Here is a 43942-nt window from a genome sequence, read left to right as displayed (position 1 = left end):
GCATGTCGCCGGGGCGGGCCCACCGATTCCGCTGGTGTCCGCTGTTCCGCTGCCGCGGAACCGGACTCAGGCGCTGAGGATGGCGCGCGCCAGCTTGGCCGTCTCGGTCGGGGTCTTGCCGACCTTGACGCCCGCGGCCTCCAGGGCCTCCTTCTTCGCCTGGGCGGTACCGGACGAACCGGAGACGATGGCGCCGGCGTGGCCCATGGTCTTGCCCTCGGGCGCGGTGAAGCCCGCGACGTAGCCGACGACCGGCTTGGTCACGTTCTTCGCGATGAAGTCCGCGGCCCGCTCCTCGGCGTCGCCGCCGATCTCGCCGATCATGACGATCAGGTCGGTCTCGGGGTCGGCCTCGAACGCGGCGAGCGCGTCGATGTGCGTGGTGCCGATGATCGGGTCGCCACCGATGCCGACGGCCGTGGAGAAGCCGATGTCACGCAGCTCGTACATCATCTGGTACGTCAGCGTGCCGGACTTCGAGACCAGGCCGATGCGGCCCGGCTTGGTGATGTCGCCCGGGATGATGCCGACGTTCGACTGGCCCGGGGTGATGATGCCGGGGCAGTTCGGGCCGATGATGCGGGTCTTGTTGCCCTTCTTGCCGGCGTACGCCCAGAAGGCGGCCGAGTCGTGCACGGCGATGCCCTCGGTGATCACGACGGCCAGCGGGATCTCGGCGTCGATGGCCTCGACGACCGCGTCCTTGGTGAACTTCTCCGGCACGAAGATGACGGAGACGTCGGCGCCGGTCTTCTCGATGGCCTCCTTGACGGTGCCGAAGACGGGTACCTCGGTGCCGTCGAAGTCCACGGTCTGTCCCGCCTTGCGCGGGTTCACGCCGCCCACGACGTTGGTGCCGTCGCCGAGCATGAGCTTGGTGTGCTTCATGCCGGTCGAGCCGGTCATGCCCTGGACGATGACCTTGCTGTCCTTGTTGAGCCAGATAGCCATGGTGTGTTGGTGTCCTCGTCCTGAGTGATTACTTGGCGGCGTGGGCCAGCTCGGCGGCCTTGTCGGCCGCGCCGTCCATGGTGTCGACGCGCTGCACCAGCGGGTGGGCGGCGTCGGTGAGGATCTTGCGGCCCAGCTCGGCGTTGTTGCCGTCGAGGCGGACGACGAGCGGCTTCTCGACCTTCTCACCGCGGTCCTCCAGGAGCTTCAGCGCCTGGACGATGCCGTTGGCGACCTCGTCACAGGCGGTGATGCCACCGAAGACGTTGACGAAGACGGACTTGACGTCCGGGTCGCCGAGGATGATCTCCAGGCCGTTCGCCATGACCTGGGCGGAGGCGCCGCCGCCGATGTCCAGGAAGTTGGCGGGCTTGACGTTGCCGTGCTTCTCACCGGCGTACGCGACGACGTCCAGGGTGCTCATGACGAGACCCGCGCCGTTGCCGATGATGCCGACCTCACCGTCGAGCTTGACGTAGTTGAGGTTCTTCTCCTTGGCCGCGGCCTCGAGCGGGTTGGCCGCCGCCTTGTCGTGGAGGGCCTCGAAGTCGGGGTGACGGAACTCGGCGTTGTCGTCGAGCGACACCTTGCCGTCCAGGGCGATGACCTCGCCGGAGGCGACCTTGGCCAGCGGGTTGACCTCGACCAGGAGGGCGTCCTCCTTGATGAAGGTGTCCCAGAGCCTGACCAGGACGTTCGCGACCTTGTCGGCGACCTCGGCCGGGAACTTGGCGGCGGCGACGATCTCGCGGGCCTTCTCCGGCGTCACACCGTCGATGGCGTCGATCGGGGTCTTGGCGACGGCCTCGGGGCGGGTCGCGGCGACCTCCTCGATCTCCATGCCGCCCTCGACGGAGGCGATGGAGAGGAAGGTGCGGTTCGCACGGTCGAGGAGGAAGGAGACGTAGTACTCCTCGACGATCTCGGGGGCCGTCTCGGCGATCATGACCTTGTGGACCGTGTGGCCCTTGATGTCCATGCCGAGGATGTCCGTCGAGCGGGCGACGGCCTCATCCGGGGTGGCGGCGAGCTTCACGCCGCCGGCCTTGCCACGACCACCGACCTTCACCTGCGCCTTGACGACGGACTTGCCGCCCAGACGCTCGGTGATCTCGCGCGCCGCCTCAGGCGTGTCGATGACTTCACCGGCCAGCACCGGTACATCGTGCTTGGCGAAGAGGTCCCTCGCCTGGTACTCGAACAGGTCCACGCGCTTCCGTCCCTATCAGTGATCTCGCGGTTCGTTGGATGCGTGGGCGTGCCGCGAAGGGCAACGTGACGTCCGCTTGTCACAAGGGGGGCGCACACGGTGTCCGAGCGCGCGGCATGTCCATCTCGCAGGTTATCGCCGCTTGCGGGGGCGCCATAAATCGAGGGTCACACCTGAGCGGTGATACCTGTCACATGATGCCGCTTTCTCTGGCACCGCGTGCCGCGCGGGAGGCCTCGGGAGGCCCTCCGGCCGGGGCTTCCGTGCGGGATCTCACCGGGCTGGGGTTGACCCGGTGAGACCCCAGGAAGAGCCCCTCGGGGCTCGGGCCGGCTGATCCCCACCCCAATGGGGACCAGCCGGCCCTTCCGCGGGTTGCCGGGCGGACGACCGGAGAAACCGACGGTTTTCGGCCAACCGGGCCCACTGGTCCCGCGGGGTCGCGTGGCTCTCCCGGGCCGCCGTGGAGTGCCATGGACGGCCATGGACTGCCCCGGACTGCCCCGGACTTCCTCGGACCGCCTCGGACTGCGGTGAACCGCCACGGCGGTCGTGGGCTGCCGTGGACCGCTGCCGTGGGCTGTCGCGGGCATGCCGTGAACCGTCGTGACTGTCCTGCGGCCCGGTGGCCCGCGGACCGGTGGGCCGGCGGACCGGTGGGCCGGTGGGCCGGTGGGCCGGCGAGGCACCGATCCTTGCACGCACCTCCCGTCGTTGCGCAAGCCCCTGTTACCGATGGGTAGGAATTCCGTCGCTCACGCGCCCCCGCGCCTCTGGTCCGCCCGTACGCCTCACGCGGTCTCGGGTACCGGCAGCGGACGCTTCTCGATCGCCGCCGCCATCACCTCCGGGAACAGGTCGGGGGTGCAGGCGAACGCCGGGGCGCCGAGCGCCGCCAGCGCCGCCGCGTGCTCCCTGTCGTACGCGGGGGCGCCCTCGTCGGAGAGCGCGAGCAGCGTCACGAACTGCACCCCCGACGCCTGCATCGCCGCCACCCGCTTCAGCATCTCGTTGCGTATGCCTCCCTCGTACAGGTCGCTGATCAGCACGACCACCGTCTCGGCGGGCCGGGTGATCTGCGACTGGCAGTAGGCCAGCGCCCGGTTGATGTCCGTGCCGCCGCCGAGCTGGGTGCCGAAGAGCACGTCGACGGGATCGTCGAGCTGGTCGGTGAGGTCGACGACCGCGGTGTCGAACACGACCAGCCGCGTGCTGATCGACCGCATGGACGCCAGCACCGCCCCGAACACCGACGCGTACACCACCGAGGCCGCCATCGACCCGGACTGGTCGATGCAGAGGACGACCTCCTTCTTCACGGACTGCGCCGCCCGCCCGTACCCGATGAGCCGCTCCGGCACGATCGTGCGGTACTCGGGCAGGTAGTGCTTGAGGTTGGCCGCGATGGTGCGGTTCCAGTCGATGTCGTGATGGCGGGGCCGGCTGATGCGTGCGCTGCGGTCGAGCGCGCCGGTGAGGGTGGCCCGCGTACGCGTGGCGAGCCGCTTCTCCAGGTCCTCCACGACCTTGCGCACCACGGCCCGCGCCGTCTCCTTCGTCGTCTCCGGCATCGCCTTGTTGAGCGACAGCAGCGTGCCGACGAGGTGGACGTCCGCTTCCACGGCTTCCAGCATCTCCGGTTCGAGCAGCAGCGTGGACAGTCCGAGCCGGTCGATGGCGTCCCGCTGCATGACCTGCACGACGGAGGCGGGGAAGTACGTCCGTATGTCCCCCAGCCAGCGCGCCACCGAGGGCGCAGAGGCCCCGAGCCCGGCCGAACGGTCCTGCCCGGCCCGGCCCGCGTGCGGCTTGTCGCCCTTGCCGTAGAGCGCGGCCAGCGCCCCGTCCATCGCCGCGTCCCGTCCAAAGAGCGCGCATCCCGTGCCGTCGGCCGCGTCACCCCCGAGTACGAGCCGCCACCGCCGCAGCCGCTCCTGGACCACGTCCACCGCCGCCCCCTCGTCACCCTCCCGCACCGACGCCATACCGCTGTCCCCGCCCTTCCCCACCGCCGACGTCATACCGCCACCCCCTCGAACTCGTCGCCCGGCTCCCCGCCGGGACCGGACCGGCCAGAGCGACCGGAGCGGCCGGAGCCTGAACCAGGGCTGCTCGAGCTTGGGCCAAGGCTTGGGCCTGGGCCGATGCCAGGGGCCGAGGCCGAGTCGGGGCCGGCCCCGGGCGCCGAACCCGGGGGCGGGCCGGGCACCGCGTCGTCCAGGCCCAGCAGCAGGCGCACCACCGGCAGTACCGCGTCGGCCCGGTCCTGATCGAGGTGGGCCGCGAAACCGGGGGCGCCGGCCACCGCCGTCGTCCCGCTCGTGCGGCCGTCCCCTCCCGGAGCGCGCCGGACCAGTTCCCCGAGTGTTCTGCGCACCCCGGGCTCGTACGCCGAGAAGGTGCGCCGCAGCAGCGGCAGCACGTCGGTGAAAGCGTCCGCCGGGACTCCGGTCAGCCAGGCGTCGACCAGCCCGAGCAGCCGCTCGTCGTGCACGAGCAGCATCCCGCCCCCGCCGCCGACGAACCCCTCGATCCACGCGGCGGCGTCCGGCGGCGGCGTGCCCGGGGAGAGCGCGAGCCCCATGAGCCGCGCCGCCCGGTCCTGCACGACCGCGCCGTCGTCGAGCAGCAGCCGTACCGCCCGGCCCCGGACGACACCGGGCACGCTGTCCCGCCCCGACAGCACCCGGAGCACGCCGTGCCAGCGGGCGCGCAGATCGCCGTGCCCGGCATCGAGGGTGTCGCCGAGCAGACCCACGGCCGTGTGGACTGCGTCCACGTGGCGTCGCATCTCCTCGGCCGCGTCCGCGTCCAGGGCGGCGCAGGCCGGGGGCAGGCCGACGAAGACGCGCTCAGCGAGGCCCGCCGCGACCCCGGCCAGGGCCTCGGTGTCCGTGCCGCGCACATCGCCGTAGCGCAGCGAGCGGACCAGGGCGGGCAGCGCCTGGGCGAGGTGCCCGACGTCGGCGTCGAGCGCCGCGCGGTCGGCGAGCACCCGCATCACCACGGGCAGCGCGTCGGACAGTCCCGCCAGCAGACAGCGCTCGGCGAGCGCGGTCACCTGAGCGAGGACGTCCGCACCGACGGCGTCCGCCTCGGCCTTGGCGGTCGCGGCGGCGAGCACGGTCGTCCCCCACACCCCGGCCTCGGCGACCCTGACCGACAGCTCGGGCTCCCAGCGCAGCCGCCAGGTCTCGCGGAAGGTTCCGGTGCTGCCCCGGGAAGCCGTGGGCTCGCCCCAGCCCACGCCCAGCAGCCGCAGCCGGTGCAGCAGCCTGCTGCGCCCGGCGTCGGTCTCCTTGCGCAGGTCGAGTTCCACCTCCCGCTCCAGCGCCTCGGGTTTGAGGCGCAGCCGGCGCTGGAGGCGGCTCAGGTCCCGTTGCAGCGGCACGGCGGGCGCCGCTTCCGGCACCTCGCCGAGGACGTCCCCGACCACGAGCCGGTCGTGCACCAGCGCCAGGGGCACGTCCGAGCCGTCCGACATCACCGCCCGTACGGCGTCGGTGGTCTCGCTCAGTCCCGGCAGCGGGCGGCCTCTCATCGCCGCGAGCGTCCCGGCCAGCCGCACCGCCTCGATGACGTGCGCGGAGGACACGATCCGGTCCTCCTCCCGCAGCAGCCCCGCCACCTTCGTCAGCCACCGCTCGACGGGACGGTCCGGCACGCCGAAGAGGTGGGCGTACCAGCCCGGCGAGTCGATGCCCGCGCCGTACCCGCTGAACCGGGAGAGTCTGCGGTGTGTCCACGGCACCCACGTCATGTCCGCCTTGACCTTGGGCAGCCCCTTCAGCAGTGCCCGGTCCGCGGTGGCGGTGGTCCTCTGCCGCAGCGCGGGCACGTGCCAGGCGCCGCACACCACGGCGACGCGGTCCGCGAACTCGCGCCGCGCCGCCCGCACCCGGAGCCGCATGTGGGCCTCCCGTACGAGATCGCGGTGGCTGCTCCCGTACGTCTCGCGCAGCGCCCCCATGGCCTCCTCCAGCACCAGGAACGGCGCGAACGCGTCGGTCCGCCCCGCGCCGCGGTGCTCGACGACGTCCTCCCACCAGCGCTCGGGATCGTCGTACCCGGCGGTGTCGGCCAGCACGGCGAGCGGATCGACCCGCACCTCGCCGCCGGCCGAGGGCTCCGCGGTCCCCTCCTCCGCGCAGCCCTCCGCCCCGGCGGGCTCACCGCCGTCCGTGGACTCCCCGGCGGTGTCCGTCTCCCAGGCGAGCGTGTGCGTGGCCGGGAGGTCGATGAAGCGGGCCGGAACGCCGTGTGCCAGGGCCCAGCGCAGGGCGACCCACTCCGGGGAGAACCCGGCCAGCGGCCAGAACGCGGAGCGGCCTGGTTCGTCCACGGCGTGGGCGAGGAGGGCGACCGGCGGCCGCATGCCCTCGTCGGCGGCGAGCGGGATCAGCGCGTCGGCCTCCGGAGGGCCCTCGATCAGCACCACCGACGGCCGGGCCGCCTCCAGGGCCGCCCGCACCGCCCGCGCGGAACCCGGCCCGTGGTGCCGGACCCCGAGCAGCAGCGGCTCCGCGCCGGCCCCGCCTCGGCGCTCCCCCTCGTTCCTCTCAGCGCCTGTCACGCCGTCCCCCCAGTGCCCGTCGTCCGCCCCGGCCGCCCGTCCAGCTGGGCTCCTCGTCGGCGCCGGCCCGCACCGCGCCGCCCACCCCCGGACCCGTCACGCTCACGTCCGCCACCGGTCCCGTCCCGCTCACGACCGTCCCCCCGCCGCTCACGCGCTCACCTCACGGCAGGCCCGGTAGAAGTCCTTCCAGCCGTCGCGCTCGCGGACCACGGTCTCCAGGTACTCCTGCCAGATGACGCGGTCGGCCGCCGGGTCGCGCACGACGGCGCCGAGGATGCCCGCCGCGACGTCGCCGGCCCGCAGCACGCCGTCGCCGAAGTGTGCGGCCAGCGCGAGCCCGTTGGTCACCACGGAGATCGCCTCGGCCGTCGACAGCGTGCCGCTGGGCGACTTCAGCTTCGTCCGGCCGTCCGAGGTGACGCCGTCGCGCAGTTCGCGGAAGACGGTCACGACCCGGCGGATCTCGTCGACGCCGTCCGGCACGGACGGCAGGTCGAGGGAACGGCCGATCTGGTCGACGCGGCGGGAGACGATGTCCACCTCGGCCTCGGGAGTCTCCGGCAGCGGCAGCACCACCGTGTTGAACCGCCGGCGCAGGGCGCTGGACAGGTCGTTGACGCCGCGGTCGCGGTCGTTGGCCGTGGCGATCAGGTTGAACCCGCGGACCGCCTGCACCTCCTGGCCCAGCTCCGGTATGGGCAGGGTCTTCTCCGACAGGATCGTGATCAGCGTGTCCTGGACGTCGGCCGGGATACGGGTCAGTTCCTCGACCCGGGCGGTCATGCCCTCGGCCATGGCCCGCATGACCGGGCTGGGCACCAGGGCGTCCCGGCTCGGGCCGTGCGCCAGCAGTCGCGCGTAGTTCCAGCCGTAGCGGATCGCCTCCTCCGGCGTCCCCGCCGTGCCCTGCACCAGCAGCGTCGAGTCGCCGCTGACCGCGGCGGCCAGGTGCTCGGACACCCAGGTCTTGGCCGTGCCGGGTACACCGAGCAGGAGCAGGGCCCGGTCGGTGGCGAGGGTGGTGACGGCGACCTCGACGATGCGGCGCGGGCCCACGTACTTCGGGGTGATCACCGTGCCGTCCGGCAGGGTCCCGCCGAGGAGATAGGTGGCCACGGCCCACGGCGACAGCTTCCAGCGCACCGGGCGCGGGCGGTCGTCCTGCGCGGCCAGCGCGGCCAGTTCGGCGGCGTAGGCGTCCTCGGCGTGCGGCCGCAGCGCCTGCATGCCCTGCTCGTCGCCCGTGTTCGCGGGCGCGGAGTCGCTTCGGCTCGGTGTTACGGACGTCGGTTCTACGGTCACAGACATGGCTGAGGCCCCCTCCAGCTCGGCCGGTTCGGATCTGTCACCAACCGTGCACCACGGCACTGACAATCCGTCGTGACCTGCACAAACGCTCTCGCCGGGCCGATTGTCAGTGGGGGGATCTACCTTCGATGGCATGACTCAGCAGGGGGCGCGCTGGACCGCTGACCAGGTGCTGGCACTGGCGCCTGACGTCGCGTCACGCAAAGCGGGAAGCAAACTCGGCACGGCGGGGCCGTGGTCCGAGGCGGGGAGTTCCGACGAAGGGACGGTGTGGGGGCTGTGCAAGGGAAGCGGAAGCAAGCCGTACCAGACGGTCGTCGACATCGCCGGCGCGGCGGGACCGGCGTACAAGTGCAGTTGTCCGAGCCGTAAGTTCCCGTGCAAGCACGCGCTCGGACTGCTGCTGCTGTGGGCGGGCGGCGACGGCGCGGTGGCCACCGTGCCCGCCGATCAGGCGCCTCAGTGGGCCGGACAGTGGCTAGCGGGCCGGCGCGAACGGGTCTCGCGGAAAGCGGAGAGGGCGGCCGGTGCCGCGGACGGCGGCGCCGATCCTCAGGCGGCGCGGCGCCGGGCGGAGCGCCGGGCCGAGCGGATCACCGCGGGGGCGACCGAGCTGGAGCAGCGTCTGACCGACCTGCTGCGCGGCGGCCTGGCCGCCGCCGAGCAGGCGGGGTACGGGCTGTGGGAGGAGACGGCGGCCCGCATGGTCGACGCCCAGGCCCCCGGGCTCGCGGCCCGGGTGCGGGAGCTGGGCGCGATCCCGTCGTCCGGTCCGGGCTGGCCGGTGCGGCTGCTGGAGGAGTGCGCGCTGCTGCACCTGCTGGACGAGGGCTGGCTGCGCCGCGAGCGGCTGCCGCTGGATCTGGCGGCCACGGTCCGTTCCCGCGTCGGTCTGCCCGGCTCCGCGGACGGCCCGCCGGTGCGTGACCGCTGGCTCGTCCTCGCCCGGTACGACACCGCGGACGCGAAGCTGACCACGCGCCGGACCTGGCTGCACGGTACCGGCTGCGACCGGACGGTCCTGCTGCTGTCCTACGGCGCGGCCGGCCGCGCACCGGAGCCGGCGCTGCCGGTGGGGCTGTGCCTGGAGGCGGAGGTGGCCGCCTATGCCGGCGCGGGACAACCGCGTGTGGCGCTGGGCGAGCAGTTCGCGCCCCCGGCCCCCACGCGCGCCCGTCCGCCCGGCGTGACCACGGCGCAGGCGGCGGCGCGCTACGGCCGGGCGCTGCGGGACGACCCGTGGCTGGAGTCGGTCCCGGTGACGCTGAGCGAGGTGATACCGGTCCCGGCGGGCGACTCCTGGCAGCTGGCCGACGCCGGGTCGGACCACGCGCTGCCCCTCACCGCCGCGGCCCGTTCCCGCCCCGGGCTCTGGCGGCTGGTCGCGCTTTCGGGTGGCGCGCCCGTCACGGTCTTCGGGGAGTGCGGCCACCGAGGGTTCACCCCACTGACCGCCTGGCCCCACGGCGAGGGCGCCGCGGTGACGCTGTGCTGACCACATGTACACCGTCTGCGACATCCGCCCCGGTCGGCGGGGTCCGCGTGTCCGGCATCGGAGTGACGTCGGAGCGCGGAGCGGGGTGTTCCCGGCACAGCGGGAAGTCTCACCCGAAAGGCGCACACAGGCGACGACCACGGCTACCGGCGAACCTCACAAGCCCGCCCTTTCTCACCAGATTCACGCATTTCTTCCGCCCCAGGGGAAACCCGGTCCGGGTGACCCTCCGACCACCCTCAGGCACCCGGCAACGGAAAGGACGCTCATGATCAGGACCTCCGCCCCGGTGGAAGCGCCCGCAGCGGGCGCCTGGGAGGAGTTGGTCACCACCGCCCTGCTCGGCACGGACCGCCGCAGGCCTCCCGCCGGCGCCCCGGGCCGGGACGCTCCGGTGGCGCTGCTGGACGCGGCGGCCGCGTACACCGTCAGCCGCCGTGCGGGCCTGCTGCCGGCACCCGCGGCCGAACGCCCCCGCCCGGCACCCGCGGACACCCGCCCCGCCCTGCCCCCGGCCGCGGCCCGCAGGCTCACCCAGCTGCTGGCCGACCGGTCCGGGGCGGGCGGCGGCGGCCGCAGGGGCGCGGCGCCGGACCTCATGGAGTTGCTGCCCCAGTGGCTGGCCGCGGCGAACGCGCGCGGCTACGCGGCACCCCCGCAGACGCTGCCCGCGCTGCTGGACGCGGCCCGGGGGCGCACGGACCTGCGGCCCGCCGCACTGGCCTTCGCCGGCCCGCGCGCGCTGTGGCTGGCCCGGCTGAACCCGGACTGGCGGTTCGCGCTGCGCTCGGCCCCCGGCAGCAGTGGCGCACTGCCCGGCCCCGAGGACACGGACCGCATCCGCCGGCTGTGGGAGGAGGGCCTGTTCGCCGAGCGGGTCGCGCTCCTCGCGGAGATCCGCCGGCAGCGGCCCGGGGCGGCCCGCGAGCTGCTCGCCGGCACGTGGGCGAGCGAGCGGGCCGAGGACCGGCTGATGTTCGTCGACTCGCTGCGGACCGGCCTCGGCCCGGACGACGAGCCGTTCCTCGAGCAGGCCCTCGCCGACCGGAGCCGTAACGTAAGGGCCACCGCCGCGGAGCTGCTGTCGGCGCTGCCCGGATCGGCGCTGGCCGCACGGATGGCGGAGCGTGCCGCGACCTGCGTGGCCGTCGACCACACCCGCCGCACGCCGACGATCGCCGTTGAGGCCCCCCACGAGTGCGACGCGAGCATGGAGCGCGACGGTGTCGTCGCCAAGGCTCCGGCGGGGAGGGGTGAGCGGTCGTGGTGGCTGGGTCAGCTGCTGGAGGCGTCCCCGCTCGGCACCTGGTCCACCCGGCTGGGCGGGCGCACCCCGCGGGAGATCGTGGCGCTGCCGGTGGCGGACGACTGGCAGGGGGAGCTGCACGCGGCCTGGTGCCGGGCGGCGGTGCGGCAGCGGGACGCCCGGTGGGCCCGGGCCCTCCTCGGGGAGCCCGCGGCGCCCGAGGCCGGCGGGCCGGGCGCGGTGTCCCTGGCCGAGCGCGCCAAACTGCTCGGCACCCTGGGCGCCGCCGAACGGGCCGACTGGGTCGCCGGGTTCATCGCGGCCCACGGGCTGTCCGAGGCGTTTCAGCTGCTCGGGGTGTGTGCGGTGCCGTGGGCCGGGCCTCTCGGACGTGCGGTGGTCGACGCGCTCAACATCGCGCGGGACGCAGGGAGCTACCCATGGAGTTTCAGTGGAGTGATGGGACTGGCCGAGCGGTGTCTGGACCCCGCGGAGGCGGCCCGGCTCGACGGGCTGCTGGCGGTGCCGGACGAGATGGAGGACGCCTCGCCGGGGGCCGGCGGGTACTGGGCGGAGGCCTTCCAGCGGCTGGTGACGACGTTGCGGCTGCGCTCGGCGATGGCCGAGGAACTCGGCGCCCGCACCGGCTGAGGCCCACGCCGTGTCGGGGCGGGCGCCCGTGGGCGCCGCCCCGGCAAGGGCACGCGTCCGCCCGGCCGATCCGGGCGCTACGCCTGAGCCGGCTGGCGGACGTTGGCCCTCACCCAGTCCACGATCGACTGGGTGGTAGCGCCCGGGGTGAAGATCTCGGCGACGCCCTGCTCCTTCAGCGGCGCGATGTCCGCCTCGGGGATGATGCCGCCCCCGAAGACGACGATGTCCTCGGCCTCGCGCTCCCGCAGCAGCCCGATCACGGCGGCGAACAGCGTGTTGTGCGCGCCGGAGAGGATGGACATGCCGATCGCGTCGGCGTCCTCCTGGATCGCGGTGTCGACGATCTGCTCCGGAGTCTGGTGCAGGCCCGTGTAGATGACCTCCATGCCGGCGTCGCGCAGGGCCCGCGCGATCACCTTCGCACCGCGATCGTGGCCGTCGAGCCCCGGCTTGGCCACCACCACGCGGATCGGACCGGCTGCCACACCCATCACTGCCTCCATGAAGCGACTACATACGTCCACCACGGGACGGACGCCCCGCACCACGTCGTCCGGGGAAGTGAACGAACGTTATCGCCAGCATCCCGCACCCGGCAGTTTCGCGGTGCGGACCGAGGGGGAAATCACACGGAGGGACAGTTCCCCGGAGGCATCGCGCAGCGGGGGCCCGCACACCACGCATCCGCACACCGCGCACCGTTCCCCGCCGCCGCGGGCCGGGAGCCCCCGCGGGAACAAGCGTCACTGCAGCCGCGGCGAGGTGGTCGTACCACCGCGGAGCAGGCCGGGCACCGCGGAGGCGCGGCGCACCGACGAGGACACGAGGCAGCCCCGAGCGCCGTACGCACCGTACGCGCCCCACAGCGGACGGCGGCCTGCTCCGCGTACCCCGTCCGGCCCCCGTCGGGAGCCTCCGCCGCGACTGCCCACAAGCGCACACGGGGGACAGAGCCGTCCTCCCGCGTGCCGACAGGAGGTCGGCCATGAAGGTCACCAGCGTCGCAGATCCCCTCCTCCCGTTCTGTCAGCGCCTGCTCCCGGGCCGAATCGCGGGAGTGTCGCTGGGCCTGCTCAAGGCGACGGCCCTGGAGCTGGCGATCCTCGCCGGGCACGTTCTCCTCTACCCCTCGGGAATCGTGCAGGAGCGCCGCGCCGCCGAGACCCCGCTGACCGCGCCGGATGCCGCCGCGCAGTTGCCCGTCGAGGCCAAGCCGCCGGTGGTGCTGCTGCACGGCTTCATCGACAACCGCTCGGTCTTCGTACTGCTGCGCCGCAACCTCGCGCAGCACGGCAGGCATCGCGTGGAGTCCCTCAACTACTCGCCGCTGACCTGCGACATCCGCTGCGCGGCCGAGCTGCTCGGCCGGCACATCGAGGAGATCTGCGAGCGCACCGGCAGCGAGCGGGTCGACGTCGTCGGACACAGCCTCGGCGGGCTGATAGCCCGTTACTACGTGCAGCGGCTGGGCGGCGACGCCCGCGTCCGCACCCTCGTCACCCTGGGCACCCCGCACGCCGGCACCCGGTTCGCCCCGCTGGCCAACGCGCACCCCATCGTCCGTCAGATGCGCCCCGGTTCGGAGCTGATCGAGGAGCTGTCCCGGCCCGCGCCCGGCTGCCGTACGTACTTCGTGGGCTTCTGGAGCGACCTGGACCACCTGATGGACCCGCTGGAGTCGGCCTGCGTCGAGCACCCGGACCTCCGGGCGGAGAACGTCCGGGTGAGCGGCATCGGCCACCTCGCCCTGCCCGTGCACCCCGCCGTCGCGAGCGGCATACGCCAGGCCCTGGACACCGTGCGGCCGGGGGACCCGTCCGCGGCACAGGGCGGAGGGCTCACCGTGGCCTGACCAGCTCCATGAGCCCGGCCGACCGGCTCCACGACCTGCCCGGACCGGCCCTGCGACCTGACCCGACCGGCCCTGCGACCTGACCACACCGGACCCGCGACCTGACCCGACCGGCTCCGTGGCCTGTTCGGACCTGTCTCCGTGGCCCGGCGTTGACCCATCAGGGTCGAACATCGTCCCGAACACAAGCCCAAGGCCGTGTCCGCAGTCTGCCGAATCACGGCCGATTGCCCGTTTCCCCAGTGCAGGAAACCTGGCGAAGATTGTCGCGCCCGCATACCGCCGGGTACAGTCGCCGCACTGCTCTGGCAGCCCTGTCGTCAAGGCGAAAGAGAAGTTGGTGAACGACCGTCACCCGTCGGGGACCGCGACGCCCCCGGCCCCGGCTCCGGCCTCCGACGACGCCTCGGCGCCTTACGCGCCGTACGGCGGGCAGGAAGGCGCCTACGGTGAGTTCACCACGTACGGCGACCACGACGCGACCGGTTTCCACACCGGCGTCCACAGCACGGCGGGCTTCGCGGCCGACCCCCTCTTCGGCGACCTCCACCCCGGCAACGGCCAGGCGGGAGAGGGCGGGACGACCGGCGCGTACGACGCCACCCAGTGGTCGACGGGCAGCCACCACGCCCTGAACCACGACGCGTACGCGGCCCAGCACCACGCCGCCTACGACACCGGTGCGTACGACACGACCGCTTGGTCCGCGGGGTTCCAGCACCTGTCCGCCGTACCGCAGCAGCCGGCGCCCGCCGAGGCCACCGGCCAGTGGGACGCGGGGGCCTGGCTCCAGGGCGCCGCCTCCACGACCGCCGCGGACCAGACCCAGCAGTGGGACTGGGGCACCCAGACGTTCGACACCGGCGCCTATGACGCCACCCAGTGGAACACCGGCGGCGCGGCCGACGACGGCACCGCGGCACCGGAGGGTCCCTCCCACCCGCAGCCGTACGGCGAGCAGCAGACGCAAGGCGAGCCGCACCCGTACGACGAGAGCCGGGCGTACGACGAGAGCCTGGCGTACGGTGACACCTTCGACGTTCTCGACGCCACCGCCCCCGAGGCCACCGTTCCCGGCGGGGAAGGCGCTCTGGCCGCGACCGGCGAACTGCCCGCCGTCTCCCCCTTGGAGGGCCAGGCAGAAGTCGCGCCGGTGCCCGCACCGCGCGCGGCCTCGCGCAGCGGCGGCCGATCCCGGCGCCGGCCCCCGGCCAAGCGCTCCGCGCTGCTGACCGTGGCGGTGCCCTCGGCCTGCGTGATGGGCGTCGCCGGAATCGCCGCGGCCTCCGTCGGCACCTTCACCGACGGCGGCAAGGACGCTTCGGCGTCCGCCCCCGAGGCGCACCCCGTGCAGCCGTCCACCGCCAACAACAAGCTGGACACCCAGCTCCAGAGCCTGTCCGCCGGGGCTAACGACTTCGCCGACCGGGCCAGCCGCACCCAGGAACGCATCGACCTCAAGGCGCAGCAGGAGACCGAGCGGAAGAAGGCCGCGCAGGAGGCGGCGCGCAAGGAGCGGCTGCGCCCCAAGTTCGTGCTGCCGGTGGCGCAGAAGGGGCTCAGCGCCTACTTCGGCCAGGCCGGCGTCAACTGGATGTCCGTGCACACCGGCATCGACTTCCCCGTCTGGTACGGGACGACGGTCATGGCCGCCACCGACGGTACGGTCCGCACCCAGTTCAACAGTGCCTACGGCAACATGCTGATCCTCACCGCGAAGGACGGTACGGAGACGTGGTACTGCCACCTCTCCCGGTACCAGGTCGTCACCGGCGCCACCGTCAAGGCCGGACAGCCGATCGCCTACTCGGGCAAGTCCGGCAACTCCACCGGCCCGCACCTGCACTTCGAGGTACGGCCCGCCGGCGGGGCCCCGATCGACCCGCTCCCCTGGCTGCGCAGCCACGGCCTGAACCCGACCTGAGCCCGGCCCGGGCCCGAGTCCTGGACCGGCCCGGGTCTGGCCGGGGCCGGGGCCGGGCTGCGGACGCTGCCTGGGCCGCGTCCGCCTTCCGCTCCGTCTCCCGCCCCGCCTCCCGCCCGTCCTACAGCTTCTCGACGGGCGCGTACCGCAGCAGCAGCCGCTTGGGTTTGGTGTCGCCGAAGTCGATCGTGGCCTCCGCGTTGCCGCCTGTGCCATTGACCCCGACCACCGTGCCCAGGCCGAACTGGTCGTGCGTGACCCGGTCGCCGACGGCGAGGGACACCACCGGCTTGTCCGCGGCCCGCCGGGTGGCGAAACCCGAGGCCCCCGACGCCGACGAACGCGAACGGGACGACGACAGCGAGGCCGCCACGCCGGAGGCCGGACCGGAGGACACCGGCGCGGAACCACCCGTCCGCTTCCAGTCCACGTGCACGGCCGGGATCTCCTCCAGGAACCGGGAGGGCGGGTTGTACGACGGCTGTCCCCACGCGCTGCGCATCGCCGAGCGGGTCAGGTACAGCCGCTCCCGCGCGCGTGTGATGCCGACGTAGGCCAGACGGCGCTCCTCCTCCAGCTCCTTGACCTGGCCGAGGGCGCGCATGTGCGGGAAGACGCCGTCCTCCATGCCGGTGAGGAAGACCACCGGGAACTCCAGGCCCTTGGCGGTGTGCAGGGTCATCAGCGTGATGACGCCGTCGCCGTCCTCCTCGTCGGGGATCTGGTCGGAGTCGGCGACCAGGGCGACCTGCTCCAGGAACTCGGACAGGGCGACCGACTCGCCCTCCCCGCGCTCCTGCTCGAACTCCAGGGCGACGGCGGCGAGTTCCTGGAGGTTCTCGATGCGGGTCTCGTCCTGCGGGTCGGTGGAGGACTGCAACTCGGCCAGGTAGCCCGTGCGTTCGAGGACGGCTTCCAGCACCGTGGCGGGGCCCGCGCCCGACTCCACGATGGTGCGCAGCTCCTCCATCAGCGTGTTGAACCGCTTGACGGCGTTCGTCGACCGCGCGGCCATGCCGTACGCCTCGTCGACGCGGCGCAGTGCCTGCGGGAAGCTGATCTTCTCCCGCTGGGAGAGCGCGTCGATCATCGCCTCGGCGCGCTCGCCGATGCCCCGCTTGGGCACGTTGAGGATGCGGCGCAGCGGGACGGAGTCCTCGGGGTTGGCCAGCACGCGCAGGTAGGCCAGGACGTCCCGGACCTCCTTGCGCTCGTAGAAGCGGACGCCGCCGACGACCTTGTAGGGCAGGCCGACGCGGATGAAGATCTCCTCGAAGACACGGGACTGGGCGTTGGTGCGGTAGAAGACGGCGACGTCGCCCGCCTTGGCCTCGCGCGCGTCCGTGAGGCGGTCTATCTCCTCGGCGACGAACTGCGCCTCGTCGTGCTCGGTGTCGGCGACGTACCCGGTGATCCGGGCGCCCGTGCCCGCGTTGGTCCACAGGTTCTTCGGACGGCGGGACTCGTTGCGCTCGATGACCGCGTTGGCGGCGGACAGGATCGTCTGCGTGGAGCGGTAGTTCTGCTCCAGCAGGATCGTCGTCGCGTCCGGGTAGTCCTCCTCGAACTGGAGGATGTTGCGGATGGTCGCGCCGCGGAAGGCGTAGATCGACTGGTCGGCGTCACCGACCACGCACAGCTCGGCGGGGTGGAGGTCGTCGGGGCCGGGCGGTACGTCCGCGGGGTGCTGGGCGGTGCCGACGAGTTCCCGTACGAGGGTGTACTGGGCGTGGTTGGTGTCCTGGTACTCGTCGACCAGGACGTGCCGGAAGCGGCGGCGGTAGTGCTCGGCGACGTCCGGGAAGGCGCGCAGCAGATTGACCGTCGTCATGATCAGGTCGTCGAAGTCGAGGGCGTTGGCCTCACGCAGCCGCGACTGGTAGAGGGCGTAGGCCTGGGCGAGGGTCTTCTCGAAACCGTCGGTGGCCTGCGCGGCGAAGTCCTCCTCGTCGATCAGCTCGTTCTTGAGGTTGCTGATCTTCGCGCTGAAGGACTTGGGCGGGTAGCGCTTGGGGTCCAGATCCAGGTCACGGCAGACCAGGGCCATCAGGCGCTTGGAGTCGGCGGCGTCGTAGATCGAGAAGGACGAGGTGAAGCCGAGCTTCTTCGACTCCCGGCGCAGGATGCGCACGCACGCGCTGTGGAAGGTCATCACCCACATCGCGTTCGCGCGCGGGCCCACGAGCTGCTCGACGCGCTCCTTCATCTCCCCGGCGGCCTTGTTGGTGAAGGTGATCGCCAGGATCTGGCCGGGGTGGACGCCGCGTTCGCCCAGCAGATGGGCGATGCGGTGCGTGAGCACGCGGGTCTTGCCGGAGCCGGCGCCGGCCACGATGAGCAGCGGGGAGCCGGAGTGGACGACGGCGGCGCGCTGGTTCTCGTTCAGCCCGTCCAGGAGCGCCGCCGGGTCGACGACCGGGCGGGGGGCGCCGTCGCGGTAGTAGGCGTCCCGGTGGGCCTCGCGGTCCGGTGGCAGGTCGAACTTCCCGCCGAACAGATCGTCCGGAACCGGCTCCGGAGCATGGTCGTCCTCGGGCGGCGGCGGGGGCTCGTCCTCGGAACCGCGAGGGGTCTGGAGGTCCGCCAGGAAGCTGTCGTCAAAGAGGCTGCTCATCGCTCTACGAGTCTAGGGCTCCCCACCGACAACCCGGGGCCGCCCCGCAAACGTGACCGGTTTCACCGACGGCGTGCGGCCCCCTCGTGCAGAACGGCGCGAGCACACCGGTGCCGCTCACCGACGCGCTCCCCGGTGACCTGGTCTTCTTCCAGGGCAGCACGGGCCACGTGGGCGTCTACGCCGGTGACGGCATCATGATCCACGTTCCGCGACCGGGCGCCCGAGTCCGCGCGGAGCCGGTCCCGCGCGCCGGGGCACCGGGAAACCACAGCGTGGTACGACCGGCGTGGCCCGCGCCGCTCCCCGCCTCGCCCCGCCGCACCGCTCGGGATCGCCCCCGCTCGGGATCGCCCGCGGGCAGGTCGCGTGCTCCCGCCGGGACGCTCCCCGCCGATGGTTTTGCGTACCGGCACGCGTGCCCCGGCGCGCACGACGTGCCGGGCTTCTAGCATCGGCTTCATGCCCGTCACCTCACCTCTGCGCGCCTGGCTGGCGCAGCGACCGCCCGCGGCCGGGGCCGCGGTGATGGCCAGCGGCATCGTGTCGATCGGGCTGGGGCTGACGGGCCACGAGGTGCTGTCCCTCGCCGTCCTCGCGGTGGCCTGTCTCGCATGGCTGGCACTGGCCGCGGACTTCACCCTGCGGCTGCTGCGCGAACGGTCGCGCTGGAAGGCCGAGGCGGGCACGCCGGCCGCGCTCACCGGGGTCGCCGCCACCGCCGTGCTGGGCACGCGCTTCTCGAACCTGGGGTGGCAGCCGCTGGCCGAGGCGCTGCTCGCGCTGGCCGTGGTGCTGTGGCCGTGGCTGCTCGTGCGGGTCGTCCGCAACTCCCGGCGGCCCATGCCGGGCGCGGTCTTCCTGTGCTGCGTGGCCACCGAGGGACTCGCCGTGCTCGGGGCGTCGCTGGCCAAGGCCCAGGCCGCGGCCTGGCTGGCGCACACCGCGCTCGTCTTCTTCTGGCTGGGGCTGGCGCTCTACCTGTTCACGCTGTCCCGCTTCGACCTGCGGCAGGTGTACGAAGGGCACGGGGACCACTGGGTCGCGGGCGGCGCGCTGGCGATCTCCGCGGTCGCCGGGGCGAAGCTGATCGCCGCGGAGGGCGCCGGCCGCCATCTGTGGGACAACGACGACCACGGCGTCCTGCGCACCGTCACCCTCGCGCTGCTGGTGCTCGACCTCGCCTGGTACGCAGTCCTGCTCGTGGCGGAGCTGGTCCGGCCCCGGCTGCGCTACGACGTGCGCCGCTGGTCGACCGTCTTCCCCCTGGGGATGACGGCCACGGCGGCGCTGTCGGTCGCCACCGCCCTGCACGTCCCCGAGTTCGAGGGGCTCGGGGAGGTACTGGTCTGGGTCGCGGTCGCGGCCTGGCTGGCCGTCGCGGCGGGGGCGGTCGCGGAGGCGCGCACCGAACTCAGGGACGCCGCGCGCTGACCCGCGCGCCCCGCGCGGCGCTCAGGTCCACAGCACCGCGATGAAGATGTTCGCCATGGTCAGCAGGCCCACCAGCCCGAACATGCCCTTGTCCACCTTCTCGTCGTCGCGCTTGACGTAGACGAGACCGAGGATCACGATCAGCAGCGCCAGCTTCAGGCCGATCTTGACGGTGTTGACGTGGTGGCCCTCGGCCTGGTTGAGGCCGACCAGGACGATGCCGGTGACCAGCATGGTCAGCGCGCCGTGCAGCATGCCGGGCACGAACCGGGCCGTGCCCCGGCCCATCGCCTTCATCTGGGTGAGGAAGCCGCCGAGCAGGGCGGCGATCCCGATGATGTGCAGGCCGACGAAGAGATGGATGAGTACGTCCATGAGTCCGGAGCCTAACGAGAGCCCACCGGCCTCCCGGACACTGGCCCCTGTGCCGGAGTCCGCCACCTGTTGCGCCGGCGACCGCCCACCTGGTCCGCTCACCGACTGCCGCCGCCGACCCACGGCTCCGCCGCCCGCCCTCCGGCGGCTCCCTGCCGGCACCCTGACGGCACTCTGGCGGCGCATGAATGCGGCCCATAGCACCCGCTCGACGCCCTCTGCCCCGGAACCGTCACAACGGTCATCGCGCTGTGTGAAGGCGCTGCCGCGGAACGCCCCGCATGGTCACTTCCGGTCGCCGTTCGATCCGGTCGCGGCAGTTCCGTACAACCTGTCACTCCTCCGGTACGGCGAGTCCTAGCGTCCTTCCCCAGGTGACCGGCTCCCCACCGCCGCCCGGGCCAGGGGCGGCTGCCGGACGCCACCGCCAAGGAGTCCGGCGGCGGTCCGCCCCCCTGTGCGGGCCGCCGCCGGACGCGCAGAGCCCGCCGCCCCGCGGCCGGCCGGACGAAGGGACGTGACGGTCCACGTGGCCACGCACCGCAAGCCCCGACAGCGCTCGCTCAGCGGCAGCACAGCCCGTACGGCGGCCACACTCGCCCTGGCGGGCGCGGCGACGGCGACGGGTTTCGGCGGCACCGGACAGGCCGCCCCGCAGCTGACGCCGGAGCAGGTCAGGGCCAAGGTGGACCGGCTGTACCAGGAGGCGGAGACCGCCACCGAGAAGTACGACGGCGCAAAGGAGAGGGCGGACGCGGCCGGGAAGCGGCTGCGGACCCTCGGCGACGAGGCGGCGCACGGACAGGCCAGGCTGAATGCGGCGCGCGACACCCTCGGTTCCATCGCCGCGGCACAGTACCGGGACGGCGGGATCGACCCCACCGTGCAGTTCCTGCTCTCCACCGATCCCCGCCACTACCTGGAGGGCGCCGCGCTGGCCGAGCGGGCGGGTGTCCGGCAGAACGCGGCCGTGGCCGGTGTGCGCCAGGAGCTGAGGAAGCTGGACCGACTGCGCAGTGCGGCGCGCACCGAACTGGGGTCCCTCCGCTCGCGGCAGGCGGAACTGCGCCGGCAGAAGAAGACGATCACCACGAAACTGGACGAGGCCAGGCGGCTGCTGGCCCGGCTCACGCCACAGCAGCGGACGGCGACCGGCGAGGACGGAGCGGCGCAGCGGGCGTCCCGGTCCGCGGCCGGGGCAGCGCGGGAGGCGCTCGCCGCCCCGCGCTCGGCTCCGGCCCCCACCTCACGGGCGGCGGCAGCCGTCGCCTACGCCTACGCGAAGCTCGGCAGCCCCTACGTGTGGGGCGCGACCGGCCCCGACGCCTTCGACTGCTCCGGCCTGGTGCAGGCGGCCTACCGCGCCGCCGGGATCGCGCTCCCGCGCACCACCTACGCCCAGATCGGCGCCGGCCACCGCGTCTCACGCTCCCAACTGCACCCCGGTGACCTGGTGTTCTTCTACTCCGGGATCAGCCATGTCGGCATCTACGTGGGCGGGGGGCAGATGATCCACGCCCCGAACCCCTCGGCGCCGGTCCGGCTGGCGCCCGTCGACCAGATGCCGTTCGCCGGAGCGACCCGGGTGGCGTGAACATCGCTCGCGCCCCCGCGTGGCGTGCGTTGCGCGCCCCCGGTCCGGACGGTCAGACCAGGCGGCGGGCCGTGGCCCAGCGGGTCAGCTCGTGACGGTTGGACAGCTGGAGCTTGCGCAGTACCGCGGACACGTGGGACTCCACCGTCTTCACGGAGATGAAGAGCTGCTTGGCGATCTCCTTGTAGGCGTAGCCGCGGGCGATGAGCCGCAGGACCTCGCGCTCGCGCTGGGTGAGGCGGTCGAGGTCCTCGTCGACCGGCGGGGCGTCGGTGGAGGCGAACGCGTCGAGGACGAACCCGGCCAGGCGCGGGGAGAAGACGGCGTCGCCCTCCTGGACCCGGAAGATCGAGTCGATGAGGTCGGAGCCGGTGATCGTCTTCGTCACGTAGCCGCGGGCCCCGCCGCGGATCACCCCGATCACGTCCTCCGCCGCGTCCGACACGGACAGCGCGAGGAAGCGGACGGGCCGCTCGGTGTCGGCCATCAGCGCGGCACAGCGGCGGAGCACCTCGACACCGCCGCCGCCGGGGAGGTGGACGTCGAGGAGGACCACCTCGGGACGGGCCTCGGTGATGACCGCCACCGCCTGGTCGACGTCCGGCGCCTCGCCGACCACCTCGACACCGGTCTCGTCGGTCCGCCCGATCTCGGCCTGGACCCCCGTACGGAACATGCGGTGGTCGTCGACGAGGACGACGCGCACGTGCCGCCCGGTCGCGCCGCCCGCGGCTGTGGCCGCCGCCTCCGTGGTGTCCGCTGCCGCCGTGCCGTTCGCCTCGGTCGGGTCGCTCATCACGTGTTCTCCGCCCTCTCCATCTCCAGCTCGACCTCCGTGCCGCCGTCCGGCACCGCGCGCAGCCGGGCCGTGCCCCCGTTGCGCTCCATGCGGCCGATGATCGATTCTCTGACACCCATGCGGTCGGTGGGTATCGCGTCGAGATCGAACCCCGGACCCCGATCACGGACGGACACGAAGACCGTCCTGCCCTCGACTTCGGCGTACACCTGCACGGCGCCGCCCTCGCCACCGTACTTGGCGGCGTTCACCATGGCTTCCCTCGCGGCCTGCATCTGGGCTCCGACGCGTTCGTCGAGCGGGCAGTCGCCGACCACGACCACCTCTATGGGCACGCCGTGCTTGTCCTCCACCTCGGCGGCGTTGCGCCGCACGGCTTCGGCGAGGGTCGCCGGCTCGTCGTCCTCGTCCTTGCCGTTGCCCTCGGGCTTGTAGAGCCAGGCGCGCAGGTCGCGTTCCTGGGCGCGGGCGAGACGGCGCACCTCGCCCGCGTTCTCCGCGTTGCGCTGGATCAGGGTCAGGGTGTGCAGCACCGAGTCGTGCACGTGGGCGGCGACCTCGGCGCGCTCCTGGGCACGGATGCGCATCAGCCGCTCCTCGGAGAGGTCCTGCGTCATCCGCACGAGGTACGGCCCGGCGAGCAGCGTGATGCCGACGAGGACGGCCAGCCCCGCCTGGAGGACGGAACCCAGATGGGCCGCGGATCCCTGGAGGACGAAGATGGCGGAGACACCCGCGGTGACGAGCAGGACACCCGCGCCGGCGCGCAGCAGCGTGAGCGTACGGCGGCGGCGGCCGACCTCGACCCAGCGGGCCCGGCGCGCGTTGTCCGCCTGGCGCCAGACCAGGGCGACGCCCGCGGCGACGAGGACGGCCGGCAGGAGGTAGGCCTTCGCGCCGCCGTCCAGGTCGACACTGCCGACGAAGACCGACGCCACGACGACCATGAGGAGCAGGGCGACGAGCTGGCCCTTGTCCGGTTTGCGGGTGACGATCCTGCGGCGGCCGTCCGGCGAGGTCTCCGTGGTGACCAGGGACGGCGGTCTCTGCCCGCCGACGCCGCCGACCCCGAGGGGGACGAAGAACCAGAAGGCCGCGTACAGCAGCGCGCCGAGACCGTCGGCCATGACCAGTCCGACGAAGACGAGCCGCACCCAGACCACGGGCAGCCCGAGATGCCCGGCGAGGCCCCGCGCCACTCCGCCGAGCCAGCGTCCGTCGCTGCTGCGGTAGAGCTTGCGCGGCGGCCGCGGGTCGTCGAGGGGCAGTGCTGCGGCTTCCGGCATGCCATCGATGGTCACATGCCCGCCGTAAGGGGGCATCAGGGTCCGCCCCCGAGACGCCCCTGATCTTCGGGCCCGCCGCCCCTGCGTTCCGCGCACGGGTCCGCGCCGGCCGGTCGAACGTGTCCCCGGCGGGGGCTCAGGGGCGAATCAGGGTTCTGCCAGGGTCGTCCCGACTGCCGCGGCGGCGGCCCGCCCGTCACCATGGACGCATGACGAATCACCAGCACGCCACGACGGGTCCGGGACCCGGCCCCGGCCCTCGCCCGGTCCCGGGCGCGGCCGCAGCCGCCGCGCCCGGGACGGGTGCGGGTGAGGAGCCCCGCGCACACGAGGGGGCGCGGACAGGCCCGCGAGACACGGACGGGCAGCCGGGCGCGGGCGGATCACCGCGGACCAGCGGCCCGCCGGGCGCAGGCGAACGACCGGGGGCGGACGATCGGCCGGGTACAGGCGGACAACCGGGTCCGGGCGACCGGCCCGGCCGGACCGGAGAGGCGAATGTGACGGGGACAGCGGGGGCGGCCGGCGGGCCGGAAGCGGTGGCCGAGCCGGGCTCCGCGACCGCCGGCGGCCCGGAAACCGGCGGGGGTGACTCGTCGCGGTTCCGGCGGGACCGGCGGCACAAGTTGATCGCCGGGGTCTGCTCGGGCCTCGGACGGCGGTGCGACATGGACCCCGTGATCTTCCGGATCACGCTGGCCGTGCTCGCCGCGACGAGCGGCATCGGGCTCATCTTCTACGGATTCGCCTGGCTCTTCGTGCCGTTCGACGACGAGGAGGAGAACCAGGTCCGCAAGCTGCTCACCGGGCGGGTGGACGGCCATGCGCTGGCCGCCGTGCTGTTCGCCCTGGTCGGCTGCGGAGTGTTCCTGTCGATGCTGACCAACGGCGACGTGCTCACTTTCAGCGTCGTCCTCTCCCTGCTCCTCGCCGGGGCCGGATACTGGTCGCAGCACCGTGGCTCCGCCGATCCCGACCCCCTGGCGGCGCAGGCCGCCGCCGACGCACCGCCGGAGGCCCAGGCGCCGCCGGTCCCCGCGGCCTACCCGTCCTGGTGGCGGGACCCGATCGTCAAGGACGGCACCCACGTCGGCGGAACCGGCTATCTCTGGGGGCCCCAGGAGTCACGCGCCCGGGACGTCGCGGCGGCCGTCAACATCAGCCGGGGCGAGCGCGACAGGCAGCCCGCGAGCCCCTCTCGCCCACGGCCGCCCCGCCCGCGGGGGCCGCGCTGGATCGGCGGCTGGGTCTTCCTGTTCGCCCTGGTGGCCGGCGGCCTCGGCACGCACCTGAGCCGGGACGACCACAACGTGGCCATGAGTCTGCAGACCGGACTGGCCTGCGCGCTCGGCGTCTTCGGCCTGGGCATCGCGCTCAGCGCCTTCCTGGGCAGGACCGGCGCCGGCACGGTCCTGCTGGCCGTCGTCACCGCCGCCCTCCTCGCCGCTTCCACGACGCTCCCCGGCAACATCACCGCCCACTGGTCGCACGCGAGGTGGAAGCCCGCCACGGTGGCGGACGTCCGGCCGAGGTACGACCTCGGCACCGGCGAGGGCACCCTCGACCTGACCCGAATACACATCGGCAAGGACCAGAAGGTGACGGCGCGGGCCGAAGTGGGTGCGGGACGGCTGCGGGTGATCATTCCCAAGGACATGACCCTGCGGGCGACGATCGACGTGGGCGTCGGCGACATCCAGTTGCCGGGGGACGGCTCGCAGGACGTGGACGTGGCGCCGGGCCGGCACCAGCAGGTCACTCTGGTGCCGGAAGCGGGCGGCAAGAGCGCGGGAACAGTCGATCTCGATCTGCACGTGGGTGTCGGACAGGCGGAGGTGAGCCGTGCTGCTTCATGAGTTCCAGCCCGGGAAGCTGGTGGCCGGCGCCTGCCTCGTCGGCGCGGCCGTCGCCTACGCCGGCGACGCGGACGGTCTGTGGGAGACGCCGTGGTTCGTGGCCGTCCCCGTGGTGGTGGGCGGCCTCTGCCTGGCAGGCGCGGTGGGAGCCGTCGACCGCACGGTACGCCGGCGCAGGACGCGGGCGGCCCGCGGCCCGGACCTCGGTGAGGGCCGGCCGGACGGGGGACGTCCCGGCTAGTAGCGGTAGTGGCCCAGGCCTCGGCGTCGCCGTCCCGGCAGGACGGCGTCCAGGGAGAGCAGGGGGGTGCCGGCGAGGACGAGGGGGATCCAGGCCATCAGGTAGGCGAGGTCGTTGCCGTAGTAGTAGGGGGTGGTGGCCCAGCTGACCGTGAGCCACAGGCTGAGGGAGATGAGCGCGCCGCCGAGCGCGGCCAGGCGGCCCAGCAGGCCGAGCAGGACACCGATACCGACGGCGAGTTCACCGAGGGCGATGGCGTAGCCGAACCCGACCGGGTTCTTCAGGGCCAGGTCGACGAGGGCCGGGACTGCGGAGGAGTCACGAACCGCCCGCATCGTGTCCCCGAGCGACCCGGGGCCGGCGGCCTTCATGAAGGCGCTGTCGGTGAGTTTGTCCAGGCCGGCGTAGATGAAGGTGATGCCGAGGAAGAGACGGAGAGGAAGGAGGGCGTAGCGGGCGGCGGTGTCCCGCCAGGTGCGGCGCCGGTCGAGGTACGGGGTCTGCGTGTTCGTACGAAGGCCGTGAGTCATCGTTACCAGCCGCCTCTCGCCTCTCAACGCAATGCCGTTCACCTCTCGACAGACCATACGTGTGCGGGAAAGGAGTCGCTCACTCCGGTCGGTCCTTTGTGCGACGTCCGTATGGATTCGCCGTCCGGTTGGCCCTGGGATCTCACTCCATCGGTGCGCTGCCCCGTCCCGCGCGGGGGACGGCACCCGCTGTCACTCCGTCACGTCGATCGTGTACCGATTGGTCTCCACGCCCGCCGCGGTCACCAGTTGCACCTCGACCCGGCCCGGTTCCACGTCCGCCGGGACCGGGACGGTCAGCACCGTGTCCGCGGGGTTGCTGAAGCCGCCCGTGACGGGCACCAGGGGCACGTGGACGTTGACCGCGCCGATGCGGACCACCATCCGCGACAACCGGTCGGCGCCCTGCGCTCCCGGGGGGACGAACCCGGCGCCGCGGATCTCGATGTCGTCGCCGGTGCGGATCGGCGCGTCCAGGTCCCCGGCCTCCCGGGCCCTGACCACCGAGAGGATCACCGGGCGCCCGCCCTCCGCGTACTTGCCCGCCAGGTAGGTCGCGGCGGACACCAGCGTCACCACCGCCAGTCCCCAGGGCAGGTCGGGCAGCTGATCGGGCCGCCGGGCCAGCCGCACCGCGGCGAAGACCAGGGCGACGGTGCTGATCACGACGTACTGGATGTCCGCGAAGGCGCCGCGTCCCGCGTCGTCGGTCAGCAGGTCGGCCGCGCGCGGCCGGTCCGCGCGTACCTTTTGCAGCCTCTGCCCCAGGACCCGCAGCCCGACCACCCGCCGCACCAGTACGGCGATCCCGCACACCACGGCGAGCACGGTGACGACGCCGGCGCCCCGGGCGAGTTCCAGGCCCGAGATCACGGCGTCGCGCTCCGCGTGGTCCGAGGCGGCGGCCAGCCGGCCCACCAGCACCAGCACCGCGTACGCCACGAACAGCACCCACAGCGCAGCGATCGAACGGGAGGTGGAGAGCCTGTTGTCCTCGCCGATGACCGGGGCGAGCGCGCCGCCGCGCGCCCGGTGGAACCACGAGGCGGCCGTCAGCGCCACGGCCACCACCGCCGCCGCCAGCAGGCCCGCCGTGCGGGCGGTGCTCCAGCCCGCCCCGATCGCGGTGAGCGCCTGGACCAGAAGCAGCAGGACGACCGCGGCCCAGACCGTGTACGCCGTCCAGCGCCACAGCCGGGCCAGCCAGGCGTCGCCCTCGGCCCGGCGGCGGACAGCGACGAGTTCCGCGGACTGCGTCAGTTCCTCCGAGACCCACTGCCGGGAGGCCGACACGGAGTGGGCCACGGCGGCGGGCAGCCCCTGCCCGGCGGCGAACCCGTCCCGCTTGACCAGGAATTCGGCCACGGCCCGCCGGTGTCCCGCACGCGCCCCGTGCGGGCAGTCCCCGCAGGTGCAGCCGCCCGTGTGGGCGTGCGCCCCCGCCCCCGCGCCGTCTCTCGCTTCCTGCACCGCCACGCCCGCCGCCCGCCTTCCCCGGAACCCGCAGCCGTCCTGCGGACAACACCCCTACGCCGACTGCGAATTGTGCCCTACACCACCCCGTGTGCGTCCGCCCGGTCTGGTCAGGGCGGGTGAAGCCCGGGCCGCCGTGTTGACCCGGCTGGGAGAATCGGCGTATGGCCGAGATCATCCAGCGGGACGGGACCTGGGCCTTCGACGGCAGCACGGTGCGGATCACGCCGGGCCTGCACCGGTCGGTGCCGCTGTTCCGGCAGGCGTACGGGGAGATCACGGTGCCGCTGGCGGCCGTGGCGGGCGTGGTCCACGAATCCGGGCGCAGGCGCGGCCGGCTGTGTCTGCGGCTGCGGGAGGGCGCCGACCCCTTGCTCCAGGCGACCGGCGGCCGACTGCCGGAGGCGGCCGATCCGTACCGGCTGGCCGTGGACCTCGACCGTTCCGGCGCCGCCGCCGAGTACGTGGCGGACGAGATCCGCCGGTCCCTGCTCCTCGACCGCATCCCCCAGGAGCCGGCCGGCGCCTACCTGCTGGCGGGGCCGCCGGTGCCCGTCGCGGTCCGCTGCTCGGACGGCACCGTCTCCTTCGACGGCTCCCGGGTCCGTATCGACTGGGCCGACACCTCCGACCGGGTCAAACGGGCCACCGGCCCGCGCGCCGTCGCCGTCGGCGAGCTGGTCCGGGTCGAGTGGCTGCCCAGCCGGGGGGCCGAGGACGGTTTCCTGCGGTTCGTGACCCGCGGGACGGTGGGCTCCGAGCTGCCGCCCGAGAAGGATCCGTACACCCTCCACCTGTGGGGCAGCGCCCGCCGGGACCTGCTCACGGCGCTGGTCGCCACCGCGGTCACCGCCCGGCTGCCGCATCCCGCCGCCCGCGCCGCCGCCGAGGCCGCGCCCGGACGGGAGCGGGCGACGGTGCCACCGCCACGGGCCGTCCGGCACGACGTGCTGCTGCGCCGGCTGCGGGAGCTGGGCGAGCTGCGGGCCGGCGGTGTGCTCACCGAGGAGGAGTTCGCGGTGGCCAAGGCGGCCGTGCTGCGGGACTTCGACTGAGGGCGGCGGGTGACGAGTGGCGGGTGACGAGTGGCGGGGGCCGGTGGCGAGTGGGTCAGGTCAGCAGGTCGGGTTCGCCGCGGCTGACGTCCTGCCACAGGGGCTGGTAGTTGATCCAGGCCACCAGGTCCGTGCCGAGCTGTTCGCGGGTCGACACCGCCGCCTTGTGGTCGATCAGGACGGGCCGGCCGGCCGCGCGGGCGGTCAGCTGCACCTGGGCGGAGCGTTCCATGGACAGGAACCACCAGGCGGCGGCGTCCACCGAGTCGCCGACGGTCAGCAGTCCGTGGTTGCGCAGCACCAGTGCCTTGCGGGAGCCCAGCGTCGCCGCGATCCGGCGGCCCTCCTCCGCGTCGACGACGACGCCGGTGTAGGTGTCGTACAGGGCGTGGTCTTCGTAGAAGGCGCAGCTCTCCTGGGTGATGGGGTCCAGCAGTTCGCCGAGGGCCGCCAGGGCCCGGCCGTGCACGGAGTGGCAGTGGGCGACGGCGACCACGTCCGGGCGGGCCGCGTGGACCTGGGCGTGCACGGTGAACGCGGCCTGGTTGACGTGGTGGCCGCCCTCGATGACCTGGCCGTCCTGGTTGGCGAGGACGAGGTCGCCGACGGTGACGTGCTTGAAGGGCATCCCGAAGGGGTTGACCCAGAAGCAGTCGCTGAACTCGGGGTCGCGGGCGGTGATGTGGCCCGAGACGCCGTCCTCGAAGCCGTTCCGGCCGAAGATCCGCAGGGCGCCCGCCAGCCGTTCCTTGCGGTGGCGGCGTTCGTCCTCGACCGACTCGTGCCGGGGCGGCATGGCGAACCGGAGTCTGTCGGTGGGCAGGGGCGGGGGCGGTGTGGGGCCGCGGCCGTGCATGGGTCCTCCGGCGGGGTGATCGGCGTACGGGCGGAAGGTACCCGCGGGCGGCCGGGAATGGCAGCACGGGGGCGTGAAGATGCCGCACTCCCGACCGGGGCCGCCCGCGTACCCGACGGTAGCTGTCCGGTTTCACAACCCGCCGGTAGATGTGCCGTTACACCCCGGCGGTGGATGTCCCGTTGCACACCCCGGCGGTGAGCGTCCGGTTTCACACCCGGGCGAAGATGTCCGGTTTCATACCTGACAAGACGTGTCCGGTTTCCGCGCCAGACTCACCGGCATGGCTATGAACTGGGCGGCTCTCACCGCGACGGAACCCGAACTGGCCGGCCTCGCCGGGGAGCGTTTCGGCGCTTTCCGGCACCACGTCCTCGTCACCCTGCGCCGGGACGGCTCGCCCCGCACCAGCGGCCTGGAGGTGCGATTCCTCCACGGCGAGCTGTGGCTCGGCATGATGCGGGACTCGCTCAAGGCGCTCGACCTGCGGCGGGACCCGCGGTTCGTCCTCCAGTCGAATCCGGGTCCGGACACCTCCCTGGCCGGCGGGGACGTGCGGATCGGCGGCCGTGCGATCGAGGTGGACGACCCGGAGGCGAAGGGCGCGTACGTGAAAGAGGTGGAACCGCCGCAGCCGTTCCACCTCTTCCGCACCGAGCTGACGGAGGTCGTGCGGACCTTCGTCGAGGGCGACCGGTATCTGGTCACCCAGGTCTGGCGGCCCGGAGCGCCGGTGCGCACGCTCAAGCGGACCTGACGGGTGGGACTACTCCCACTCGATGGTGCCCGGCGGCTTGCTGGTCACGTCGAGGACGACGCGGTTGACGTCGCTCACCTCGTTGGTGATCCGGGTGGAGATCCGCGCGAGCACGTCGTAGGGCAGCCGGGACCAGTCGGCCGTCATCGCGTCCTCGCTGGAGACCGGGCGCAGCACGATCGGGTGGCCGTAGGTGCGGCCGTCGCCCTGGACGCCGACGGAGCGCACGTCCGCGAGCAGGACCACCGGGCACTGCCAGATGTCCCGGTCCAGACCGGCCGCGGTCAGTTCCTCGCGGGCGATGGCGTCGGCCTCGCGCAGCAGGTCCAGCCGGTCCTTGGTGACCTCGCCGACGATGCGGATGCCGAGGCCGGGACCCGGGAAGGGCTGGCGCTGGACGATCTCCTCCGGCAGGCCCAGCTCCTGGCCGACCATGCGGACCTCGTCCTTGAACAGCTTGCGCAGCGGCTCGATGAGCTGGAACTCGAGGTCCTCGGGCAGACCGCCCACGTTGTGGTGCGACTTGATGTTGGCGGTGCCGGTGCCGCCGCCGGACTCGACGACGTCCGGGTAGAGCGTGCCCTGGACCAGGAACTCGACCGCCGGGCCCTCGTCCGCGATGATCTCGGCCTGGGCCTGCTCGAAGACCCGGATGAACTCGCGGCCGATGATCTTCCGCTTCTCCTCGGGGTCCGAGACGCCCTTGAGGGCGGTGAGGAAGCGCTCCTCGGCGTCGACGACCTTCAGCTGGACGCCGGTCGCGGCGACGAAGTCCTTCTCGACCTGCTCGGTCTCGCCCTTGCGCATCAGGCCGTGGTCGACGTAGACGCAGGTCAGCTGGGAGCCGATGGCCTTCTGGACGAGGGCGGCGGCGACCGCGGAGTCCACGCCTCCGGACAGGCCGCAGATGGCGCGCTTGTCGCCGACCTGCGCGCGGATGGCGGCGACCTGCTCCTCGATCACGTTGCCGGTGGTCCAGGACGGGGTCAGGCCCGCACCGCGGTACAGGAAGTGCTCCAGGACCTGCTGGCCGTGCGTGGAGTGCATGACCTCGGGGTGGTACTGGACGCCGTAGAGCTTCTTGTCGTCGTTCTCGAACGCGGCGACCGGGACGACGTCCGTGGCGGCCGTGACGGTGAAGCCCTCGGGGGCGGCGGAGCAGGCGTCGCCGTGCGACATCCACACGGCCTGCTCGGCCGGGGTGCCCTCGAAGAGGGTGGAGGACGGCTTGGAGACGGCGAGATCGGTGCGGCCGTACTCACGCGCGCCGGAGTTGTCGACGGTGCCGCCGAGGACCTGCGCCATCAGCTGGAAGCCGTAGCACATGCCGAAGACGGGGACGCCGGCCTCGAAGAGCTCGCGGTCCAGGCGGGGGGCGCCCTCTTCGTACACCGACGAGGGGCCGCCGGAGAGGATGATCGCCGCCGGGTTCTTGGCGAGCATCTCCGCGACCGGCATGGTGCTCGGCACGATCTCGCTGTAGACCCGGGCCTCGCGGACGCGACGGGCGATGAGCTGGGCGTACTGCGCGCCGAAGTCGACGACCAGAACGGTGTCGGGGGCGGCGGCAGCGGGAGTCGCTGATGACACGGGGTGCCTTCCGGCGGTGGGGCGGGTCGTTGTACCTGCGATTCTACCGAGACGGCGGCGGGACCCGCCCCGTGCTCCGGCCCACCCGCCCCGCGAGGCCCGTCCCAGCATCCGAACCGCCTTGGACACCCGCGCCCGCCACGGCATACTGGTCCCATGCTCTCGCACGCGACGACCTTCGTCTTTACCTATGGCACCCGGCCCGCCGGCTGCCATGGTCGTGCCGCTTGAGCTACTGACAAGCGACTTCCCAGGCGCCCCGGGCCGACAAGGCCCGGGGCGCCTGGCGTTCTCCCGGTCCTTGCGCCCCGGGGCACCGCACCCGCCTTCCAGTGAGGAGCCCGCGAGATGACCGCCCCCGCAGCAGAGAAGACCGGCACGCGCGCCACCGCAGCACAGAACACCGGCACGGCCGCCGGCACAGCGGAGAAGACCGGTACGGCCGCCACCGCGGCGAACCACACCGACACGGCCACCACCGCGGCGGAGCGGACCGGCGCCCGCACCGAGGAGGCCGTGAGCGTCATCACGGACGCCCGTGAACGCATCGACACGCTCGACGACCGGATCCTGGGCCTGGTCCAGGAACGGATGGCCGTGTCGGCCGTCGTCCAGGAGGCCCGGATCGGTTCGGGCGGCAGGCGCGTGAACCTCTCCCGCGAGATGGAGGTCCTCGGCCGCTACCGTGACGCCCTCGGCAGGCCCGGCACGGCCCTGGCGATGACCCTGCTGGAGCTGTGCCGCGGCAAGATCTGACCCCCCGCGGCCGCGCATCTCCCCCGCCCCGGCCCCGGACCGGTCTCACCCGTACGGGCCCCTCACCCGTGCGGCGCGTGACCGTCGCGGGCGGCGCGTCGTTGGTCGGGATGGCCGTGCCAGCCAGGGACGCGCCCGGGAGAACCACGCGTGGCTCTCCGGAGCGGTGAGACGTGCGGATCGTGCCGTGCGTCGTGGGACCCCGCTCCAGGGAAGTGGCCGGACGGCAGGGGACAGCAGCCCGGTCACCAGGTGACGGCCGGCTCCGGGGACGCCCGGGGCCGGCCGCGCTCACGTGTGTGATACACGTCACATGAGAATCCTGTGAAAGACCGCGCAACCATTCACAGGGGCCCCGGGTCACATCAGCGGAACCAACGGCCACACCCGCGCCCCACAGCGGAGGCCTCCCGCAACCTCCGTACCGCTCCGCCGCGGTACGCCGGACTCCCCGAGGTCTTCATGAAGCTTCGCCGTGCCATGGCCGCAGTGGCCGCGACGGCCGCGATAGCCCCGCTGGCACTGCTGTCGGCTCCCGCCGCGTTCGCCGAGGAGCCGGCCGGCACCCAGACGAGCGCCTCGGCGCCCGCCTCCAGCCCCGAGTCCACTCCGCCCGGCGCCCCGGAGTCGACACCGGCCGGCGCCACGCCCGAGTCCACCCCGCCCTCCGACGCGGCGGGGACCACCACCCCGTCGACCGGCGCCTCCGGCACGACGACACCGGCCGCCACCGCTTCCGCCCCGGCATCGTCCGCGGCCTCCGCGTCCGCGTCCGTCTCCGCCTCGGCCAGCGGGCCCGCCGAGCCGTCCGAGGAGCCGTCGCCGTGCGCCACGGACGACGTGGACAGCGACTCCCAGCTGACGATCGCGGTCTCCGGCCTGCCCGGGAAGATCGTCGCGGGCAGCGGCTGGCACACCTTCAAGCTGACCGCGGCCAACCACGGCGACCGGTCCCTCGGCCAGGTGCAGTGGCTCGCGCTCATCGACAACGACTCGATGAGCGAGAACGAGAAGGACTGGCTGAGCACCTACGCGCTGCTGGAGTACCTCGACCCCGCCACCAAGAAGTGGGAGTCCCTCGCGGACGAGATCGGCGGCGGCATCTACTTCGGCGAGACGCCGCTCGGCCCCAGGCAGACGGTCGACATCGACCTGCGCGTCAACATCACGGCGAAGGCCCCGGCGGGCGCCGGCTACACCGTGGGCCTCGGCGGTTACGTCGACCAGGAGAAGAACTGCGTCCACAACGCGTTCGACTACTACACCTTCACCGTCCTGAGGCCCGGCAGTTCCAACGACGACCCCGGCCACGCCGAGCCCGCGGGCGGTGCCGAGCCGGCCGGCGGCAAGCGGCCGCAGGGCGGTGCCGAGGAGATCCCGCCCACCGGCAGGCTCGCCGCGACGGGCTCCAGCTCGATGGTGCCGGCCCTCGGTCTCGTCGGCGGCATCGCGGTCGTCGCCGGCGCCGGCGCGCTGGTCGCGGTGCGGCGCCGCAAGGGCGGTGCGGACGCGTAACGCGATCCGTCACCCCACAGGACGAGAAGGACCTGCGCCAGGAGGGGGGCGCGGGTCCTTCTTCACTTCCCTCCGCTGTTGTTACTTCTGGTCCTTCCGGTGCTGCTCCTTCGGCGGTACCGCCGGTATGCCGAGGAACGGCAGGCGCAGCGCGCCGAACGCGTCCGCCGGAACCACCGGGTCGCGGGGCTCCACCGGCTTCAGCCGCTCGTAGGTGGCGCCCTGCGCCGGGCGCGGGTCCGTCTCGCCCTTGTTCGGCCAGTACGACATCGCCCGCTCGGCCTGCGCGGTGATGGTCAGCGAGGGGTTCACACCCAGGTTCGCGGAGACCGCCGCGCCGTCGACGACGGAGATGCCGGGATGGCCGTAGAGGCGGTGGTACGGGTCGATGACGCCGGTCTCGGGCGAGTCGCCGATCGGGCAGCCGCCGAGGAAGTGCGCGGTGAGCGGGGTACCCATGAGCTCGCCCACGTTGGACCCTGCGAAGCCGTTGATCTCCGCGGCGAGCGCGGAAGCGCCCTCGGTGGCGGCCCTGATCTGCTTGGGATTGGGCGCGCCGTGGCCCTGGCGGGCCGTGAGCAGGCCCTTGCCGACGCCGTCCGGTTTCAGGTACGTCGTCAGGGAGTTGTCCAGGGACTGCATCACCAGGCCGATGATCGTACGCTCCGACCAGCGCCGGTTGGACAGGGACCGCAGGACGAGCACCGGGTGGCGGGCGGCGTTCGCCAGCCAGGCCGCGACCCTGGACCCGCCGTCCGCGAACGGCACCTGGAGGATCGACAGTCCGCCCATCGAGTTGGAACCCCTGCCGTAGCGGACCGGCTCGATGTGGGTGTTCTCGTCGGGGTGGACGGAGGACGTGATGGCGACGCCGCGGGTGAAGTCGGCCCGGGGCCGGCCGGTCGCCGCCCGGTAGCGCCGGTCGTCGGTCTGCGCGCCCACCAGCGCCTCGGAGTTGGTGCGGGTCAGCTCGCCGAGCCGGTCCGAGAGGTGGGGCAGCTGGCGGCCGGCCTTCATGCGGTGCAGCAGGGTCTGGGTGCCGTAGGTGCCGGCGGCCAGGACCACCCGCCGGGCGGTGAGGACGCGGCCGGCGCCCTTCTTCCTGTCGTCGGTCGGCAGCGTGGCGACCGCGTAGCCGCCGCGGGAGTCGTCGGTGACCGACACGACCGTCGTCATGGGGTGGACCACCGCGCCCGCCTTCTCGGCGAGGTGCAGGTAGTTCTCGTTGAGGGTGTTCTTCGCGCCGTGCCGGCAGCCGGTCATGCACTCGCCGCACTCGGTGCAGGCCCGGCGGTCCGGTCCGGCCCCGCCGAAGTACGGGTCGGTGACCCGCCGGCCCGGCTGGGCCTTCGCCTTGCCGTCGGCGTCCTCGCCGTCCCCGAAGAACACCCCGACCGGCGCCATGTGGAAGGTGTCGCCGACGCCCATGCGCTGCGCCGCCGCCTTCAGGTGCACGTCGGAGGGGGTCATCGTCGGGTTGAGCCGGACACCGAGCATGCGCTTGGCCTGGTCGTAGTACGGGGCGAGTTCCTCCTCCCAGTCGGTGATGTGCCGCCACTGCGGGTCGTCGAAGAAGGGCTTCGGCGGTACGTAGAGGGTGTTGGCGTAGTTGAGGGAGCCGCCGCCGACCCCCGCGCCGGCCAACACCATGACGTTGCCCAGCAGGTGGATGCGCTGGATGCCGTACATGCCGAGCTTGGGGGCCCACAGGTAGTTCTTCAGGTCCCAGGAGTTCTTCGGCAGGCTCTCGCGGGTGAAGCGGCGGCCCGCCTCCAGGACGCCGACACGGTAGCCCTTCTCGGTCAGGCGCAGCGCGGTGACGGAGCCGCCGAAGCCGGAGCCGACGACGATCACGTCGTAGTCGTACGCCGTGTCGTCGCCGTACGCCGTACCTTCCCTGTGCGCCGTACCGTCCCTGCGCGCCGTACCGTCCTGCTCTCGGGCAGAGTTCTCCTGCGACACATGCGCTCCTCGTCGAGAACGGGTGTGGTCTAACGGAACCTGAGTGCCTTCAGCGCCTTCAGGCTCCGGTTCATGAACGCCGCGTACTTCTCGTCGTCCATGCCGAGCGACGGCGCCATGGGCAGCAGCCGCTGGTGGGCGATCGTCTGGGCCTCGGTGTACTTGAGGATGCCCTCGGAGCCGTGCCGGCGGCCGAGACCGGAGTCCTTCATGCCGCCCATCGGCGACTGGACACTGCCGTAGGCGGGCGCGTAGCCCTCGTTCAGGTTGACCGTGCCGGTGCGCAGCCGGGCGGCGATCGCGCGGCCCCGCCGGGCGTCCTGCGTCCACACGGACGAGTTCAGGCCGTACGGCGTGGAGTTGGCGCGCTCGACCGCCTCGTCGTCGTTCGCGAAGCGGTAGACGGAGACGACCGGGCCGAAGGTCTCCTCCGTGCACACGGCCATAGGGGTCTCGACGCCGTCGAGGACGGTCGGCTCGAAGAAGTACGGGCCGATGTCGGGGCGGGCGACGCCACCGGCCAGTACCCGGGCGCCCTTGGCGACGGCCTCCTCCACGTGCCGGGTGACGGTCTCCAGCTGGCGCTCGCCGACGAGGGAGCCCATGTCGGCGCCGTACGCGAGCGAGGTGCCCAGCCGCATCGCCTTCGTACGGGCGGCGAAGCGCTCCAGGAACGCGTCGGCGACGGCCTCGTGGACGTACAGCCGCTCGATGGAGATGCACAGCTGCCCGGCGGAGGAGAAGCAGGCCCGGACCGCGCCGGCCGCCGCCTTGTCGAGGTCGGCGTCCTGAAGGACCAGCATGGCGTTCTTGCCGCCGAGTTCGAGGGAGACGCCGACCAGACGTGCGGCGGCGCCCTGGGCGACCTCGCGGCCGGTGCGGGTGGAACCGGTGAAGGAGACGTAGTCGGCGTGCTGGACGACCGCCGGGCCGACGACCGGGCCCTCGCCGATGACGACCTGGAACACCTCGGCGGGCAGCCCGGCCTCGATGAGCAGGTCACGGGCCCACAGCGCGGTCAGGCAGGTCTCCGTGTCCGGCTTCATGACCACCGCGTTGCCCGCGGCGAAGGCGGGCAGCGCGTCGCCGACGGACAGCTCCAGCGGGTAGTTCCACGGAGCGATCTGGCCGACGACACCGCGCGGGTGGCGCAGTTCGGTGACCTTGGTCAGGGCCGGGATGGCCCCGGTGTGCCGCTTCGGGCGCAGGTACGCGGCGGCACGGCGGCCGTAGTGCCGGGCGGCGACGGCGACGGCCTGCACCTCCTCGTGGGCGTGCAGACGGGCCTTGCCGGTCTCCAGCTGGATCAGGTCGAGCACCTCGGCCTGGCGGGCGAGCACCAGGTCGTGGAAGCGGAGCAGGACGGCGGCGCGCTGCCGTACCGGCGTCCGCGCCCACGCGTCCTGCGCGGCCCGCGCCCGCTCGAAGGCGAGGGCGACGTCCTCGGGGGTGGACTCGGGCAGGTCGGCCAGCTTCTCACCGGTGAACGGGGTGTGGTTGGCGGTCCGGCCGGAGCCGGCGACGCCCTTGGTGAGCCGGGCGACCAGCTCGGGCGTCACCACGTCGGCGGCGGTACGGGCGCCCGCGGGGGCGGGGGCCAGAGGATTCGTGCCGGTCTGTGCCGGGGCCTGCGCGTCCGTCATGCAGCGCAGCGTATGACGGAGCCGGAGGTTTGTGTACCCGTCGGTAACGGGGATTCACCGACCGCACACATACCGCCAGCGATCACTGGCAACGAATGCGCTGATCAGGTGGTCCGCAGACCGGTCGGCAGCCGCCGCCCGCCCGCACCGGCGAGCGGGGGCACGACGGGCGTGGGGCGGGGGCGCGACGGGCGGGACGGTACGCGCGGGGCGGGGCGGGGCGGAGGTGGCGGGCGTGGAACCAGCCGGAGGTGGTGTGTGCGGGGCGGGGCGGTGGCGGAAGTGGCATGTGTGGGCTCGTCGTTCGTGTTCACGGGCGGTCGGTGGCGAAGCGGGAAACCCTGTGGCTCAGCCGGTCCCGAACGTGTCGACGGCGACGTCGAAGTACTCCTTGGCCTCACGCACCTTGCCGACCGGCGCCGACAGCCACACGTCGTACATCCGCCCGTCCTGCTCCCAGCACAGGTCGTAGGTGTGCCGGGCGCCCTCCGCCGCGCTGAAACCGTCCCACGCGAACTCCCAGAGGGCGGCGGGGTGTCCGCCGTGCGTGGTGGCGGTGACCTGCCCGTCGTGGTAGCCGGGGTTGGTGTGGGGCCCGGCGGCGTCCGCGCGCCGCATCACCGCGAGCGGGCCGCCGCCTTCCGGGCCGGCCGCCTTGATGCCGAGGCGGAAGGTCTCCCCCGGTGACAGGTAGAAGGTCCGCACGCCCTGCGGTGAGCGCGCGAAACCGTCGGGTACGGCGACCGAGAAGCCGGCCGGGTCCTGCGCCAGGTGGTAGCCGGAGGGTGCGGTGGCGGCGTCGGCGACGCCCGTCACGGGCCGGGTCCGGGCGGGCCTGGAGGACGGGCGGGCCGACGCGGCCGGTGAACGGGGCGACGCGGCCGGCGACCGGGGCGACGCCGAGGCGCCGGGGCCGCCCGGCGTGCCCGCCGGGGCCCCGCCCGAAGCGCTCGTGCCGCGCTCCGGGGCCGGACTGACCGGTGAACCCCCGCCGTGCGGGCCGCCGTTCATCAGCAGCGCCGCCGCCGACACCCCGGCCCCCGCCATGGCGGCCACCAGCAGCGCGGCGATCAGCACCCCCCGGGTGGAGAACCGGGCAGGCGGCTGCGGCCCGTCGGCGGCCGGGCCGGGCACAGCGCCCCCTGGGGCGGGCACCGCGCCCGCAGCGGCCGGCTGCGGTTGCGGCAGTTGCTGCGGCCGCGCAGGCGTGCGCCCTGACGGGGAGGGACGGGACGAGGCCCCATCGGCGGGCCCGGTCCGACCGCCCGGGCCGGCCGACCGGGAGGACCGCGCGGACCGCCGGGGGCGCGGCGGCCGGGGCGACCGGGGAGGCCGCGGCGCCGGGTGCGGCGACCGGAGCCCGCTGCGCCGCGTCGGCGCGGAACCGCCCGACGGCTGGGGCGTACGGCCCGAGTCGAGGAAGGCGCGCAGCATCCGCTCCGCCTCCGCCGCCTCCAGCCGCCGTTGCGGATCGCGTTCGAGGAGCCCGTGCACGACGGGGAGGATCGGCCCGGCCTGCGCGGGCGGCCGGATCTCGTCGAAGACGACCGCGTGCAGGATCCCGCCCAGCGAGTCGCGCCGGAAGGGCGAGGCGCCGCTCAGCGCCGTGCACAGCAGCGCGCCGAGCGACCAGAGGTCGGCCTGCGGGCCCGCGCCCGCCCCGGACATCCGTTCGGGCGCGGTGTACTCCGGGGAGCCGACGAAGGCGCCGGTCTCGGTGAGCGTGGTGGCGCCCGCCACCTGGGCGATGCCGAAGTCGGTGAGGACGGCCCGGCCGGTACCGGACTCCAGCAGGACGTTCGCCGGTTTGATGTCGCGGTGCAGCACCCCGGCGGCGTGCGCCGCGCGCAGCGCGCCCAGCAGGGCGATCCCGACGCGGGCGGCCTCGACGGCGTCCAGCGGCCCGTCCGAGGCGATCCGGCCGGCGAGCGAGCCGCCCTCGATCAACTCCATGACGATGTACGGCCGTCCGTCCTGTTCCACGATGTCGTGGACGACGATGACGTTCGGATGCCGCAACTGGGCGACCGCGCGCGCCTCCCGCAGCGTACGGTCGCGCAGGTGCCGGGCCTCGTCGTCGGACAGGGTCTCGTCGAAGGCGAGTTCCTTGACGGCGACGGCCCGGTCGAGCAACTGGTCGGTCGCCCGCCACACCACTCCCATGCCCCCGCGCCCGATCCGCGCCACCAGGCGGTAACGGCCCGCGATCACACGGCAGTCGTCCCCCTCGGTCCCCATACGCCCCATCATGCCGCATCGGACGGTCCCCTTCCGGGGCGCCGACCGGCCAAGAGGGGGGCCTGATCAGGCCTTCGTGTCCGGCCGACGGGGTCAGGGGGTCCCGGGCCGCCAGCTCTGCAGCACCGACTTGAACTGTTTGCGCGTGGTCGCCCAGGACGCCTCGGGCGAGGACATGTAGATCGCGTACTCGACACCGTCGCGGGAGAAGTACGTCTCCTCGATGGCGTGCCGCGGGCCCGGGTAGGGCGTGTCCTTGGGCAGCGCCGTCCAGGTGTACTCCCACAGGGAACCCGGGCGGTCGCGGAAGGTCTCGGCCCGCAGCGACACCCGGTGGTAGTCGACCAGGCGCTTCAACTGGGCTTCCAGGTCCATCTGGTGGTCGTGCGCGCTGCTGAACTGCGGCGCGTCGGAGACGGCGATGCGCACGAAGTGCTTGCCGCCGTCGGGCGTGTAGTCGACCTGGCGCAGCGCGCTGTTGGACACCACGCGCTGCCAGTTCGGACCGGGCAGGCCGATACTGAAGCCGTACGGGTCCTTCACGCGCGTCCAGCCCGCCGGGAGGCTGTCCGCCGTACCGGTCTTGCCGGACTTCCCCGTCCTCGTGGGGCTCGGCCGGGAGGACCCCGGGGGAGGCGCGACCGTGGAGGCGGAGCTGCCGGAACCCTGGCCGGTGCCCGGCCCCCACTCCTGCAACGCCACGGCGGTGCCGCCGCCGACGACCGCGGCGAGGACCACCACGAGGGCGACGTTGCGCAGCCGGCGGCGCCGGGACGGCACGCCGCCGCCTCCCGTCCCCTGCGCGGCCCCGACGGTGGTCGGCCCGGTCGTCGGGTGGTGCGGCGCCCCGGCCGGGGCGCCGGCCTGGCCGTGCGCGGCGGTGTTGCCCGGGCCGTAGGGCGCGGTGCCGCCGCCCGGTGCCGTGCCGGGGTGCGTGCCGGTCCCGAAGGGGGCGCCCGCGAACCGGCCATCGGCCGTCGCGGGGTGGCCGCTCACGCCGTGCTGCCCGGCCGTCCCGTACTGCCCGGCGGCCGTCCCGTGCTGCCCGGTCGTCCCCTGCTGCCCGGAGGCGGTGCCGAACGGCCCGGTGGTGCCGTGCTGCCCGGTCGTGCCGTGCTGTCCGGTCGTCCCGTGCTGCGCAGAGCCCGTACCGAACGGCCCGGTCGTCCCGTGCTGCCCGGTCGTGCCGTCCTGTCCGGTCGTCCCGTGCGACCCCGTCCCCGGCTGGTAGGCGGTCTGCTGGGAGGTCGGGACGTACACCTGCGCGTGGCTCGGCCGCCGCCCCTCCGCGGCCTCCGCGAGCATCAGCTCGGCCGCCGCCGCGTCCGGGCGCTCGGCCGGGTCCTTGCGCAGCAGTGCGGAGATGACCGGCGTGAGCGGGCCGGCGTGGGACGTCTCGCGGGGTTCCTCGTCGACGACCGCCTGCATGGTGGTCAGCGGGGAGGTGCGGCGGAACGGCGACAGGCCCTCCACCGCCGTGTACAGCGTGGCGCCCAGCGCCCACAGGTCGGAGGCCGGGCCCGGGTCGTGGCCGCGGACCCGCTCGGGAGCGAGGTAGTCGACCGACCCGACGACCTCGCCGGTGCGGGTGATGGTGGTGTCGCCCTCGATCTGGGCGATGCCGAAGTCGGTGAGCAGGACCCGGCCGTCCTGGGAGAGCAGGACGTTGCCGGGCTTGACGTCACGGTGCAGGACCCCGGCCGCGTGCGCGGCGCACAGGGCGCGCAGCACCCACAGCCCGACACGGGCGGCCTCGGCCGGTTCCAGCCTGCCCTGCTCCTTGACCGCGTCCGCCAGCGACTGGCCCTCGACCAGTTCCATCACGATCCACGGGCGGCCGTCGTGTTCGAGCACGTCGTGCACGGTGACCACGGCGGAGTGGTTGATCCGTGCCGCCGCGCGTGCCTCGGCCCGGGTGCGTGCCAGGAGGACCGCCTGATCGCTCTCCGAGACGTAGAGCGCGGCGGTCAACTCCTTTATCGCCACGGCCCGGTGCAGCACCTCGTCGTGCGCGCGCCAGACCCGGCCCATGCCGCCGCTGCCGATGGAGTCGGCGAGCCGGTAGCGTCCGGCGAGCAGCTGGCCCTGCATCTGATTCACGTTTCCCCGCAATGTTCTTGACAGGGCCAGCGTAGGGACCGGTCCTCCGGCAGGGAACCGGCGGGGGTACCAAGAAACCGCACTGTGACAGTTGTCGCTTCCCGGGGTTGACGGGAATCAACGGGGCTGCTGGGGTTCACCCGGTGTACCGGTACGTGGCCGACGCCTGTTCGTACAACTTGCTCACCTGGTCCCGCTGGGACTCCGGGCCCCGCACCTGCACGACGTGGTAGCGGCCGCCGAGGAGCAGGGCGAGGTTGCGCACGAACAGCTGCCGCCCGCCCGCGCCGCTCCAGGTGAACTGCCCCTCGGCCATGGTCTTCCCGCCCACCTGGATGGTCCGCATCCCGGACGAGGTGGCCCAGCTGGAGTCGCGGTACCCCTGGAGTTCGCGTTCCGTCTCCCGCTGGTAGGCCATCGGGTCGCTGCCGAACCGGGCCGCGCTGTCCCGTCCCGGCACCACGATCAGCTCGAAGTCGCCGTGGGAGTACACCACCTGGCCCAGGCTGTTCTTCGGGGTACGGCTCCAGCCGCCGGCGACGGCTATCCGGAACCCGGCGGGGTCCTTGCGCAGCGTGAAACCGCGGGGCACGCCCGCGCCGGTCGTCTGCGTCTCGGCCGAACCCGCCGATCCAGAGGGGCCGCTGCCGCTGTCCGCGGTGCTCCCGCCGCCCCCGGGGGCGCCGCTCGCGTCCGAGCCGCCCGAGGACTTGGGGACCGGGCTCGCCCCGCCCGCGGCAGCCGTGCGGTCGCCGCCGGGTGTCCCGCCGTTCCCGGACCGGTCGGTCTTCGGCATGAACAGCATCGCGTACGCCACCGCCGCGGCCAGCAGGACCAGCACCAGCACAAGCAGCAACCGTCCCAGGCTGCGCGGCGAACGCACCTCCTGACCGGCCCGCTTGTGCCGCCCGTGGTGGGCGGGCAGCCCGGCCCGCCGCCTGCGCACCAGCTCGCCGCGGCGCCGCACGATCGGCAGCCGGGCCGGGTCGGCGGGCGGCGCGGACACGACGTGCGCCCCGGCCTCCGGCTCGGGCGCGGAGCGCACCAGCGAGCGCAGCCAGCCGCCCAGTTCCTCGAAGTCGAGCCGTTCGGTCGGGTCCTGACGCAGCAGCGACTCCACCACCGGACGGAGCGCACCGCACTCCTCCGCGAAGGCGGGCGGCTCGGCGCACACCATCTGCACCAGTTCGGCGGTCGACTCCTCCGGATAGGGAGCGTGCCCCTGCACGGCCCGGAAGAGCAACGCGCCCAGCGCCCACAGGTCGGTGGCGGGGCCGATCGGCGCGGCCAGCTGCCAGTTGGCGTGCACCGGCCCGGCCTGCTCGGGCGCCCAGCGCTCGGTCACCGGGCCCACCACGGTCATCCGCGCCTGCCGCGCCCGCTCGGCGGCCAGCGCCGTCCCGGGCCCGCGCCGCGCGACCGCGCCCGCGCCCGCGGGGGGAGCGTCCCACGGGGCGGCGGGGTACGGCTCCAAGAAATGGTCTGCACCGTCTGCACCGTCGGAACCGGCCGGTGGGAGGGCCGTACGCCCCTGGTCACCGCCCTCGGTGCGCCACCCGTCCTCGGTGCGCCCGGCCCCTTCGGACTGCGCCGCGCCACCGGGGGCGCCGGGGCGCCCGGAGCCGTCGGGGTGCTCGGCGGGTGCGGGGGTGCCGCCGGGGGCCTGCCGTTGCGCGAGACCGCTCCAGGAGGCGCGCACGCCATAGGGGTCGGCGATCTGGCCGGGTGGTGCGTCGCGGCCCTCGTCCTCGGCGGGCGGCCGGGCGCCGGGCAGGGCGGCGCGTGTGCTCTGCTGCGCCTCCTGCACGCGGGCCGCCGCCCGCGCGCCCGCGCGGTACGCGGCGATCGCCCCGGCGCGCGCCGCCCGGATGTCGTCCCCGGTCTCCGGCGTACGCCGGACGAGTGCTCCCGCGGCTCCCGCCGCCCCCGCGCCGCTCGCCGAACCGCCGCCGGGCAGCGGCAGCGCACCGGCCGCCCGCGCCTCGATCGCTGCCCGCCGCGCCGCTTCGGGGTCCGCGGCGGCGGAACCCGCCCCTCCCGCCGGTCCACCGG

At 73.6% G+C, this 43942-nt stretch carries 31 protein-coding genes and 1 pseudogene; 13 read left to right on the top strand and 19 right to left on the bottom strand.

The window, feature by feature from the left end; translation table 11 throughout:
- Positions 1 to 66 precede the first annotated feature (66 nt).
- From sucD to ACFC02_RS23810, 5 genes are all read right to left on the bottom strand, one after another.
- Positions 67 to 951 (bottom strand): succinate--CoA ligase subunit alpha, encoded by an 885-nt coding sequence (gene sucD / locus ACFC02_RS23830; RefSeq protein WP_360972162.1) that lies wholly within the window; start codon positions 949 to 951, stop codon positions 67 to 69.
- A gap of 28 nt (positions 952 to 979) precedes the next feature.
- Complete coding sequence (sucC, locus tag ACFC02_RS23825) at positions 980 to 2161, bottom strand: ADP-forming succinate--CoA ligase subunit beta (RefSeq protein WP_360972160.1); 1182 nt, start codon at positions 2159 to 2161, stop codon at positions 980 to 982.
- 791 nt (positions 2162 to 2952) lie between these two features.
- The gene (locus ACFC02_RS23820; protein WP_376360776.1) at positions 2953 to 4146 is read right to left on the bottom strand and encodes a VWA domain-containing protein; all 1194 of its coding nucleotides are present in this window, start codon (positions 4144 to 4146) and stop codon (positions 2953 to 2955) included.
- A gap of 32 nt (positions 4147 to 4178) precedes the next feature.
- A complete protein-coding gene (locus ACFC02_RS23815) occupies positions 4179 to 6734 on the bottom strand; it encodes a DUF5682 family protein (RefSeq protein ID WP_376360768.1) in 2556 nt (851 codons plus the stop codon).
- 150 nt (positions 6735 to 6884) lie between these two features.
- Positions 6885 to 8045, bottom strand: a complete 1161-nt coding sequence (locus ACFC02_RS23810) for an AAA family ATPase (RefSeq protein ID WP_376360765.1) — start codon at positions 8043 to 8045, stop codon at positions 6885 to 6887.
- A 133-nt stretch (positions 8046 to 8178) separates the two neighbouring features.
- On the opposite strand from ACFC02_RS23810, the gene ACFC02_RS23805 reads away from it, so the two are divergent.
- Together ACFC02_RS23805 and ACFC02_RS23800 are read left to right on the top strand one after the other, a co-directional pair.
- Positions 8179 to 9540, top strand: coding sequence for an SWIM zinc finger family protein (locus ACFC02_RS23805; protein WP_376360762.1), 1362 nt, complete (start codon positions 8179 to 8181; stop codon positions 9538 to 9540).
- A gap of 268 nt (positions 9541 to 9808) precedes the next feature.
- Positions 9809 to 11437, top strand: coding sequence for a DUF5691 domain-containing protein (locus tag ACFC02_RS23800; protein ID WP_376360759.1), 1629 nt, complete (start codon positions 9809 to 9811; stop codon positions 11435 to 11437).
- A gap of 77 nt (positions 11438 to 11514) precedes the next feature.
- Here the strand turns inward: ACFC02_RS23800 and ACFC02_RS23795 are convergent, their stop codons facing one another.
- Positions 11515 to 11931, bottom strand: coding sequence for a cobalamin B12-binding domain-containing protein (locus ACFC02_RS23795; RefSeq protein WP_360972259.1), 417 nt, complete (start codon positions 11929 to 11931; stop codon positions 11515 to 11517).
- Between the two features lie 494 nt (positions 11932 to 12425).
- Between ACFC02_RS23795 and ACFC02_RS23790 the strand changes: the two genes are divergently transcribed.
- Both ACFC02_RS23790 and ACFC02_RS23785 read left to right on the top strand, forming a co-directional pair.
- On the top strand, positions 12426 to 13292 hold the full coding sequence (locus ACFC02_RS23790) for an esterase/lipase family protein (RefSeq protein WP_376360756.1): 867 nt from the start codon (positions 12426 to 12428) through the stop codon (positions 13290 to 13292).
- A gap of 340 nt (positions 13293 to 13632) precedes the next feature.
- On the top strand, positions 13633 to 15216 hold the full coding sequence (locus ACFC02_RS23785) for a M23 family metallopeptidase (protein WP_376360753.1): 1584 nt from the start codon (positions 13633 to 13635) through the stop codon (positions 15214 to 15216).
- 121 nt (positions 15217 to 15337) lie between these two features.
- Here the strand turns inward: ACFC02_RS23785 and pcrA are convergent, their stop codons facing one another.
- Positions 15338 to 17830 (bottom strand): DNA helicase PcrA, encoded by a 2493-nt coding sequence (gene pcrA, locus ACFC02_RS23780; RefSeq protein ID WP_376360750.1) that lies wholly within the window; start codon positions 17828 to 17830, stop codon positions 15338 to 15340.
- 86 nt (positions 17831 to 17916) lie between these two features.
- Here pcrA and ACFC02_RS23775 point away from each other — a divergent pair, with 86 nt between their 5' ends.
- Positions 17917 to 18282, top strand: a complete 366-nt coding sequence (locus tag ACFC02_RS23775) for an NlpC/P60 family protein (RefSeq protein WP_376360747.1) — start codon at positions 17917 to 17919, stop codon at positions 18280 to 18282.
- A gap of 10 nt (positions 18283 to 18292) precedes the next feature.
- Positions 18293 to 19264 carry a tellurite resistance/C4-dicarboxylate transporter family protein gene (locus ACFC02_RS23770; RefSeq protein ID WP_376360744.1) on the top strand — a complete coding sequence of 324 codons (972 nt, stop codon included), beginning with the start codon at positions 18293 to 18295 and terminating at the stop codon, positions 19262 to 19264.
- A gap of 21 nt (positions 19265 to 19285) precedes the next feature.
- Here ACFC02_RS23770 and ACFC02_RS23765 read toward each other — a convergent pair whose 3' ends face one another.
- Positions 19286 to 19639, bottom strand: a complete 354-nt coding sequence (locus tag ACFC02_RS23765; protein WP_376360741.1) for a hypothetical protein — start codon at positions 19637 to 19639, stop codon at positions 19286 to 19288.
- A gap of 517 nt (positions 19640 to 20156) precedes the next feature.
- On the opposite strand from ACFC02_RS23765, the gene ACFC02_RS23760 reads away from it, so the two are divergent.
- Positions 20157 to 21233, top strand: coding sequence for an NlpC/P60 family protein (locus ACFC02_RS23760; RefSeq protein WP_376360740.1), 1077 nt, complete (start codon positions 20157 to 20159; stop codon positions 21231 to 21233).
- Positions 21234 to 21285: 52 nt separating this feature from the next.
- On the opposite strand, the gene ACFC02_RS23755 is transcribed toward ACFC02_RS23760, so the two are convergent.
- Positions 21286 to 22029 carry a LuxR C-terminal-related transcriptional regulator gene (locus tag ACFC02_RS23755; RefSeq protein ID WP_376360737.1) on the bottom strand — a complete coding sequence of 248 codons (744 nt, stop codon included), beginning with the start codon at positions 22027 to 22029 and terminating at the stop codon, positions 21286 to 21288.
- Positions 22029 to 23318 carry a PspC domain-containing protein gene (locus ACFC02_RS23750; RefSeq protein ID WP_376360734.1) on the bottom strand — a complete coding sequence of 430 codons (1290 nt, stop codon included), beginning with the start codon at positions 23316 to 23318 and terminating at the stop codon, positions 22029 to 22031. Before ACFC02_RS23750 ends, ACFC02_RS23755 begins: the two co-directional genes overlap by 1 nt.
- Before the next feature lie 209 nt (positions 23319 to 23527).
- Between ACFC02_RS23750 and ACFC02_RS23745 the strand changes: the two genes are divergently transcribed.
- A complete protein-coding gene (locus ACFC02_RS23745; protein WP_376360731.1) occupies positions 23528 to 25174 on the top strand; it encodes a PspC domain-containing protein in 1647 nt (548 codons plus the stop codon).
- Positions 25161 to 25415, top strand: a complete 255-nt coding sequence (locus ACFC02_RS23740; RefSeq protein ID WP_376360729.1) for a hypothetical protein — start codon at positions 25161 to 25163, stop codon at positions 25413 to 25415. The genes ACFC02_RS23745 and ACFC02_RS23740 overlap by 14 nt, the downstream gene beginning before the upstream one ends.
- Here ACFC02_RS23740 and ACFC02_RS23735 read toward each other — a convergent pair.
- Together ACFC02_RS23735 and ACFC02_RS23730 are read right to left on the bottom strand one after the other, a co-directional pair.
- Positions 25412 to 25945 (bottom strand): DoxX family membrane protein, encoded by a 534-nt coding sequence (locus ACFC02_RS23735; protein ID WP_376360726.1) that lies wholly within the window; start codon positions 25943 to 25945, stop codon positions 25412 to 25414. The genes ACFC02_RS23740 and ACFC02_RS23735 overlap by 4 nt on opposite strands.
- Positions 25946 to 26137: 192 nt before the next feature.
- Positions 26138 to 27421: a hypothetical protein gene (locus ACFC02_RS23730; protein WP_376360723.1), complete on the bottom strand. Its 1284-nt coding sequence runs from the start codon at positions 27419 to 27421 to the stop codon at positions 26138 to 26140.
- A gap of 161 nt (positions 27422 to 27582) precedes the next feature.
- Between ACFC02_RS23730 and ACFC02_RS23725 the strand changes: the two genes are divergently transcribed.
- The gene (locus tag ACFC02_RS23725) at positions 27583 to 28473 is read left to right on the top strand and encodes a DUF4429 domain-containing protein (RefSeq protein ID WP_376360720.1); all 891 of its coding nucleotides are present in this window, start codon (positions 27583 to 27585) and stop codon (positions 28471 to 28473) included.
- 55 nt (positions 28474 to 28528) lie between these two features.
- Here ACFC02_RS23725 and ACFC02_RS23720 read toward each other — a convergent pair whose 3' ends face one another.
- On the bottom strand, positions 28529 to 29329 hold the full coding sequence (locus tag ACFC02_RS23720) for a class II aldolase/adducin family protein (RefSeq protein WP_376360717.1): 801 nt from the start codon (positions 29327 to 29329) through the stop codon (positions 28529 to 28531).
- 283 nt (positions 29330 to 29612) lie between these two features.
- Here ACFC02_RS23720 and ACFC02_RS23715 point away from each other — a divergent pair, with 283 nt between their 5' ends.
- Positions 29613 to 30086: a pyridoxamine 5'-phosphate oxidase family protein gene (locus ACFC02_RS23715; RefSeq protein WP_376360714.1), complete on the top strand. Its 474-nt coding sequence runs from the start codon at positions 29613 to 29615 to the stop codon at positions 30084 to 30086.
- Between the two features lie 9 nt (positions 30087 to 30095).
- Here the strand turns inward: ACFC02_RS23715 and guaA are convergent, their stop codons facing one another.
- Complete coding sequence (gene guaA / locus ACFC02_RS23710) at positions 30096 to 31676, bottom strand: glutamine-hydrolyzing GMP synthase (protein WP_376360711.1); 1581 nt, start codon at positions 31674 to 31676, stop codon at positions 30096 to 30098.
- A 348-nt stretch (positions 31677 to 32024) separates the two neighbouring features.
- Here guaA and ACFC02_RS23705 point away from each other — a divergent pair, with 348 nt between their 5' ends.
- On the top strand, positions 32025 to 32432 hold the full coding sequence (locus ACFC02_RS23705) for a chorismate mutase (protein WP_376360708.1): 408 nt from the start codon (positions 32025 to 32027) through the stop codon (positions 32430 to 32432).
- 462 nt (positions 32433 to 32894) lie between these two features.
- On the top strand, positions 32895 to 33947 hold the full coding sequence (locus ACFC02_RS23700; protein WP_376360705.1) for an LPXTG cell wall anchor domain-containing protein: 1053 nt from the start codon (positions 32895 to 32897) through the stop codon (positions 33945 to 33947).
- Positions 33948 to 34028: 81 nt separating this feature from the next.
- Here the strand turns inward: ACFC02_RS23700 and ACFC02_RS23695 are convergent, their stop codons facing one another.
- From ACFC02_RS23695 to ACFC02_RS23675, 5 genes and pseudogenes are all read right to left on the bottom strand, one after another.
- Complete coding sequence (locus ACFC02_RS23695) at positions 34029 to 35909, bottom strand: GMC family oxidoreductase N-terminal domain-containing protein (protein ID WP_376360702.1); 1881 nt, start codon at positions 35907 to 35909, stop codon at positions 34029 to 34031.
- A gap of 29 nt (positions 35910 to 35938) precedes the next feature.
- Positions 35939 to 37552, bottom strand: a complete 1614-nt coding sequence (locus ACFC02_RS23690) for a succinic semialdehyde dehydrogenase (RefSeq protein ID WP_376360699.1) — start codon at positions 37550 to 37552, stop codon at positions 35939 to 35941.
- A gap of 348 nt (positions 37553 to 37900) precedes the next feature.
- On the bottom strand, positions 37901 to 39790 hold the full coding sequence (locus tag ACFC02_RS23685; RefSeq protein ID WP_376360697.1) for a protein kinase: 1890 nt from the start codon (positions 39788 to 39790) through the stop codon (positions 37901 to 37903).
- A 93-nt stretch (positions 39791 to 39883) separates the two neighbouring features.
- Entirely contained in the window at positions 39884 to 41881 is a 1998-nt protein-coding gene (locus tag ACFC02_RS23680) for a serine/threonine-protein kinase (protein ID WP_376360773.1), read from the bottom strand.
- A gap of 145 nt (positions 41882 to 42026) precedes the next feature.
- A pseudogene (locus ACFC02_RS23675) lies at positions 42027 to 43942 on the bottom strand (hypothetical protein); the annotation flags it as partial.

The organism is Streptomyces sp. NPDC056160 (assembly GCF_042268205.1).
Taxonomy (GTDB): Bacteria; Actinomycetota; Actinomycetes; order Streptomycetales; family Streptomycetaceae; genus Streptomyces.
The sequence above is the reverse complement of the archived record's forward strand: the minus strand, read 5'-3'. Positions and strand labels throughout refer to the sequence as shown.

Excerpts from the sequence above, each read along its gene's own strand:
- sucD (WP_360972162.1), bottom strand. The coding sequence starts at position 951 with ATGGCTATCTGGCTCAACAAGGACAGCAAGGTCATCGTCCAGGGCATG.
- ACFC02_RS23820 (WP_376360776.1), bottom strand. The coding sequence starts at position 4,146 with ATGGCGTCGGTGCGGGAGGGTGACGAGGGGGCGGCGGTGGACGTGGTC.
- ACFC02_RS23810 (WP_376360765.1), bottom strand. The coding sequence starts at position 8,045 with ATGTCTGTGACCGTAGAACCGACGTCCGTAACACCGAGCCGAAGCGAC.
- ACFC02_RS23805 (WP_376360762.1), top strand. The coding sequence starts at position 8,179 with ATGACTCAGCAGGGGGCGCGCTGGACCGCTGACCAGGTGCTGGCACTG.
- ACFC02_RS23800 (WP_376360759.1), top strand. The coding sequence starts at position 9,809 with ATGATCAGGACCTCCGCCCCGGTGGAAGCGCCCGCAGCGGGCGCCTGG.
- ACFC02_RS23795 (WP_360972259.1), bottom strand. The coding sequence starts at position 11,931 with ATGGGTGTGGCAGCCGGTCCGATCCGCGTGGTGGTGGCCAAGCCGGGG.
- ACFC02_RS23790 (WP_376360756.1), top strand. The coding sequence starts at position 12,426 with ATGAAGGTCACCAGCGTCGCAGATCCCCTCCTCCCGTTCTGTCAGCGC.
- pcrA (WP_376360750.1), bottom strand. The coding sequence starts at position 17,830 with ATGAGCAGCCTCTTTGACGACAGCTTCCTGGCGGACCTCCAGACCCCT.
- ACFC02_RS23770 (WP_376360744.1), top strand. The coding sequence starts at position 18,293 with ATGCCCGTCACCTCACCTCTGCGCGCCTGGCTGGCGCAGCGACCGCCC.
- ACFC02_RS23765 (WP_376360741.1), bottom strand. The coding sequence starts at position 19,639 with ATGGACGTACTCATCCATCTCTTCGTCGGCCTGCACATCATCGGGATC.
- ACFC02_RS23755 (WP_376360737.1), bottom strand. The coding sequence starts at position 22,029 with ATGAGCGACCCGACCGAGGCGAACGGCACGGCGGCAGCGGACACCACG.
- ACFC02_RS23750 (WP_376360734.1), bottom strand. The coding sequence starts at position 23,318 with ATGCCGGAAGCCGCAGCACTGCCCCTCGACGACCCGCGGCCGCCGCGC.
- ACFC02_RS23745 (WP_376360731.1), top strand. The coding sequence starts at position 23,528 with ATGACGAATCACCAGCACGCCACGACGGGTCCGGGACCCGGCCCCGGC.
- ACFC02_RS23735 (WP_376360726.1), bottom strand. The coding sequence starts at position 25,945 with ATGACTCACGGCCTTCGTACGAACACGCAGACCCCGTACCTCGACCGG.
- ACFC02_RS23725 (WP_376360720.1), top strand. The coding sequence starts at position 27,583 with ATGGCCGAGATCATCCAGCGGGACGGGACCTGGGCCTTCGACGGCAGC.
- ACFC02_RS23720 (WP_376360717.1), bottom strand. The coding sequence starts at position 29,329 with ATGCACGGCCGCGGCCCCACACCGCCCCCGCCCCTGCCCACCGACAGA.
- ACFC02_RS23715 (WP_376360714.1), top strand. The coding sequence starts at position 29,613 with ATGGCTATGAACTGGGCGGCTCTCACCGCGACGGAACCCGAACTGGCC.
- ACFC02_RS23705 (WP_376360708.1), top strand. The coding sequence starts at position 32,025 with ATGACCGCCCCCGCAGCAGAGAAGACCGGCACGCGCGCCACCGCAGCA.
- ACFC02_RS23700 (WP_376360705.1), top strand. The coding sequence starts at position 32,895 with ATGAAGCTTCGCCGTGCCATGGCCGCAGTGGCCGCGACGGCCGCGATA.
- ACFC02_RS23690 (WP_376360699.1), bottom strand. The coding sequence starts at position 37,552 with ATGACGGACGCGCAGGCCCCGGCACAGACCGGCACGAATCCTCTGGCC.
- ACFC02_RS23685 (WP_376360697.1), bottom strand. The coding sequence starts at position 39,790 with ATGGGGACCGAGGGGGACGACTGCCGTGTGATCGCGGGCCGTTACCGC.
- ACFC02_RS23680 (WP_376360773.1), bottom strand. The coding sequence starts at position 41,881 with ATGCAGGGCCAGCTGCTCGCCGGACGCTACCGGCTCGCCGACTCCATC.